Below are 57,671 nucleotides of genomic sequence, written 5' to 3' on the forward strand. Positions count from 1 at the left end.
CCTCCGCTTTTTCATTTAAGACTGACCTATCAGATCAATCCTTGACTAAAAGAAGTCTTAGTCGTTTGACAAAAATGGGTAACGGAAATCTTTAGGTGGATCAAAAGTTTCTTTGATCGTACGTGGAGAAACCCAACGTAAAAGATTGATCATTGAACCTGCTTTATCGTTAGTACCGGAACCTCTGGCACCACCAAATGGCTGTTGTCCAACAACAGCACCTGTACATTTATCATTTATGTAGAAGTTACCAGCTGCATTTCTCAAACGTTGAGTTGCTTTTTCAATCGCATAACGATCCTGAGCAATTACGGCACCTGTTAAGGCGTAGATAGAAGTGCTGTCAACAATGTCTAAAATCTCATCGAATTTATCATCATCATACACAAATAAGGTTAATACGGGACCGAATAATTCTTCGCACATAGTCACGTACTTAGGATCTTGAACTACCAATACCGTAGGTTCAATAAAGTATCCTTTAGATTTGTCGTAGTTACCGCCGGCAATAATTTCTACACTGCTGTCTTTTTTAGCTTCGTCAATGTATTTAGCTAATTTGTCGAAAGAGTTTCCGTCAATTACCGCATTGATAAAGTTACCGAAATCTTCAGTTCCGCCCATTTTGAACTGAGCAAGATCGCGGAGCATATATTCTTTTACCTTAGGCCAGATGCTCTTTGCTACGTAAACACGTGAGGCAGCAGAACATTTTTGTCCCTGGTATTCGAATGCACCACGGATAATCGCTGTGCTGGAAGATTCTGCTTCTGCGGAACCATGAACAAGGATAAAGTCTTTACCACCTGTTTCTCCAACAATACGAGGGTAAGTTTTGAATTTATGGATGTTATTTCCGATCGTTTTCCAGATATCCTGGAACACGCCTGTAGATCCAGTAAAGTGGATACCAGCGAAATCAGGGTGATTAAAGATCACTTCACCTGCTTCCGGTCCGGAAACATATACCAGATTAATTACACCATCAGGTAAACCAGCTTCTTTGAAAATCTGCATCAATACATTTGCAGAATAGATCTGTGTATTTGCAGGTTTCCAAACGATTACGTTCCCCATCATTGCTGCTGAAGTTGGTAGGTTACCAGCGATAGCAGTAAAGTTAAATGGTGTCAAAGCAAATACAAAACCTTCTAATGGGCGTTGTTCTACTCTATTCCATGATCCTTTAGGAGAAACCGGAGGTTGTTGTTTATAGATTTCCGACATATAACTTACGTTAAAACGAAGGAAGTCGATCAGCTCACAAGCGGCATCAATCTCTGCCTGGTAAGCATTTTTTGATTGACCCAGCATTGTTGCTGCGTTTAATTTATAGCGGTATGGACCTGCAATAAGATCAGCTGCTTTCAGGAAGATTGCTGCACGGTGTTCCCATGCTAAATTTTCCCATTTTGATTTTGCTGCCAGAGCAGCATCAATAGCTTGACTCACATGTTCTTTTGTTCCTTTGCTGTATTCAGCAAGAATGTGCTGATGATCGTGCGGAGGAGTCGCAGTTCCTTTATTTTCAGTATGAACTTCCTCTCCGTTAATGTACATCGGGATGTCAATTTTTTTAGAGCGGGCTTCGGCAATTGCGGCCTTCAAAAGTTCACGTTCTTTACTTCCCGGGGCGTAACCTAAAATAGGCTCGTTAACCGGAGTTGGTACGTTAAAAAATCCTTTAAGCATGATATAAAATATTGTTTGTACAAAGATAGCCTTTTATTTTGTTGCCCGGTAGCCCTCAATATGTATAAACTTCATGCATTACGCGCTATAATTCTTATTTTTGAGGCACAGCATGATAAAATACTTACGCTACCTGTTATTTCCTTTTTCCATCCTATACGGCATCGTAGTTTTTGTGAGAAACAAGCTCTATGATACAGGTATATTTAAAGCCACTGGCTTTGATATCCCAGTAATTTGCGTCGGAAATTTAGTAGTTGGTGGCTCCGGTAAAAGTCCGGTGACAGAATATTTGGTGCGTCTTTTTCCAGACCGCAAAATTGCCATATTAAGCCGAGGTTATGGCCGTAAGACCAAAGGTTTTATTCTAGCGGATGATCAGGCAAGTGCCGAGACGATAGGAGATGAACCAATGCAGTTTTACCGAAAATTTCCACAGGTTACCGTAGCTGTTTGTGAAGATCGGGTACTTGGGGCAACACGCCTACAGGAAGATCATGATCTGATTATTTTGGATGACGCTTACCAACATCGCGCCATTCGTGCGGGTTATTACATCCTCTTATTTGAATTTGAAAAGTTATTGAATCCGCAATTCCTCTTGCCTGCGGGAAATTTGAGGGAAAGTTTTTCCGGATATAAAAGAGCAGAATCGATACTGATCACCAAATCGCCGGAAGTGATCAAAGCCGAACAGGCAGTTAAATGCTTAAATAAATTTGAAAATAAATGGCAAAAGCAGACTGTTTTTTCTTCCCTATCCTATCAGGATCTGCTGCACTTAACTTCGGGAGAAAGCCGTTCATGCAACTCAATTACAGAGCGTACAACAGTGTTTTTACTTACTGGAATTGCCAATCCAAAGCCATTACTGCAGTATTTAGGGCAGTATAGTGCTAATATTCAACATCATGATTATCCCGATCATTACCGTTTTACAATTCAAAATGTCAGAGACCTGGTTAATGCCTTTAAAAGTGCGCCTGGTATAGAAAAAATCATCATCACAACAGAAAAGGATGCGCAACGTTTATTAGATGGAACTTTAAAAGAATTACTGTTAAATTTACCAATCTTTTATTTGCCCGTCAAAATAGGGCTAAGCGCAAAAGATAAAATTATATTTGATCAAAAAATTATAGCTTATGTTTCAAGTCATACACGAAACCGTTGAATATCTAAAACGTAAAACGAATGATTTCCAACCAGAAATTGGCATCGTTTTAGGAACTGGTCTTGGTGGACTGGTGGGTGAAATAGAAGTCGCACATCAATTGATGTATTCCAATATCCCGAATTTCCCGATTTCTACTCTGGAGTTTCATTCTGGTAAACTGATTTTTGGTACACTAAACGGTAAAAAAGTGGTGGCCATGCAAGGTAGATTACATTATTATGAAGGATATAGCATGCAGCAGATTACTTTCCCAATCCGTGTAATGAAAGCCTTAGGAATTGCGCATCTTTTCGTGTCCAATGCTGCAGGATCACTAAATCCCGACTTTAAGAAAGGGGATTTAATGATTATAAATGATCATATTAATTTACAACCAGAAAGCCCACTTCGTGGAAGAAATGATGCTGATATGGGGCCTCGCTTTCCTGATATGAGTCAGCCCTACCAACAATTGTTAATCAAGACTGCTTTGCAGATTGCAAAAGACAATGATATCGTTTGTCATCAGGGAGTATATGTTGCCGTAACCGGACCAAATCTGGAAACTAAAGCAGAATATAGATATTTACGTATCATCGGCGGCGATGCAGTAGGGATGAGTACTGTGCCTGAGGTGATTGTAGCCAACCATATGAGTATCCCTGTATTTGCCATTTCTGTATTAACTGATGAAGGCTTTCCAGAGGAGTTACAACCTGTGAGCCTGGAAGAAATTATTGAAACTGCAAGAATTGCAGAACCAAGAATGACAAAAATACTGAGCCAACTAATCTCTACTTTATAATGTATAAAAGCATTGCTTTATTTGTTTTTTGCTTTTTCCTTATAGGGAGTGGGCAGTTGTTTGCCCAGGATTTAAAGACGACGGTAAATGACAATAAATTACTGGACTCCTTAAGGAAGAAAGAAGAATCAGGGCTGGACTCTGTCATTTTTACTTCCCGTTTTATCAGGTATACTACCTTGAAGCTGACCAAAGACAGTATTCAAACCTTGCCACTGGATACCACATTAGCTGGTTTTCACAACTTCAGCATGATTGCGCAGCCAAGAAGACCAACCGTAGGTACAGGAAATTTAGGTTTGGCGGCAATGCCGATGTTGTTTGAACCTTCAAAAACCATTGGGTTTGATGCCGGATTTCATTCCCTGGATTTTTACGCTATTGGTCAGGATGATATCAAATACTATCAAGCTAGAACTCCATTTACCAATCTTTACTTCATCTCTGCCGGTGAAACTGAGGCAATATTCAAGGTTACCCATTCTCAGAATATTAAAAGAAATTGGAACATAGGTGCGAATTATAATAGAATTGGTGCTAATGGTTATTACCCAAGACAAAGGGGAGATCATTTAAATGCGGATATTTTTAACTGGTATCAAAGTCCAAATAAAAGGTATAACTTGTGGGTTGCTGCGATTTTCAACACGTTGAAAGCACGCGAGAACGGATCTATTTATAATGATAATATCTACGGAAAGAATAACAATTCTTTTGGTTTAGATCATTTATCTGAAGAAGTTCGATTGACAGACGCAGGACATATTTATCGCTCAAATTCTTTCATGATCAAACAAACCTATTTTGTAGGAAGGATCGATAGTCTGGCTCAGGAAATCTCAGATAAGATTCTACCTACCAATAAAATAGCTTATACTTTTAAATACAATACCAACGCTTATACTTTTCATAAAACCTCTTTGGATGATCATACGGCTATTCCTCCTGGGGTAGCAGATCTTTCGTTCACCTACGATAGTACTCGATACATGAATGTGCAGAATGAATTTATGTACAGTTTCTTCCTTCGTGGAAAGGGCAATTCTATCATTAAAAATGAGCTAAAATTAGATGCCGGAATTAGACATGACTTCTATAAGTACCATCAAGGGGTGTATTATCCAGGTAAGACAGAAACCTATTACGATTATAGTTCAACTTTTCAGAACATTACCCTATTAGGTTCTGCGGGGTACCGGTTTAGTAATCGTATCGACTTGAATGTAGATGTACAACAAATATTCCAGGGGAGGAATATCGGGGATTTTCTCTATGAAGCAAAAAGTAATCTCTTATTGAGTAAATCGGTAGGCAGAATTGTTTTGGGTGGTTTTTTTCAGAATAAGTCTCCCGAAGAAATTTATATCCGCTACTTTGGAAACCATTACAATTGGAGAAGAACAGATTTTAATCGAACCAAAACGGTTAATCTTTCCTTTAAATATGTGAATGATCAACTGAATTTTGAAGCCGGAGCAGAGTATTTTAGAATTTCGGATTATCTTTATTTCACAACACCCGCTCCAGGTGAGGGAGTTGCACTCGATAGTGCTTTTTATGCAAAGAATGCGAATAGGATTGTTCCAGCACAACTTGGTAGTCTAAATCTGTTAAAGATTACGGTAGGGAAAAAACTGAAATTCGGGAAGTTTAACTTTGATAGTTACCTGGTTTACCAAAAGACAGACCAGCCGAATATTTTGAGAACACCAGAGTTGTATGCATTTGCAAGCGTATTTCTAGACCATACCTTCTTTAAAGCCTTAAAAACAAATGTCGGATTTGATATCCGTTATAATACTCCATATAAAAACTATTCTTATTCTGCCCCTGCAGGACAATTTTACGTAGGACAGGCTACAACTTTCGACTCTACACCAATTCTGGATGTTTGGGTGAAAGCCAGTTTAAGAAAGGCCAATGTTTTCGTAAAGACGGATTATGCCAACCAAGGATTATTATCGAACGGATACTACTCAGTAAATCGTTATCCTATGATGGATAGAGTATTGCTGAAGTTTGGAGTTAGCTGGAGTTTCTACGATTAATCCACTATCCAAATCACTGCTTATGTTTTCTGCGGTTTCTTCTTAGCCGCAGGAAACAATACATTGTTCAGAATGAGTCTATAGCCAGGTGAATTGGGATGTAGATTCAGGTCTGTAGGCGGATCACCTACCGCATGCTGGTAATCCTCCGGATCATGACCACCATAAAAGGTAAACTGTCCCTTGCCAATTTCCCCATTCAGATACCTTACTTCTTCCGAGCCCTTGTTTTCTCCCAATACAGTAATATTTGGCTTCACTAACGATTTACGGAATGCAGTGGTTTGCCCCATAAATCCTTTGATTACCTTTTCATGATTTTGACTGAGCATAGTCGGTACAAGATCCCATTTTGCGGAGAAATCGAATAGTGTAAAAAAATCGTTGGTTTGGATTAATGCTCTGGTTTGGGTAACATCAATATCCGAGAACTCATAATTATTGGGATTATTATCCAGTTTGAAATCTTTGAATGCAAAAGTCTTTTTGTAGTCTAATTTTGACTGTGCCTGGGGATCTGCGCTATCTCCATCAAACATACTTTCACAGATGTCGACCCCTTCAGCACTTAATGCAATATCATAACTGTCTGTTGCAGAGCACATGGCGAATAGAAATCCACCTCCGGCACAAAATTCCTTTATTCTTTTGGCTACAGCGAGCTTCATTTCTGATACTTTAGTAAAGCCATTTCTTTTTGCAGTAGCTTCCTGAGTTTTAACATCTTCCCGATACCAGCCCGCATTGCGGAAAGCACTCCAAAAACGACCATATTGCCCGGTAAAATCTTCATGGTGCAAATGCAGCCAATCATACCCCGAAAGTTTATCTTTTAATACTTCATCATCGTAAACTACATCATAAGGGATCTCGGCATAGCGCAGCACCATCGTTACCGCATCATCCCATGGAAGCTTGCTTTTTGGCGAATACACTGCGATTTTGGGTGATTTCTCTAGCTTTACCATCTCCATATTGACTTCCGGATCACTAATCTCATTGAGGATCGCTGTCACCTTTCCATCTGGCAGTATCTGATAAGAAACCCCACGGGTCTTACATTCATCCTCAATATTTTTATGGTATTGCAGCAGAAAGCTGCCTCCACGATAATTCAGTAACCAACTCACTTCAGCCTTTTGCTGAATGCTCCAATAGGCAATTCCATATGCTTTTAGATGATTCTTTTGATCTTCATCCATAAAAACAAGGATAGAAGAGGCTTTTAAGCCGAGGCTAAAAACCATTAAACATAACAGCAGGTATATTTTTCTTAAGGACATACTTTTATCAGGGTATATGCGAATGTAATTTTTTTGAACCTATAATAAAATTATTGTACTGAATAAACGTTTATAGGCGATAATCAGTATCCCTGGCTTTTTTACCAGTAATTAATATTCAGGAGTCATTTCAATTTACTAAATTTGGCATTTACAAAAAATTATCATGAGCAAAGCAATAATAAAAACAGATAAAGGTAACATGACTGTTCAGTTTTATGATCAGGATGCACCTAATGCCGTTGCTAACTTTAAGAAATTAGCTTCAGAAGGATTCTATGATGGCGTTACTTTTCACAGGGTAATTCCTAATTTCGTAATTCAAGGTGGATGTCCAAACTCTAAAGACCCGTCTAAAGCACATTTAGCAGGTACTGGTGGCCCAGGTTACAAAATTGATTGTGAGTTAACTGGTGAAAATCAATACCATGATCGTGGTGTATTGTCTATGGCACATGCTGGTAGAAATACTGGTGGTTCACAATTCTTTGTATGTCACAGCAGAGACAATACTGCTCATTTAGACAGAGTACACACTTGTTTCGGAAAAGTTATAGAAAATGTTGATATTGTTGACGATATCAAACAAGGAGATAAGATTATAGGGATAGAAGTAATTGAAGACTAGTTCTTACTTCTCAAAAACAAAATATTATGAATTTAAGAGGAATCGTTGCAGTATCTGGAAGACCAGGTCTATTTAAGCTGGTAGGACAAAATAAAGGCGGATACGTTTTAGAAAGTCTGGATGCTCAAAAAGTTAAGATTGTAGCTAACATTACTACAACTAAACTTGCGTCATTAGAAGATATTACCGTATACGGCGAAGATGACGATTTGAAGTTATTAGATGTTTTTGCAAATATCGTTGCTGCTAAAGGAAATGTTCCTGATGCAAAAGCTGATGCAAAAGATTTGAAAGCTTTCTTTTTAGAAGTAGCTCCAGGTCATGACCAGGAGAAAGTTTATACTTCTGATATGAAGAAAATTGTTTCTTGGTACCACTTGTTAAAGGAACTTCCACTTTTCAGTGAAGCGGCTCCTGAGGCAGTAGTAGACCAGGATGGTGTTAAAATTGAAGATAAAGCAGAGAAAAAGGTGAAAGCCAGTCCGAAGCCATCTAATACAAAAGCACCTAGTAAAGCTACTCAGCCGGCTAAAAAAGCTAGCATGACAAGCAAAAAAGGCGTTTAGTCATTATACTGAACGAAATAGGTTATAAGAAAGCCGGATCTTTAACAGATCCGGCTTTTATTTTTTAGTGTATTCCTGAGGGTTTGAAAATTGATTTGCCTTATCAGTTAAAGCCTACAAGTCTCTCCAATCCAGCTTACAAGTAAAACCAGATCAGCAGAAACGCGGCTATAGAAATGATAATAGCGATGATATAATTCATGCGGTCTTTTCTAGGGTTACTTTTATATTTATACTTTCTTTTGAAATCACTGGGCAATTGCATAATAAATCCTTTTTTATAAATGATGATGAATATCCTGGTTTTCCATAAGCAGGATCACACTATTCGTGGTGGTAAGGTTCTCCCTTTAAGATGCTAAAAGCACGGTACAATTGTTCTACGAAGAACAGACGAACCATTTGGTGAGAAAAGGTCATGTCTGATAGTGACATACTACCATTAGCTCTTTGGTATACACTTTCATCAAAGCCATAAGGACCACCAATGATGAAAATCAGGTGTTGTACACTACCAATCATTTGTTTGTTCAGGTAATTGGAGAATTGAATTGAGGTGTATTTTTTTCCTTTCTCATCCATTAGAATCACGGTATCCAGGTTACTCACTTGTTTCAGAATCAACTCTGCTTCTTTACTTTTCTGTTGTGCTTCTGTTAGGTTCTTTGTGTTTTTTACATCGGGAATGACCAGTAAGTTGAAGCCGATGTAATGCTTCAATCTTTTCAAATACTTCTCAATTCCTTCAATAAGGTATTTATCTTCGGTTTTTCCTACAACCAGTAATGTGATTTTCATTCGCTTAACATTGTTTAATCTTCATAAATCTGATCGATCCGATCTTGACTTTCAGAATAGATACTCGGTTCATGAAATTGTAATTTGTTCTATTTATTGCAGTTAAACCGGCTTAATATTGCCATTATGAGCGTTAAACTGCTCCTGCCTTCCTTGTGTATAGTTCTAATCCCTATATTTATCCAATTAGAGAACATCCAAAGATAATGGTAAAAACAAAAGATAGTATTTTAAAGGACTACCAAAATAACATTGCGGCTCAGGAAACACGAATTTCCGGCCTTAAAAAGAAACTCAACAACATCTCTTTTTCCAGATTAGGGCTGTTTGTCGCAGAAATTCTGATCATTGCGGCGATCATCAATCTAGGTTTTAACCCTGTGTTGACAGGCTTACTAGTGGTTCCTTTTGTTTTGTTTTTGCTGTTGGTTAAGAAACAAAGTGCCGTTCAGGAAGAATTGACTTATGCCGGGCAGCTGTTATGGGTATATCAGAATGAAGCCAATCAGCTGGGAACAGGAAAGAATGGTTATGATCATGGGGACCATTATCAGGACGAGCAACATCCTTATGCTTCAGATCTGGATATTTATGGTTCAGGCTCTTTGTATGCTTTTACCAACCGCTGTAAAACAGAAAGAGGGATGGATTTATTGGCGGAAAATCTGGGTAGACCAAATGATAAAGCCACTATATTGGCGCGTCAGGAAGCGATAAAAGAACTGACTACTCATATTGATCAGACCTTCCATTTCAGGGCCGAACTTCAAAATCATCAGCCTCAACAGTTGCGGGTAATTGAACGGAAATTAATGTATGATTTGCCAGAACAATTGCGATTTACCAATAAAGCAGGACTTAAATTCTATGTGAAAATTGTTCCTTACTTGTCTATGGTATTATTGGCCACAGCGATTATTGTAGGTGGAGCGATGTGGGAGATTTTTGCTTTATATGCTGTTTTCCATGCCGGACTTACCTTCTGGAATTTAAAAAACATCAATCAGGTTTATTATGGTTTTACTGGTGGTGCGGGCTTGTTGACTTCCTTTTCTGGTACCATCAAATGGACGGAAGGAGTAAAATGGAACAGCGCATATATTAAAAACCTATTTACAGAAAAAGAAGATGGACTAGCTGTAAGTGCCCAGATTAAACAACTGGCAAAGATTATTGAGGCCTTTGATGCGCGTTTAAATGTCATTCTCAGCACTTTTTTGAACTTATTCTTTTTATGGGATTTGAAATGCTGCATGTATCTGAACAAATGGCACAGTCAATATGCTACGCCAGTGATGGCTGGATTGGCCCGTGTAACTGCATTTGAAGAACTGATTTCCTTTTCAACTGTGGCCTATAATCAACCTGAATGGACTTATCCGGAGCTTCAGGATAATTTCAGCCTATCGGCTTCTGCACTTGGACATCCCCTGATCCCTCAAAGCACGCGTGTGTTAAACGATTTTCAATTAACAGTAAAACCTACTGTCGATATCGTGACAGGCTCTAATATGGCAGGAAAAAGTACTTTTCTAAGAACAGTAGGTATCAATATGGTGCTGGCTTTTGCCGGAGCGCCAGTATGTGCAGGAAAAATGTCACTGTCTATTTTTCATCTGCTTTCATATATGCGTATCAAAGACTCCTTAAATGATCAGACTTCTACCTTTAAAGCCGAGCTGAACCGGTTAAAAATGATCCTTGATGCTATTGGTATGTGTTCAAATTCGTTGGTATTAATTGATGAGATGTTGAGGGGCACGAATAGCCGAGACAAATACCTCGGCTCTAAAGTTTTCATTGAAAAGTTAATTGAACAACAAACACCAGCTTTATTTGCTACCCACGACTTACAGCTGTCGGAGATGATTGCCGATTATCCGGAAAAAGTTAGAAACTATCATTTTGACATTCAGATCAATGCAGGTGAAATGAACTTCGACTACAAATTAAAACATGGCCCTTGTACCACATTCAATGCGGCTTTACTATTAAAGGAGATAGGCTTAACGTTAAATTAATAGCTTATCCTCATATTAGCCTTTATTGAAACTGAGATTCCCATTAAAAACGAAAATCCAATGCAATAGTTTATACTTTGCAATAGGAATTTCTACCGAATAGGAATCTCAATTGACTGATTTCAATTGAAATACGGATCTCTTAAAGGAAAACTATGATTAAAGCGTCAGATTTTGGAACCGACTTTTCCTGGGGAGTGGCCACTGCTGCGGCTCAAATAGAAGGGGCTGCAGATGGATATGGCAAAGGCCCTTCTATATGGGATACCTTTTCTCTTCGCTCAGGAAAGATCAAAAAAGGACATTCTCCGGCCATTGCATGTGATTTCTATCACCAGTATAAAACGGATATTGCATTGGTCAGACTACTCGGTTTTTCGGTGTTTCGTTTTTCTATTTCCTGGCCAAGGATTTTGCCGGATGGCGACGGAATCCTGAATGAAGAGGGCATTCGCTTTTACCATGATGTAATTGATGAGTGTTTAATTCAAGGAATTACACCATACATTACCTTATACCATTGGGATTTGCCGGAAGCATTGGAAGCGGAAGGAGGCTGGACGGCCTTTGGCATCAATACTGCCTTTAATGCTTTCGTTTCTATCTGTGCGAAAAATTACGGAGATAAAGTGAAAAACTGGATCGTCTTGAATGAACCATTTGGTTTTACTTCTTTAGGTTATATGCTGGGCATCCATGCGCCAGGGAAAACCGGTTTAACAAATTTCTTTTCTGCGGTACACCATGCAGCTATCGCGCAGGCAGACGGAGGACGAATATTAAGAGCAGAAGTAAGTAAGGCGAACATAGGAACTAGTTTCTCTTGTTGTGAGGTCATTCCCTATACCCAAAGTGAATCCGATTTATTGGCAGCGCAGCGCGTAGATTGCCTCATGAACCGTTTATTTATTGAACCTACCCTTGGAATGGGCTACCCTGGTACCGATTGGGAAGTTATGGAGAAATTTTCCATTCAACATTCTACTTGGCGGCATACTGAACGGCTCAGCTTTGACTTCGATTTTATCGGTATCCAGAACTACTTTCCACTCACAGTCAAATACAATGCTTTTATTCCGGTGATACAAGCCTGGGAAGTAAAAGCAAAAAGCCGTAAAGTGCCCTATACTGCAATGGGCTGGGAGGTGAATGGAAATGGCTTTTATAATGTGATCAAGCAATTTGCAGCTTATCCTAAAGTCAAAAATCTGATAATTACCGAAAATGGGGCTGCTTATGCAGATAAGGTATTGAACGGAGCAGTCCATGATCAGGGGCGAATAGCGTATTTTCAAGAGTACCTTGCCGCTTTATTAAAAGCTAAAAGGGAAGGATTAAACATTACCGGGTATATGGCCTGGACGCTATTAGATAACTTTGAATGGGCAGAAGGCTTTAATGCCCGGTTTGGTCTGGTTCATAACGACTTTAAAACACAGACCCGTACCATAAAAGATTCTGGTTATTGGTGGCAGGAATTTTTATCACATTAAAAAACGGACTGATCATTTTAAATGGCCAGCCCGTTCGTTTTATATTAGCTTTTAAAAACCGACTATGCGTTTTTCTCAGCTGCTTCTCTACGGATGATGTTTAATGCACCACCTGCTTTGAACCATTCGATTTGTTGAGCATTGTAGCTATGGTTAACAACGATCTCTTCTTTAGTACCATCACTATGGTTTAATACCAATGTTAATGGAACATCAGGGCTGAAAGTTGTTAGGCCAAGGATATCAATAGTATCATCTTCCTGAATTTTATCGTAGTCTTCTTTGTTTGCAAATGTCAAACCAAGCATACCTTGTTTTTTCAGGTTGGTTTCATGGATACGGGCAAAAGATTTCACCAATACCGCGCGAACACCTAAGTGACGAGGTTCCATTGCCGCATGTTCGCGACTAGATCCTTCACCATAGTTTTCATCACCAACTACGATAGTGCCAATACCTGCTGCTTTATAAGCACGTTGAGTCGCAGGAACAGGACCATATTCGCCAGTCAATTCATTCTTAACATTATCTGTTTTTTCGTTGAAGTAGTTCACTGCACCGATCAACATATTGTTAGAAATATTATCTAAGTGACCACGGAATTTCAACCATGGACCAGCCATAGAGATATGATCCGTTGTACATTTACCTTTTGCTTTGATCAATAATTTCAGGCCTTTAAGGTCTGTGCCTTCCCAAGCTTTGAATGGATCAAGTAATTGTAATCTGTGAGAAGCTGGAGAAACCAATACTTCGACACCGCTACCATCGGCAGCTGGTTCCTGATAACCTGCATCATCCACATCAAAACCTCTTGGAGGCAATTCGAATCCTGATGGCGGATCCAGTTTTACCTGCTCACCATTAGCATTTGTTAAGGTATCAGTTAATGGATTAAAGCTCAAATCACCAGCGATAGCCAATGCAGTTACTAATTCAGGAGAACCTACAAAAGCAAAAGTGTTCGGGTTACCATCTGCACGTTTCGCAAAGTTTCTGTTGAAAGAGTGAACGATTGTGTTTTTCTCTTGTTTGTCAGCACCAACTCTGTCCCACATACCGATACATGGACCGCAAGCGTTTGTAAATACTTTAGCACCGATTTTCTCGAATACGTCTAAGAAACCATCACGTTGAATTGTGAAACGAATCTGCTCAGATCCTGGGTTGATACAATATTCAGCTTTTGCGGTTAAACCTTTTTCATCAACTTGTTTCGCGATACTTACTGCACGAGAGATGTCTTCATAAGAAGAGTTCGTACAAGAACCAATCAAACCAACATCAATTTTCATTGGCCATCCGTTTGCTGCAGCTACTTCTTTCATTTTAGAGATTGGCGTAGCCAAATCCGGAGTGAAAGGGCCGTTCAAATAAGGCTCAAGATCTGATAAGTTGATCTCAATGATCTGGTCAAAATATTTTTCCGGCTCTGCATAAACTTCTGCATCACCTGTTAAATGTTCTTTAATTTCATTTGCTGCATCAGCAACATCTGCTCTGTTTGTCGCACGTAAATAACGCTCCATGCTCTCATCGTAACCGAAAGTAGAGGTAGTTGCGCCAATTTCAGCACCCATATTACAGATGGTTCCTTTACCAGTACAGCTCATGCTGTTGGCACCTTCACCAAAATATTCTACAATTGCACCGGTACCACCTTTTACAGTAAGGATACCTGCAACTTTAAGGATTACATCTTTTGCAGAAACCCATCCACTCAATTTACCGGTTAATTTGATACCGATTAATTTAGGGAATTTAAGCTCCCAAGGTAGGCCAGCCATTACATCACAAGCATCAGCACCACCAACACCAATCGCCACCATACCTAAACCACCTGCGTTTACAGTGTGAGAGTCAGTACCGATCATCATACCACCTGGGAAAGCATAGTTTTCTAATACTACCTGGTGAATAATACCTGCACCTGGTTTCCAGAAGCCAATACCATATTTGTTTGAAACAGAAGCTAGAAAGTCAAAAACCTCTTTACTTTCTGTATTTGCTGCTGGTAAATCTACTTCAGCACCATATTTTGCAGTAATTAAGTGATCGCAATGAACTGTTGATGGAACAGCTACTCTTGGTCTTCCCGCTTGCATAAATTGCAATAAAGCCATTTGTGCAGTAGCATCTTGCATGGCCACACGGTCAGGAGCAAAATCTACATAATCAGTACCTCTTACGTAAGAAGTATTTGTATTACCATCCCAAAGGTGGGTGTAAAGAATTTTTTCTGAAAGTGTTAAAGGTCTGCCTACTAATTTACGGGCCGCCTCTACACGGGGGCCAAAGTTTGCATACACCTTTTTGATCATTTCTATATCAAAAGCCATTGATAATATGTGTTAAAAGGGTAAGTATTTTTATTATTTGTAGCGAATTTACGAAAAAAAACAGGTGCAGGTCATCATATGCAGATCATTATATTATTTATACATATTCTAAATAATGGAAAGTGATGGGATCAATTGTTATTCTGGTCATTTACGAACAGCGTTGTTCATTAATGAACACCAAAATAATCGGATCCCTTGATAAGGTGCAGATAAACAGGTAAATATTCCTAATTTTAATCTTGGCCTGAGCTTGGCTTATAGTCGTATGGAATTTACAAGGTGGCAAATTGATAGCCTTTTTCACTGAAATATTGTAAGGCGCGTGGCAAAGTATATTTTAAACGATCGAAAGCCTTTAGGCTGTCATGGAAAACAATGATCGCGCCATTACGGGTATGTTTAATCACGTTCTCGTAGCACTTTTCGGGGGCAAGCTGGGTGTCAAAATCGCCGCTTAGTACGTCCCACATGATGATCTGAAGCTCAGGGAACTCCGCCCGAAGGCTTTTGATCTGCGACTTTTTAATCCTGCCGTAAGGTGGGCGAAACAGATTGGTGTTGCAAAGCTTCTGGCATTGCCTGAAATTTTCAAGGTAAGTCACATCATCCGTTTTCCAACCCTTTAAATGGTTAAAGGTGTGGTTCCCGATGGCGTGACCATCCGCTTTCAACTGATTGAAGATTGCGGGGTGCTTTTGGATATTATCACCGATACAAAAAAAGGTGGCTTTCGCATTAAAGCTTTTTAAAGTTTTTAGTACGAAGTCTGTAACATCCGGTATGGGTCCGTCGTCAAAGGTTAAATAAATGACACTTTGAGTGCGGGTTTTGTGCCAAACCAGAGATGGGTAATACCATTTCAATAATAACGGAGATTTAACCAGATACATGTCCAAATGTAGTAAAATACACTTGTTGTACCTGCGAAATTTGCAAAATCAGTTAGTTGTTTATATTATTATTGTGAAATTAAAATTATGAGAAAGTTTACCAGCTTTAATGCGTTACCCAAGCTCAGCTTAGTTTTGTCATTAGCATTGATTACCGGTTTTGTGCAAAGCTCCGACGCACAAGAAGTGATTACCATCCAGGATGCGATTGAGAAAACCTTGAACAACAACCTTCAGGTAAAGCAATCCAAGTATAGCGAAGGCTTATCTGATGAAAATTTAAAGCAATCTAAGAACGCTTTACTGCCTACTTTGAATGGAAACAGCAGTTATAATGTAAACTTCGGAAGGAGTGTAGATCCATCCACCAATGCCTTTAACAGCTCTCAGTTCTCCTCGTTGAATGGGGGTATCTCTGCAGGATTCAATATCTTTCAAGGTTTTCAGAAGATGAATCAGATCAAGCAAAATATGCTTTTACTGAATGCAAGCAAGACCAATACAGAAAAAATCAAGAATGACCTGATCCTGCAAGTGGTGACGGGCTACCTTCAGATTCTTTATAACAAAGACCTTTTAAAGGCTGCAAAAGAGCAACAAACAGTAGCTAAAAAACAGTTGGATAGAGAACAACAGTTATTAGACGTAGGAAATAAAACGCTGGCAGATCTTTCTCAGGCAAAATCTCAATTGGCTACTGCTGATTTGACGGTTACGAATGCGGTTAATGCGTTGAGCATCTCTTACCTTACACTGGCGCAGTTGATGGATGTTCCTTCTTCAACTCAGTATGAAGTACAGGCTCCCTTATCTAACCTGATTGCGCCTGCCGCTGCAAATGGCAATGCCGAGGAGATTTATGATTCTTCATTGAAACTTTTTCCTGACATCAAATTGGCAAGTTTACGTGCCGAGGCTGCAAAAAGAGGTATTGAAATCGCTAAAGGAGGCTATTATCCGACCTTGTCAGTTGGCGCAGGCTTAAATACAAACTGGTCGAGTGGCAGACAACAATCGACACGTACTTCTGAAGTGATTGGTATGGTACCAGTAGGTGTTGTGGAAGGTACCGGTGCAATTGTAAACACACCTATATATAGAACGCTCACTGAAAAATATCATTTCAACGATCAACTTCGTGATAACTTTGGTCAGTACGTAGGTTTTAGCCTTCAGGTTCCCATCTTTAATGGTTTCCAGGCAAGATCATCGGTAAGAAAAGCAAAAATTAACCATTTGCAAAGTATAGCTGATGAACAATTGGCGAAGAACAACCTAAATAAAGTGATTTATCAGGCGGTTGCCGATTTAAAAGCTGCAGAAGGCCGATTAAGCGCGACCACCAATACCTACACGGCGCAAAAAGATGCATTTAATGTGATTGAGCAACGTTATGCAGTTGGATTGGTAAATTCTTTAGATTTTAGCACTTCGCAGTCCAATATGAATAAAGCGGAGATAGACATGATACAAGCGAAATATGATTTAATATTCAGGGCTAAAGTAATTGATTACTACCTGGGTAAACAGATCGTTTTTTAAACCATCACAAGACCCGATTGATATAAATATATAAACAAAAACAGATGAAACTAAAACCTATACTCATTACACTGGGCATCCTTATTGCCATAGTAGTTATTTTAAAGCTTACGGGCGTTATTGGTGGTGAGAAGATTGAAAAAGTGACGATTGAAAAAGCTGGAGAACGTACAGTAACAGAAACGGTAACTGCCAGTGGAAAGGTGCAACCTGAAACCGAAGTGAAATTAAGTTCTGAGGTTTCCGGTGAGGTAACTGAGCTATTGGTAAAAGAAGGCGATGTGGTTAAAAAAGGCCAGTTGTTGATTAAAGTTCGTCCGGATGTTTTGAAATCGGGTTATGACAGAGCAGTAGCTTCTTATAGCTCACAAAAAGCAGGTGTGGCTTCGGCCTTGCAGGTGATGAAACAAAATGAAGGTAATTTTGTGAATGCAGAAGCCACTTACAAACGTAATGTGGAGCTGTTCAAAAAGAAAGTAATTTCTGCTTCAGAGTTTGATGCCGCTAAGGCAGCTTATCTGACTGCAAAAACAAACCTTGCAAGATCTAAAGAAGACTATACTGCGGCAAAGTTCCAGTTGGAGCAATCTGGTGCAAATGTTCAGGAGGCGAATGCCAACCTTGCAAAAGCAACGATTTACGCACCAGTTAATGGGGTGATCTCTAAATTGTCTGTGGAATTGGGCGACCGTATTTTAGGTACGGCACAAATGGCAGGAACAGAAATCATGAGAATTTCGAACCTGACGACTATGGAAGTGAACGTAGATGTAAATGAGAACGACATCAACCGAGTAAATGTTGGCGATAGTGCTAAGATTGAAGTTGATGCTTTTGCAGATAAAAAATTCAAAGGTATAGTAACGGAAATTGCGAGTTCTTCTAAAGATATTGGAGCAACTACAACTTCAGTAGATCAGGTGACTAACTTTGTCGTGAAAATCAGAATCCTTGCAGATTCTTACGAAGGCGTTAAAGGGGGTGCTAAAGACCTTCCTTCTCCATTCAGACCAGGTTTATCGGCAACGGTAGATATTGAAAGTCAGTCGGAGAAAGGCCTGGCGATTCCAATCCAATCTGTATTTACAGAGAGCAAGAAAGCAGAGGATGAGAAAACCAGTGGCAATGATGAAAACAAAGACAAGCAAAAAACAAAATTAACTGATAAAACCGTTAAACAATTCGTTTACGTATTCAACAACGGAACGGTGAAAAAAGTAGCGGTAAGTACAGGCATACAGGATGATCAGTATATCATTATCAAGAGCGGATTAAAAGCCGGACAAGAAGTGGTATCAGGACCATACTCAGCAATTCAGAATAAACTGAAAGACGGAATGAAAGTAGAGAAAACTACTAAAGATCAATTGTTTGTCAACCCTGACAAAAAGTAAACTTTATCAATCATTTTTAAATGAGTAAATTGCCCCGGTTAAAACAATAACCGGGTTTTTTTTATTTAATACTGTATGATACCTAAAGTTGCAATGATTGGTGGGGGTAGTTGGGCTACTGCTATTGTAAAAATGCTTTCAGATAATGAGACACCAAAAGAAATCTATTGGTGGATGCGCAATGAAGAAGCGATTACTCACCTTCAAAAATATAAACACAACCCAAATTACCTGAGTTCTGTAGAAATCAGGCTTCCTGATGCACACATTTCAAAAGACATTGTACGCATCATTCAGCAATCAGATTACATCATTTTAAATGTTCCTGCTGCGTTTTTAAAAGAAACGCTGAAAGAAGTAACACCTGAACTGTTAAAGGGAAAGAAGATCATCTCTGCCATTAAAGGGATTGTTCCTGACGAGAACCAGATCATTGGCGAGTTCCTTCAACAGAAATACCAGGTGCCTTTGAAAGACATTGTCGTAATTAGCGGACCTTGTCATGCAGAAGAAGTGGCACTGGAAAAATTATCTTATCTAACCATCGCTTCTTTAGATGAGGAGTTATCCGCATTTTTTGCAGGATTACTGCGCAACAGATATATTAAAACCAATGTTTCTGACGACATCTACGGAACGGAATATGCTGCGGTATTGAAAAATATCTATGCAGTAGCCAGTGGTATTTGCCATGGGGTAGGCTACGGCGATAACTTCCAGGCCGTATTGATTTCGAATGCGATCAGAGAGATCAAAAGGTTTGTGGATGCCGTTCATCCAATAGACCGTGATATTAAAGAGTCTGCCTATCTGGGAGACTTACTTGTTACCGCTTATTCTCAGTTTAGCAGGAACCGTACTTTTGGCAACATGGTAGGGAAGGGCTATACTGTAAAATCAGCGCAGCTGGAAATGGCTATGGTGGCTGAAGGTTACTATGCTGTGAAATGTATGCACCACATCAACCTGAAATATAAAGTGGATATGCCAATCAGCAGGGCAGTATATGCGATTCTTTATGAGCAACATTCTCCACAGGCAGAAATGGGCTTATTGACGGAGCAACTCAATTAAAAAACAATTCTACAAACCGCTTGTTATCAGTTCATAAAAAATAATATAGCGCTATGAGAAAACAAATTTTAGTTGCCGGACTTGCATTGGTCTGCTTTACTGCATTCGCTTTTAATGCCAGTGCCCAGGAGAAAAAAGAATCCGTTGGTCAGACCATCAGTAAAACTGCCAAAAAGGTAGGGAATAAAACCGCTGAGGTTGCTGTTAAAGGCACCGCTAAGGTTGCTGATCAAACTTATAAAGGAAAGATGGCGCCTGATGGCTCTGACGTGTATATCAATGGTAAAAACAAGAAATACTATATCAATAAAAAGGGAGCAAAGATTTATCTGAAAGAGTCACAGATTAAAACCAGACCTGAGAAGAAAAATTAATCGGATGAGGGATACAGGTTGAGAAATCTGGACCATAAAAAAGGGCGATTTCCATATGGAAATCGCCCTTTTTCTGTATGATATGGGATTAAGATCTACGTCTTCTGTCGCCACTACCAGCACCGCTTCCGCCTTCGCGTCTGCCTGCACCACCAGCGCTTCCACCACGATCGTCACGACTTCTTCCAGAGAAATCTCTGAAACCACCGCCACCGCTTCCGCCTTCGCGTCTGCCGCCACCACCACTGCTTCTTCTATCGCCACCGCCGCTTCTTCCGCCGCCACCGTAACTTCCGCCTTCGCGTCTGCCACCGCCGCCACCGAATCCGCCACGACGCTCACCGCCACCACGACGTTCGCCGCCACCGTCTCCATCAGCAGTTTTCTCAATTCTAACACCACGGTTGTTGAATTCAACACCTTTGAAATTATTGAATAGAGAATCTACAGTTGCATCTTCTACTTCAAAGAATGAATACACACCTTTTAAGTCGATTTTGCCAATGCTTTTTCCACTGATTTTACCGTTGTTACATACGAAAGATAATAAATCACCTCTTGTAAAGTCATCTACCGAACCTAAGTTGATAAATAAACGTGTGTAACCTTCACTGTTTCTTGGACCTCTTTCACCGCGTTCTCCACGTTCACCTCTCTCACCGCGATCATCAGCCGAAGAATTCAAATCAGGAGCGTTTTTGTAATACTCTAAAAAGCGGTTAAACTCTAAAGATGCAAAACGTTTGATCACTTCTTCTTTGCTCAATTCAGCAAACTCATCCATAATTCTAGGGATGTATTGCTCAATTTGAGATTCGTTAACTTCTACATTGTGAACTTTGTGTACCAAAGCAAATAATTGCTTCTCACAAACGTCAAAACCTGTAGGTAAAGTAGCTTTGGTAAATGGTTTACCAATGATTCTTTCAATCTGACGGATTTTTCCAAGTTCTTTAGAGTTAACGATACAGATAGAAATACCCGTTTTACCAGCACGGCCAGTACGACCAGAACGGTGGGTATAACTTTCAATTTCGTCAGGTAATGAATAATTCACAACGTGTGTTACGTTCTGAACGTCAATACCACGTGCTGCAACGTCAGTAGCAATAAGCAACTGCATGTTACGCTCACGGAAACGCTGCATTACTTTATCACGTTGTTGTTGAGATAAATCTCCGTGTAAAGCATCCGCATTGTAACCATCTTTGATCAAGTGCTCAGCAACATCCTGTGTATCCATTTTGGTTTTACAGAATACTACCGCAAAGATCTCAGGGTTAAAATCTACGATACGTTTTAAAGCAGCGTATTTATCTCTAGCACGTACAATGTAGTACTCATGCTCAATATTTACGTTACCTGTGTTTTTGGTACCCATGGTTAACTCTACTGGAGAGTCCATGTAGTTTTTCGCTATTCTTCTAACCTCAGGAGGCATAGTAGCGGAGAATAACCAAGTTTTTTTGTCGTCAGGAGTGGTAGACAAAATGTCGTTGATGTCTTCCTGGAAACCCATGTTCAACATCTCATCAGCTTCATCTAAAACTACGTATTTCACATTCGTGAAATCAATAGCTTTTCTGCCAATAATGTCCAACATACGACCAGGTGTAGCCACAACAATTTGTACACCGTTTCTAATCTCACGCAACTGTTGCATAATGTTAGCGCCACCGTAAACGGCAACTACACTAGCACCAGAGATGTTTTTTGAGAAATTCTTGATGTCATTAGTAATCTGCAAGCAAAGCTCTCTCGTAGGGCATAAAATCAATGCCTGAGGCTTATTGCTTTTAAAGTCTATCAATTCTAACAGCGGCAAGCCGAATGCGGCTGTTTTCCCTGTTCCTGTTTGGGCCAAACCAACAAAATCGTTATTGCCCTCTAACAGTACAGGAATACTTTGTTCCTGAATAGGTGTTGGATTTTCGAAACCTAAATCCTTTACAGCATTAACAACGTCATCACTTATCCCCAATAATTTAAATGGGTTTATCATGTATATATATTAATTAAGCCGCAAAGATACAGTTAATTATTGGCATTTCAGGGTTGCGTAACTAAATAAAAATGAGGTAATTAATTATCGGAGCCTATCAGCGGACCTCAATAATTGCTCATCTTTTCGGATTCCGCGTAGTGCTAATGCGCAAAATATTAGACTGATAAGGGGAAGGAATGCGCCAATACCAAGGTTTACTGAAGCGATTCCACCGGGTATATTTTGTGCTGCATCAAAGATCCAGAAGCCCAAAAAAAGTGTCGAAATCATCGCAAAAATAATCAAACGCTTTTGCCCGATTCTTTTTTTGAAAGTGAATATCGTCGCAAAACACAGCATCGCTACCGCTACCGTATTCATAAATAATGGCTTGAAGTACTCAATTTTTCCGGCAACACCATTTGTCTTTTTGTATAAACCGGTGGCAAGGATCCAATATTCTGAGCCGGCAGACTGGCTGCTTACGATTGGGACGAACAATAAAAGTAATATGGTTATGCTCGCTAACAGGAGCCAGATGGATTGTACTCTTTGTATCATATCAGTTCAATAATTTCAACAAATATATTAAAAGGGCTATACTAACCAATCAATATCTTGATTCAAAAGATTAAATTTGCCCTATTGGAACCGAACATACAACGATATTTTATTGAATTGTCCTACAATGGGACTGCATTTCATGGTTGGCAGATCCAACCCAATGCCTTAACCGTACAGGAGTGTCTGGACAAAGCATTGTCCGTTTATTTCCGCCAACCGATTGCCTCTTTAGGTTGTGGCCGTACGGATGCAGGCGTTCATGCGACAGAGTTTTTTGCACATTTTGACCTGGAAATCCTTCCGGAAAAATCAGTCAACGTGGAAAGATCTATTGCCGGCATCAACTCTTTATTGCCTTATCAGATTGCAGTGAAAAGGGTTTTTTCGGTTGCTGCGGATGCACATGCCCGTTTCGATGCGACCCAAAGAGCCTATAACTACTACCTACATTTTCATAAAGATCCTTTTAAATTGGATCGATCCTGGTTGTTTAAAGGGGAATTAGATGTGCCTGCCATGAATGAAGCCGCAAAGCTGATTCTGGAGCATACTGACTTCTCCTGTTTTAGTAAATCCAATACCCAAACCTTTACCAACAACTGTAAGGTGACTGCCGCTTATTTTGAGGAAATAGAAGGTGGATTGAAGTTTACCATTTCTGCGGATAGATTTCTAAGGAATATGGTACGTGCAGTAGTGGGTACCTTAATCAGGGTGGGTAAGAAAGAAATTACCCGAAATGATTTTCAGGAAATTATGGAGCAAAAAAGCAGAAGCAATGCGGGGCAATCCGTTCCTGCCTGTGGTTTGTACCTTGTAAACGTTGTTTATCCTTATGTAACTTATTGATATGTCTAAAATAACTGGTGATGCGTTAAATGTTGGCTTATTGAAAAGAGTTTTTCAATATGTAAAACCTTACCGCAGTATCTTTATCTGGGCAATTATCCTGACGATATTATTGGCCTTAATTGCGCCTGCCAGACCTTTCTTAATCCAATATACCCTGGATCATTACATCATGAAAGGGGAGTATAGCGGTTTACTGAACATGACCATCCTGATGTTGGTCCTGTTGGTCGTGCAAGCAGGGATTCAGTTTTGTCAGACGCTGCTCACCAATACGCTGGGGCAGTCGGCCATCCGTGATTTAAGGATCAATGTGTTCAATCACATTACCAAGCTGCGGTTAAAATACTTCGACAATACGCCAATTGGACAACTGATTACCCGTACTGTTTCCGATCTGGAAACCATTGCAGAGATATTTTCCGAAGGATTAATTGTGATTATTGGTGATATCCTGATGGTGATTGTGATCATTGGCGTGATGATTTACAGGGATTGGTCGCTTACTTTTGTGGTATTGCTGCCGATGCCACTATTGATGATTGCGACTTCCGTTTTTCAAAAAGCCATCAAATCTGCCTTTCAGGAGATTCGGACTGAAGTGTCCAACCTGAATACATATTTACAGGAACACATTTCCGGGGTGTCTATTATCCAGTATTTCGCCAGAGAGCAGCAGGAATACAAAAAGTTTGTCAAAATCAATGCCCGTTATCGCGATGCCAATATCCGCTCTAACTGGTATTATTCTATATTTTTTCCGGTAGTGGAAATCATTTCTGCTATGTCCCTGGGCTTGTTGGTTTGGTATGGCTCTAAAAGTATCCTGGCCAAGCCAATGGATGTAACTCCGGGAACTATTGCCGAGTTCATTCTATATATAAGTATGTTGTTTCGCCCGATCAGGGAGCTTGCCGATAAATTCAATACCCTGCAAATGGGAATGGTAGGAGCGGAAAGAGTATTCAAAGTATTAGATACGAATGAGGTGACTGAAGATAAAGGAACCTATGCACCTGCAAAGATGGCCGGAGCAATTTCTTTTGAAAAGGTATGGTTTGCCTATATCGATGAGAATTATGTGTTGAAAGACATCTCTTTTGAAGTAAAGGCCGGGAAAACAATAGCCCTTGTTGGTGCCACCGGTGCCGGTAAATCTTCTACGATCAATATTCTGAATAGGTTTTATGAGATTCAGAAAGGGGCGATTAAAATTGACGGCGTTCCGATTCAGGAGTATAAACTGGATTTCCTGAGAAGGAATATTGCCACTGTATTACAGGATGTGTTCCTGTTTTCCGACACGATCTTTAACAACATCACCTTAAATAATCCTGAAATAGGAATGGAGGAAGTGATTGATGCTGCTAAAAAGGTAGGCGCCCATGATTTTATTGAGCGATTGCCAGGTGGCTATCAGTATAATGTAATGGAGCGTGGTGCAACACTTTCTGCCGGACAGGCACAATTGATTTCTTTCATCCGCGCATTGGTTTATAATCCATCTATTCTGGTGCTGGACGAGGCCACCTCTTCTGTAGATACGGAGACGGAAATGTTGATCCAGCGTGCCATAGAAAACCTGATGAAAGGAAGAACTTCTATTGTGATTGCGCACCGTTTATCTACCATTCAAAAAGCAGATCAGATTCTGGTATTGGATAAAGGAGAGATTAAAGAGGTTGGGACGCACCAGGAATTATTGAAACTGGATGGCTATTATAAACGGCTATATGATCTTCAGTTCAATTCGGGCGGAATTGTATCTGCTTAACAGTTATTGATATCGCGTAAAGCCGAAATAGATGCGTGGCAGAGGCCTAATGCACGAGGGCCTCTCTGGGCTAGTATTGGTGTTCTGCTAGGGGTTTGCTAGGCTTACAGCCTGAGCAAGGCCTGTCGATTGCCCCTTCAGTATCCCCGTGTAGGTCGCCTCTCTCAGGCGGGATTCTCGCCGCTATTATTAATGATCATGATTTTCCCCAAAGGATTTCTATCTGTGCCTGATTAGAGGCCTGTTTTTTGAGTACTAGGAAGGAGTGCCCTTCTGGAAATATTGGGCATACAGGAAGCTAAAGCCCTCTTTAGGATTGGGGCTAGAGCTTTTTGAAAATAGAAAAGAAATACGAGTTTATGCCGCTTGGATTAATCCTCGTTTACCACTACACTGATGGTCTTGTCTAGTTTAATGGTGTGGATTACTTTAGTTCTATCGCTATAGACTACCACCTTATCTTCGTCTAAATATTGAACGAGTTTATAAGGTTCTGAGACTTGAATAAATCTCCATTGGGTATAAAACTGATCTGTGAGATCTTTTTCCTTTGGCAAATAAGTAATGGCGATTTCTACATCACTTACTTTCTGTATGAAAAAGTTTTCGTTGCTGGTTAACACTTTCTGTGCCGCAGGGGCTTCTTGAAATTCTTTAATGGTTAATTGTCTAAGAATATTAGAAGGTTGCGAAGGATTCCTGTTGATGACATCTACAATCAGGTTACTCACTTCGTTTTTTGTCGTCAGGAATTTTCCGTTTCCTATGTTGATGATTTTGAATACGATACTTAAAGGCTGCATGCTAGTTCGTTGTTTTTTTCTGTAAAGAAAGTAGTATTTGCCTGCACTAACAAAAAAATTGTGACAATGATCAATATATAATATACATCATCGTTTTTTCTACATGAATTGTTGTTTATTTGACGTTTCAAAAGAAAAGAAAATTGATTGTCGAAAAAAATGAAAATCGATTGTAATAAAAATGGTAATGAATTTGACAATCCATTTCAATTAGCTTAGATTTGCACAAAAAAAATTAGATACATGAGTGTTTTAGTAAATAAGGATTCAAAAGTTATTGTTCAGGGTTTTACTGGAAATGAGGGTACTTATCATGCCTCTCAAATGATAGATTACGGAACTAACGTTGTTGGTGGTGTAACACCAGGCAAAGGTGGCCAGACTCATTTGGAAAGGCCCGTATTTAATACGGTAAAGGATGCGGTTGATAAAGCCGGTGCTAATGTATCTATCATTTTTGTTCCGCCAGCTTTTGCTGCAGATGCCATTATGGAAGCTGCTGAAGCAGGTATTAAAGTGATCGTTTGTATTACTGAAGGTATTCCAACAAAGGATATGATTCAGGTAAAAGAATATATTTCTGACAGAGATTGCCGTTTAATCGGTCCAAACTGTCCAGGTATCATTACTGCTGATGAGGCAAAAATCGGTATCATGCCAGGCTTTATCTTCAAAAAAGGTACGGTAGGTGTGGTTTCAAAATCCGGTACTTTAACTTATGAAGCGGTTGATCAGGTAGTGAAAGCAGGTTTAGGTATTACTACTGCTATCGGTATCGGTGGTGACCCGATCATTGGAACAACTACAAAAGAAGCGGTTGAATTGTTAATGAACGATCCAGAAACTGAAGGTATCATCATGATTGGTGAAATTGGTGGTGGTATGGAAGCTGAAGCAGCGCTTTGGATCAAAGAACATGGTACTAAACCTGTTGTTGGTTTCATCGCTGGTCAGACTGCGCCTCCGGGACGTAGAATGGGCCATGCTGGTGCAATCGTTGGTGGCGAGGATGATACTGCTGCTGCAAAAATGAAAATTATGGCTGAATGTGGTATCCGTGTAGTAGAAAGTCCTGCTGAAATCGGTGAAGCAATGGCTGCTTTATTGAAGAAATAATAAGATCTTCTTGTATAAATTAAAAGCTCTGGTGAAATTTTCATCGGAGCTTTTTTTATTTAAGGATGACCGTATTATGGCATAAAAGGAAAACTTTAAAAGCCATAAGGCCGTATATTGTCTTAAATAAAGGAGATGAGAATGAAAGCCCTGATCAACAAAACATTTATCTTGGCCGGTTTGTTAGTCATCACTAGCTTAACGGCCTGTGCGCAAAGAGATAAAAAAGAACAAGCCCAAAAAACAAGTAAGAATATGGACTGGAACAAATTAACCAAAGAAGAAGAAGATGTGATCGTTCGAAAAGGAACGGAATATCCCGGAACTGGAAAGCTGCTGAATAATAAGGAAAAAGGGACTTATGTATGCAGGCGTTGTAATGCCCCTTTGTTTACCTCTGAAAATAAATTTGAGTCGGAATGTGGCTGGCCAAGTTTTGACGATGAGATCAAAGGCGCAGTAGAAAGAATTCCTGATGCAGATGGGATGCGTACCGAAATTGTATGTGCAAAATGTAAGGCACATTTGGGGCACGTATTTATTGGCGAAGGCTTCACTAGAAAAAATACAAGGAACTGTGTGAACTCGATCTCTATGTCCTTTGTTCCTGATAAGAAATAATCGAACTTTTAGTGAAATTGCTATAATGCCCAGTGATAACTTACTGGGCATTTCTTGTTTATCCGGAAAGAGTTTGCTTATGTTTGTCCTTTCACCAACAATTGTAAATATGAAGTATTGCTTATTTTTATGTTTGATGTTGTCTTTCACAGGCATTTCTGCCGGAGTAGACAACCCCAACGAAACGATACAAGCGGATACAACGGTACGCACAAAAACAGGTTATGCTACTTATTATGCCAGGAAATTTGAAGGCCGCCGGACCACCAGTGGAACCAGGTACCGGGCTCATAAAATGACAGCAGCTCATTTATCATTACCCTTCGGCACAATTGTTACCGTGAAAAACCTTTCTAATGGTAAAACGGTAGATGTGAAGGTCAACGACAGAGGTCCACACAGTAAAAAATACATCATTGATCTTTCTGCCGGTGCGGCAAAAAAACTAGGCTTTTACAGTAAAGGGCATTCGAAAGTAGAAATCAGCTACCAGCTCTACTCGGAATAGTGCAAAAAATCTTTTGATCTGCTCAGTTTAGGCCTATTTATTAACATCGTTTACTAATCAAGTAATCGATAAAAAGAAATAAATAGCAAAATTCAAGGTAATTCCTATGTCAATTTGTTCTCAGCGTGTTGATAAATATGACCGCTTGTTAACAACTATTGTAACCAAATCCTGACGCCAAACTTTATATTTGTTATTACAAAGTTCTTAAGTGAATCACATCAGTATTTCCAGTTAAAGGTTTAATATTTAGTCGTTTAAGGTAGGTAGAAGTAATTTTCTTTTTCATCTTTTCAAAACTAAGTACGGATCCTCTGGCGATTGGAATCCTTTAGAGCTTTTTAATTATTCTATACATTTATCCTTATTAAAAAGATGCTTATGCAAGAAGAAGAAGTATTATTAAGAGAAAACAAAGATCGTTTTGTTCTTTTGCCAATTAAATATCCTGAAATCTGGGAAATGTATAAAAAGAGTGAAGCTAGTTTCTGGACTGCGGAAGAAATTGATCTTTCCGATGATCAGAAGCACTGGGACAATCTGAATGATGGCGAAAGACATTTCATCTCTCATATTCTTGCCTTCTTCTCGGCAAGTGATGGCATCGTAAATGAAAACCTTGCAGTGAACTTTATGAGTGAAGTGCAACTTCCGGAAGCACGTTGCTTTTATGGTTTCCAGATTATGATGGAAAACATCCACTCTGAAACCTATGCGCTTTTAATCGATACTTATATCAAAGACCCTGAAGAAAAAGACAGGTTATTCCATGCCATTGATACCGTTCCTTGTGTGAAGAAAAAAGCAGAATGGGCTTTAAGATGGATTGAAAACGGTAGCTTTGCAGAACGTTTGGTGGCTTTTGCTGCGGTAGAAGGAATCTTCTTCAGCGGTAGTTTCTGCTCGATCTTCTGGTTAAAGAAACGTGGCCTGATGCCGGGATTAACTTTCAGTAATGAGTTGATTTCCAGAGATGAAGGTTCGCACTGTGAATTCGCCTGCCTGTTATATGGCATGCTGAAAAACAGATTAAGCGAAGAGCAGGTGCATGGCATCATCCGTGATGCAGTAGAAATCGAGAAAGAATTCGTAACGGATGCTTTGCCGGTAGCACTGATCGGAATGAACGCCAAACTGATGTCTCAATACATAGAATTCGTTGCAGATAGATGGTTGCAGGAATTGGGTTATACCAAAATCTATAATGCCACCAACCCATTCGATTTTATGGAGATGATCTCTCTACAGGGAAAAACCAATTTCTTTGAAAAAAGAGTAGGTGATTACCAAAAGAGCGGTGTCCTGACTTCAGCAGAAGATAAAGCAGCAGCTTTCTCTTTAGATGACGACTTTTAAATACTTTCTGCTTTTTACAGAAAGTGACCTAAATAAATAATTGAAATTCGGTGCCTTTGCCGGGATCTTTACCACCTCCCGATCAGCACCTTTAAAAAGCTGAAAAATATGTTTGTAATAAAAAGAGATGGCCGTAAAGAAGCGGTTAGGTTTGATAAGATAACGGCTCGGATTGAGAAGTTATGTTATGGTTTTAATGTCGAACTGGTAGATCCGATTGATGTTGCCAAGAAGGTAATTGAAGGTTTATATGATGGGGTAACTACCTCTGAACTTGATAATCTTGCAGCAGAAACCGCCGCATCTTTAACTACGAAACATCCTGATTATGCTTTGCTGGCTTCCCGTATTGCGGTATCGAACCTACATAAAAACACTACGAAGTCGTTCTCAAAAACGATGGAAAGTTTATACTTGTATATCGATGGTAAAACTGGAAAATCGGCTTCACTGATCGCAGATGATGTGTGGGAAGTGATTCAAGAACATGCTGATATCCTGGATAGCACTATTATCTATGACAGAGATTTTGGTTTCGATTATTTCGGTTTTAAAACACTGGAAAAATCATACCTGTTGAAAATCGAAGGTCAGATTGTGGAACGTCCTCAGCATTTGTTCATGCGCGTTTCTGTAGGTATTCATAAAGGGGATATCGACAGTGTGATCAAAACATATAACCTAATGAGTGAGCGTTGGTTTACGCATGCTACACCAACCTTGTTTAATGCCGCTACACCAAAACCTCAGATGTCTTCTTGTTTCTTATTAACGATGCAGGATGATAGTATTGAAGGAATCTATGATACGTTGAAACAAACGGCTAAAATCTCTCAAAGTGCAGGAGGTATCGGACTAAGCATTCATAATATCCGTGCTACAGGATCTTATATCGGTGGTACAAACGGTACAAGTAATGGTATCGTTCCAATGCTAAAAGTGTTCAACGATACTGCACGTTATGTAGATCAGGGTGGAGGTAAACGTAAAGGTGCCTTTGCGATTTACTTAGAGCCTTGGCATGCAGATGTATTCAGCTTCCTTGACCTGCGTAAGAACCATGGTAAAGAAGAGATGCGTGCGCGTGATTTATTCTATGCACTATGGATTTGTGATTTATTCATGAGACGTGTAGAAGAAGATGGAGAGTGGAGTTTATTCTGCCCACATGAAGCACCAGGTTTAGCAGATTGCTTTGGCGAAGAATTTGATGCGCTTTATGAGCGATATGAAAGAGAAGGAAAAGCACGTAAAACGATCAAAGCTCAGGAATTATGGTTCGCTATCCTGGATTCACAAATCGAAACGGGTACACCATATTTGTTATACAAAGATGCTGCTAACAGCAAATCTAACCAGCAAAATCTGGGTACAATTAAAAGCTCTAACTTATGTACAGAGATCATCGAGTATACTTCTAAAGATGAAGTTGCTGTATGTAACTTAGCTTCATTAGCTTTACCTAGATACGTGATTAATGGTGAGTTTGACCACCAAAAATTATATGATGTAACTTATCAGGCAACTTTAAACCTGAACAAGATCATCGATTATAACTACTACCCTGTAATAGAGGCTCAAAACTCTAATATGCGTCACAGACCAATCGGACTGGGTGTACAGGGACTAGCAGATGCCTTTATCTTAATGCGTTTACCTTTCGAAAGTGATGGTGCCCGTCAATTGAATAAAGAAATCTTCGAAACGATTTACTTCGCGGCAATGACTGCTTCGCATGACCTTGCAGTGGTTAACGGTCCTTACGAAACTTTCAAAGGTTCTCCTTTGTCGAAAGGTAAGTTCCAGTTTGATCTTTGGAATGTACAGCCAGACAGTAACCGTTGGGATTGGGAAACGCTACGTAAAAACGTAGTTAAAAATGGAGCCTATAACTCTCTATTGGTTGCACCAATGCCTACTGCTTCTACTTCCCAGATCTTAGGAAATAATGAGTGCTTCGAGCCTTATACTTCTAATATCTACACAAGAAGGGTATTGAGTGGTGAGTTTGTAGTAGTGAACAAGCACTTGTTGAAAGACCTTGTTGCATTGGGTCTTTGGACTCCGGCAATGAAAGACAGAATTATTTTGGCGAATGGATCGATTCAAGACATTGCTGAGATTCCTGATTATATTAAAGAATTGTACAAAACAGTTTGGGAGATCAAAATGCGTAGCATTATTGATATGGCTGCCGATAGAGGTGCTTACATCTGCCAGTCTCAATCCCTAAACTTGTTTATCAATGCACCAAACACTTCGAAACTGACTTCAATGCATTTCTACGCATGGAAAAAAGGATTGAAAACCGGTATGTACTACTTACGTACGCAAGCCGCTTCTCAAGCTGTTAAATTTACAGTAGAGAATCAGGCCGGTAAAAACATGGAACCGGTAATTCCTGCCCATATCGATCAGGTGGTAGAAGAAATTACTGACGGACCGGTTTGTTCAATGGAAGAAGGTTGCATTAGTTGCTCTGGTTAATTCCAATCTAAACGTTTAAACTATTAGGGCTAAGGATCAATACTTAGCCCTTTTTTTATGCTGGTTTAATATAGGTTATCCACATTTTGATTTGTAGTTCTACACAGTTTGTCCACAGGTTATAATGATGTTCTGCACAATTAAACCAGGATTATCCACTCTTATCCACGTTTTCTAAAGGATTACCCACAGGTTCCTAACGTGTTCCCCACAGCTTGCCAACAGGTTTTACACAGGGTTATCCACAGTGAGAAAAGTTGTTCACAATGGGACTATAGGTTATAAACAGGTTGTCCACTTGCTGCCAACAGGTTCCTAACGCGTTCCCCACAGGTTGTACACAGACTTATCCACATGCTTTTTCCTTGTAAATAAGTGATTTGTCATATTTATTAACGTTTACACAGCTTAATCTGCGATCTTGTATCTTTGTGAAATAATGGCCAAACACGAAATAATTCCATGCGAGCGTTGCGGTACACCTATTGAGTGTAAGGCCAACTCCTACACAAAATGTCAGTGTAGCGCGGTCCAATTGAACCTGAATGAAGTACAGTACATCAGCGAACATTATGAAAGCTGTCTTTGTGCCAAATGCTTATTCGAACTTCAACAGGAATATCGAGACATGGTATCCGCGTAATTTCATTGTCCACACATCTTTCAAATAACAATTAGAGCGGAAATTATTTTCTGCTAACTTTGTATCACAAAATTTCATAGAATGGCTAAAGTACAGGTTGGATTGGTGCAGATGAGTTGTACCGGTAATAAACAAGAGAATCTAGATAAGGCGATCGTTAAGATCCGAGAAATCGCCGCTATGGGCGCACAGGTCGTGTGTCTGCAGGAATTATTTACTTCATTGTATTTCTGCGATGAAGAGAATTATGAGAATTTTAAGCTCGCAGAGTCTGTTCCAGGCCCATCAACAGATGTGCTGTCGAAAGTAGCTGCCGAACTGAATGTAGTAATCATAGCTTCTTTATTCGAGAAAAGAGCAGAAGGCCTTTACCATAATACCACTGCCGTATTAGACGCAGATGGTGCTTACCTGGGTAAATATCGCAAAATGCACATCCCGGATGATCCTGGATTTTATGAGAAGTTCTATTTCACTCCTGGTGATTTAGGCTATAAAGTATTCAAAACCAAGTTTGCAAAAATTGGGGTGTTAATCTGCTGGGATCAATGGTATCCGGAAGCTGCCCGCTTAACCGCGTTAATGGGTGCAGACTTTTTGGTATATCCAACAGCAATCGGATGGGCAACCACTCAGGATGAAGCTACCAATGTAGAACAATATAATGCATGGCAAATGATTCAGCGCTCTCATGCGATCGCAAATGGTGTTCCTGTAGTGAGCATCAACCGCGTAGGTGAAGAAGCTGGCGTTGCTTTCTGGGGCGGATCATTCGTATCCAATCCTTTTGGAACATTATTGTATCAGGCAGACCATAGCAAGGAAGAATTGAAAGTTGTAGAACTTGACTTGTCAAAATCTGACAGCTATAGGACGCATTGGCCATTTCTACGCGACAGACGTATCGATAGTTATTCACAAATCACCAAAAGATATATAGATGACGAATCTATTTAATGATAGTCCCAAAAAAGCAGGATACAGTTTCCCTGCCGAATGGGCAAAGCACGAAGCAACATGGTTGAGCTGGCCACATAAGGAAGCGTCATGGCCAGGAAAACTGGATACCATTTACGGTCCTTATTGCGAGTTTATTAAAATCGTAGCCACTGGCGAGAAGGTTAGAATCAACATCAATGATGAAGAAACTAAGGCTTTTGCCATTGCAGAACTTGAAAAAGTTGGCGCTGATTTAAGTCAGGTGGAGTTTTATATGAACCCAAGTAATGATGCCTGGTGCAGAGATCATGGTCCGGCATTTTTATTGAACACAGCAAAAGATAAAAAAGTAGTGGTAGACTGGGGTTATAACGCCTGGGGTGGTAAATATCCTCCATTCGACCTGGATGATGTAATTCCAACTAAAATTGCCCAGCATTTTAACTTGCCACTTTACCTTCCTGAAATTGTAATGGAAGGTGGTTCGGTAGAATTTAATGGTGCAGGAACGATTTTAACGACTACCGCTTGTCTGTTAAATAAAAACAGAAATCCTCATTTGACAAAAGAACAGATAGAACAATATTTATTGGAGTTCTATGGGGCTGAGCAAATCCTTTGGTTAGGTGATGGCATTGTTGGTGATGATACCGATGGTCATATCGATGACATAACCCGTTTTGTAAATGAAGATACGGTTTTAACAGTCGTAGAAAGTAATCCACTGGATGAAAACTATATTCTTTTACAGGAAAACCTGGAAGCGCTAAAAGAGATGCGCTTATTAGACGGTAGACCATTGAATATTGTAAAATTGCCAATGCCTTCGCCAGTGATTCATGAAGATACCCGTTTACCAGCTTCTTATGCAAATTTCTATATTGCCAATGCGGCAGTGATCGTTCCTACTTTTAGAGATGTGAATGATGAGATTGCACTGAGAATTATTCAGGAGGTTTTCCCGGATAGAAAAGTGGTAGGTATCGATTCTACAGATATCATCTGGGGATTAGGAAGCTTCCATTGCTTGAGTCAGCAGGAACCAGCGATTTAATTGATTGCGGAAATAAGTACAAAATATTAACCAAACATATTTATAATGAAATTACTAGAAGGAAAAACAGCATTGATCACCGGTGCTTCAAAAGGAATCGGCCGTAAGATTGCAGAGAAATTTGCGGAGCAAGGTGCTAACGTTGCTTTTACTTACCTGTCTTCTGTAGAAAAAGGAGAAGCATTAGAAAAAGAGCTGCAAAGCTTCGGTACCAAAGTTAAAGGATACCGTTCAGATGCTTCGAAATTCGACCAGGCAGATCAATTGATCAATGACATCGTTGCTGATTTTGGTACATTGGATATCGTAGTCAACAATGCAGGGATCACTAAAGACGGTTTACTAATGCGTATGAGCGAAGAAAACTGGGATGATGTGATCAATGTGAACCTTAAATCTGTGTTCAATGTGTCTAAAGCTGCTTCTAAAGTGATGATGAAAGCCCGTAAAGGTTCGATCATCAATATGAGTTCCGTAGTAGGTGTTCAGGGAAATGCAGGTCAGGCGAATTATGCCGCTTCTAAAGCGGGTATCATTGGTTTTTCTAAATCATTAGCAAAAGAACTGGGTTCTCGTAACATTCGTACGAATGTGGTAGCACCAGGTTTTATCCGTACAGAAATGACGGATGTACTGGATCCGAAAGTAGTAAAAGGATGGGAAGAAGGAATTCCATTGAAAAGAGCAGGTGAGCCGGAAGATGTGGCAAATGTTTGCGTGTTTTTAGCTTCTGATATGAGTGCTTACGTGACTGGACAGGTATTGTCGGTTTGCGGTGGTATGTTGTAAGATATTATAGGGCGCTTTAAAATAAGCGCTTTTCAAAAGGAGTATCGGTGTTCTGGCTGGAACCTTTGCCTGAAGGGGCAAACTTCCTGGGCCTTCACACAGATACTCCTTTTTTATGCGTAAAAAACCGCGAATGCGCTGGTGTTAATTACATCCCGCACCGGAAAAGCTAGCCAACAGGCTTGCATTCCGACTTTCAATTGCAGCTTTACTCATGGTGATTTCAGATTGATCCTGATCGTCCTTATAATCGAAAGAAGAATCATCATCAGTATAGGCGTTAGTGGTTCTTAAGAAGTACCAGGCAAGTGCAAGTGCATCTTCTTTTTGCATGAGAACGGAACTGTTTTTCGTTAAATAATCCACCAGAGGCTGTATGTATTCTGTAGTCAGACGCCATTTATCTAAGTCTCTTAGTGATGCGACACCAAATGCTGGCGTGCTTGCTCCTGATCCATCAGTAAAACAACCATACATGGTCTCATAGATAATTAATGAGGTAAGGAAATTTTGGTTTGCACCTGATAATATATTTTTATTGAGAACAATGGTGTTGTCTACATGAACCGGACTCACTATCGCATTTACGCTGTAAGTAGATGTTGTTGAAGCATACTGGCTTTGAAGAGAACCATCATTTATAGTGTTTTTCACGAAAAAATAGGGGTTTCTACTTATTTTTCTAATGATGTCAGTGATTGTAAAAGAGATACTGGTCTCCAAGAATATATTTTGGATTTTAGTATTTAAACAAGCATTATTAATCTCAATATCGATGCCTTTAACGATTTCCAAAGGGATTTCTGGAGGCAGCGGGGGTACATTAGGCACCGTTCCTGTTGGGCGAGTTCTAGGGATCCATCCAGATCCTGGAGGTGTCCAGTTCAAATCCACCATATAGCACTCTATCTTGGTTCTAGGCAGCACTGTTTTTATTCCATTTGCATCGGTGATCGTAATAAGTGGCCCATCTTTATAACAAGTATTGCCGGATACGCCTGAAACGGTATTGGTGTGTGTGACGTTTTTAGCAGTAACGTTCTGCTCAGAAAGTTGATTGGATTTGTCCTTTTTGCAGGATTGTAAAACGGTTAAGGAGACTGCAATGATGCAGGCAATTTTCAGAAAACTCTTCTGAGTTTCTTTAGAGCGTTTTTTCATAAGAAGTTATTTATTGATTTATAATGGTTAAAAAATCAATATACCAATTCTTTAATTATTTATAATATACTCATAGTTAAAATGTTACACTCGTTTCTTGGGCGGGAAAAGACAGCCCCCCCCTGATTTCATAGGCCAGCCTGGGATTTGCTTATCTTTCCGATTTGCTTCCTCTTGATTTTATGGAAATAATTTGATTTTATTTTTCAAAATTTAGCATCTTAGCCTTGTACTATGGGCAATTCCTTTAATTTTTATACGATAATGACTTTGATTGGCTGTCTGCTCATCGGATTGCTCTTCGCTTATATCGCTTATCGTAAAACTTCGCATTTGGAGCCTCGGCTTCGATGGTTTTTAGCCTCGCTAAGGGCAGTTGTGATTGCGGTGATTTTAGGCTTGCTATTTTTTCCTTTGGTCAGGAATTTAAGTTATCAGCTGGAAAAGCCAATCATTATCATTGCGCAGGACAATTCTCTTTCTGTTGGCCATGTTCAGCCTGCAGGTTTTAACCGGCAACAATATGAATCGGATTTACAAAAATTAAGGGATCAGCTTGCTGCAAAGTATGAGCTAAAAGTTTATCATTTTAGTGATAGTGTAAAGACAGGCTTTGATTTTAAGAACCAGGGCAAGCTGAGTAATGCTACGGCGCTGTTTAACCGCTTAAATGACGAGTACCTGAATAGGAATGTAGGCGCAGTTATTATGGCCTCAGACGGCATCTTTAACCGTGGTGGAAGTCCATTGTATGATTTAAACAAACTAAAAGCACCGGTATATACCATTGCACTGGGAGATACCATTCCTAAACGAGATTTGCGAGTAGCGAATGTGAACCATAATAATCTGGTGTACCTGAACAACGAGTTTACAATTGAGGTGCAGGTAGAGGCTTTCGAAAGTAAAGGGGAACTGGCAAAATTGAGGGTGTTTGAAAATGGAAAGCAGCTGCAGGAAAAAGTCGTACCTATCGCTGGAAATGCGTTTGCGACTACCGTTCCGATGACAATTAAGGCCAATAAATTGGGCCTCCAAAAATATACGCTTCAGTTGAGCCCCTTGGCTAATGAGGTTTCAGAAAAGAACAATACCCAACAGATTTTTATAGAGGTAATTGATGCACGTCAGAAGGTGTTGATCGCTGCTGCAGGGCCACATCCGGATCTTTCGGTGATTAAGCAGGCTTTGAGTGCCAACAAAAATTACGATTTAAAAGTCGTCTTGGGAGATGATTTGAATTCATTGAACCCCCATGATTATGGTTTATTGATCTTATATCAGTTACCGGATGTACAGCGGAATGCAGCAGCTTTTATAGGCAAAATGCAGCAGGTAAATGTACCGGTATGGTATGTTGTTGGCGCACAAACGGATGTTAACCGCTTTAATGCCTTGCAGAAATTAGTGAGCATTAATGGAGCGGGTACAGGTATTCAGGAAGCTTTTCCTACAGTAAATACTGATTTCAGCACCTTTGGTATTGATCCTGCTGCGGTTAAAGTGATTGAAGATTTTGATCCCTTACTCGCTCCTTTTGGAAAGGTAATGCTAAATGGAATTGGTTTTGTAGCACTGAAACAACGGATAGGAAAGATTAAAACGGATGTGCCACAATTGTTTTTTGTGAATGATAATGGCAGGAAATCCGGTTACCTGATTGGAGAAGGACTATGGCGCTGGAAATTGTCGGAAGCAAAAGACGGCTTGAGCAATTCGGTATTGAATGATCTGATTTCAAAAACAGTGCAATACCTTGCGGTCAAAGACGACAAGCGCAAGTTTAAGGTTACTCCTGCGAAAAATACTTTTGAGGAAAATGAAAATGTATTGATCAATGCAGTGCTATACAATGATAGCTATGTGCCACTGAATACACCTGATGTAAGTCTGCAGCTTAAAAATGAAGCAGGGAAATTGTATAATTTCCTTTTCTCAAGAACCGGAACTACTTATCAGCTGGACGCCGGCATGTTACCCGCCGGGAATTATACTTTTAGCGCCAGTACTGCTTTGGGAGATAAGAAGTATCAGGCTCAGGGGGCCTTTTACGTCAATGCCATGATTGCCGAATACCAGCAAACGATTGCCAACCACCAATTGCTCTATAATATGGCAATACAGACCAATGGTAAGCTTTATCTGCCGGCAAACCTGCTAAAAATCCAGCAGGACATTGAGAAGAATGATCAGATCAAAACCCTCAGTTATGAGGACCTGAAATACGAAGAGCTGATAAATTTTAAATGGTTGTTTGTGATGATCATCTTATTGCTTAGCTTGGAGTGGTTTTTCAGAAAGAGAAACGGCGAAATTTAATTCCCACAGCATATGCAGATTGGTACAATGGAAACCATTGAGGTATTGGGTACGGTTGCCTTTGCAATCTCGGGATCTTTTGCAGCCATGCAGAGGAGGCTTGATCCTTTTGGTGTGCTGATCATCGCATTTGTGACCTCCATTGGTGGTGGTACCGTAAGGGATATGTTGCTTGGGGATACTCCGGTAGCCTGGATGAGGGATGTGAACTATTGTTTGCTAATTCTGGTGACCTCTATAGCCACCATTTTCTTTAAAACACACATCAAGAAGTTTAAAATTACACTCTTCCTGTTTGACTCCCTTGGATTGGGATTGTTTACGATGCTTGGAATTCAGAAAGGGATTAACTTTGGACTCAGTCCGGGGATCTGTATTGCATTAGGAACTATTACTGGTTGCTTTGGTGGGATCATCAGAGATACGCTCTTAAATACGATCCCATTGATCTTTAGGAAGGAAATCTATGCCACAGCCTGTATTCTTGGTGGCTGCCTCTATTTCACACTGAAACATTATAAGCTAGAAGATGATATGGCAAATATTGCAGTGATTGCCTTTATCTTTGTATTGAGAGTGGTAGTGGTTAAATACAGACTCACCCTGCCTAAATTCGGCTATTAGTTTTTAGGGGCTTCCTGTACAATCACAAAAACATCCTCATTGTCTTTTTTCATGAAGTATTTCTCGCGTGCAAATTTCTCCGCCATATTCAGATTGGTACTCAGCTCGCTCAGGTCTTTCTTTACTTTAGCAGTTTCCTTTTCGTAAAAATCCTTTTCTTCCTGAAGCTTGTGTACCTCAGAACGGAACTCGTATTGAGATACCATGTCATTCCTGTCGAAAAACAACATCCACACGATGAAAGCTGCCACAGACAGAAAATATTTATTACGTATAAGTTCCAGCAAACGTTCCATGATACAAATATATAAACATATGAAAGTACAAACCTATGAAAATATGAACATATGTTCATATGAAAATATTTGCACTTGAAAATCAAGGTAACACCTCAATCCCTAAAACTCAAAACCAAAAAACATCCGAAGGTTTAACGCTCCGGATGTTTTCTTTTTTTCACAAGCAAACGAAATAAATGTCATTTGAGCACCTATAAATCTTTCCTTCAAAAGATTTGAGGACGAAAAGGATTTTATTTTGTCATGCGCTTTGATTATGCTTAAAACACTTTAATTAAAGCGCCTTGCTCCAATCAATTATTTTTTCAAATATTTGAAATCTTTACCAATGAAACGTGCTGCAGAACCTAATTCTTCCTCAATACGTAACAATTGGTTGTATTTTGCAATCCTGTCTGAACGTGAAGCAGAACCTGTTTTGATCTGACCACAGTTTAAAGCTACTGCTAAATCTGCAATCGTAGTATCTTCAGTTTCTCCACTTCTATGAGACATTACAGAAGTATAACCATTGGTTTGTGCCAGGCTAACTGCATTGATTGTTTCTGTCAAAGTACCGATTTGGTTAACTTTTACTAAGATAGAGTTTGCAGTTTTCTTGTCGATACCATCTTGTAAACGAGTTACATTAGTTACGAACAAATCATCACCAACCAACTGAACGCGGTCGCCAACTCTGTCTGTTAACATTTTCCATCCATCCCAGTCATTCTCATCCATACCATCTTCAATAGAAAGAATTGGGTATTTTTCCGTCAACTGTGCAAGGTATTCTGCTTGCTCAGCACTTGTACGGATTGCACCTTTTTCACCTTCAAATTTAGTATAGTCATATTTACCATTTACGAAGAACTCAGACGCTGCACAGTCAAATGCTAAGAAGATTTGCTCTCCTGCTTTGTAACCAGCTTTTTCAATTGCCTGAATGATCGTTTCAACAGCATCTTCAGTGCTATCAAATGTTGGTGCAAAACCACCTTCATCACCTACAGCAGTAGAAAGACCACGGTCATGTAAGATTGCTTTTAAGTTATGGAAAACTTCTGTTCCCCATCTCAATGCTTCAGAGAAAGATGATGCGCCTACTGGCATGATCATAAATTCCTGGAAAGCAATCGGAGCATCAGAGTGAGAACCACCATTCACGATGTTCATCATCGGGATAGGTAAAATGTTCGCATTTACACCACCGATATAACGGTATAGCGGCTGACGGCTCTCTTGAGCTGCTGCTTTAGCAACGGCTAAAGAAACACCTAAAATCGCATTTGCGCCTAAGTTTGCTTTGTTGTCTGTTCCGTCAAGTTTGATCATTAAGTTGTCAATTGCATTTTGTTCAAATACATCAACACCTCTTAATTCATCAGCGATTTTATCATTTACATTGGCAACGGCCTTCAAAACACCTTTACCCAAATACACAGACTTGTCGTTGTCACGAAGCTCTACAGCTTCATGCATACCTGTTGAAGCACCAGAAGGTACAGCAGCACGACCAAGAACGCCATTTTCGGTCATTACATCTACTTCAATAGTAGGGTTTCCTCTTGAATCAAGGATTTGGCGGGCATGAACATCAATTATTAAACTCATTTTTATTGGATTTTATTTTGTTAGTCAGCCTTAGTGTAAATCATACAATTACTATGGCGATATCCAAAGTTAAAAATTAAACACAAAAAAGCCGTAATTAATTTAATTACGGCTTTTTAAATGGTATATAATTAGTTTATAGCGACTTAAAAAGTATTGTGGCTATGGTTTCGATGCGAAAACAGCTTTGTAGACCAATCCGGCGAGTATCGCGCCAGCAATAGGGGCTACCCAGAAGAGCCATAACTGACCCATGGCCTCTCCGCCTACAAATAACGCCTGACTGGTGCTTCTCGCTGGATTTACAGAAGTATTGGTTACTGGAATGCTGATCAGGTGGATGAGTGTTAAGCTCAATCCAATAGCCAAACCGGCAAAGCCTTTTGGTGCCCTGTCGTCTGTAGCACCTAGAATAACAAGTAAAAAGATAAAGGTCATGACCACTTCACACACTAGGGCTGCGGTCATGCTGTACTTCCCGGGGGAATGATCGCCGTAGCCATTGGAGGCAAAACTGCCAATCTCAGTCCCATTTCCAGTGGCAATCACATAGAGAACACCAGCAGCTAAAATCCCACCCAGCACTTGAGAAATGATGTAAGGGATTAGATCTTTGCCATCAAAACGGCCACCCATCCATAATCCAACAGATACCGCCGGGTTGAAATGGGCGCCAGAGATGTGTCCTACGGCATAGGCCATCGTGACTACCGTTAGGCCAAAGGCCAGGGCAACGCCAAGAAAGCCGATTCCGGCACCTGGATAATTGCAGGCCAGTACGGCGCTTCCGCAACCGCCAAGAACCAGCCAAAAGGTTCCAATAAATTCTGCAGCAAGTTTTTTCATTTTTAAGAGGTTTAGATTTATAATGGAATTTACCAAGTTATTTTTAATATTCCTAATGTATGGTTTTACTGCTATTTTATTGATAGTCAGCTGGCTATAATATGGTTTTTTGAGGCTGTCTGGGGTGCTTTTTTAAGAAGGAAGGGCGAGGATTGCGATTCTATCCGAGGGATGTAGACATAAAAAAAGCGTTCTCCTTTTCGGAAGAACGCTTTAAATGAGATCTGAAAATCAGTTATTCCCATTTAAATACTTTGACTGCTACGGCATAAATACCGATACCCCAGACGATCATAATCAGGATCTGGTGTTTTACATCCCACAATCCGGCACCTTCAAAAGCAACTTTTCTCATCGCATCATTTAGATAAGTAAGCGGTAATGCTCTGCTGATGGGTTGTAACCAGGAAGGAAAGGCATCAATAGAGAAAAAGGTGCCTGACAATAAGAATTGTGGCAAGGTGATGATGTTGGAAATAGGAGGGATGGTACTCTCGCTTTTAGCAATACCAGAAACGACGAATCCAAAACCCATAAATACAATCAGGCCGATAATAGCGAGCAATAGCATATTAATCACGGTAATTGCGCCGTGTACCAGGGTGAAATGGAAAAAGAAATGACCAATCAGGATAATAAATACGGCACCTAATAAAGCAAAGCCGATTCTGGCAATTCCTTCGCCGAAAACAATGCTCGATTTCCTCACCGGTGTAGCGAAGAAACGTTTGATCACTAAAGTCTGACGTAAATTGAAAAAGACAAATGCAGTACCGAATACTCCAGTACTCAACAAAGAGAAACCAAGCTGTCCGGGTAAGATAAAGTCGATGGTTCGGTAAATCCTGCCTTGAACAGTACTTTCATTCAGTTCTGCCACGGTAGGCATCACATCTTTAGAATTTAAATTGTACATCAGGTTATGGATCACCGATTTCAATACATTGCCTTTATCCACTGAAGCGGAAGTATATTCGACATTGGCTTTGTAAGCAGGTTTTTCTGTTGTATTCTTTTGAACATTGATGAGTCCATCAATATTTCCTTTCTCCAGGCCTGTTTTTATTTCTGCAGCGTCTATGTCTCTAACCAGGTGTACTACCGGATTTTCTTCCAGTGCTACAATGATTGGATTGTGAAGGTCAGAGCCGGGTGCTATTGCCAGCTCTACTTTTAAGCCGCCTTTGCCTAAAAATCCAAATACCAGGATAAAGACTAATGGGAAGGCCAGTGTAAACACTACGGCCGATGGGCTACGCATGATCGAACGAAAACTTGCTTTCGCAAGTGCCATGGTAGCTTTAGTATGATTGTAAGGTTTGCTCATTTGTTTCTATTAATTGTCCTCGCGCCATTCTTTGCCGGTTAGTTGGATGAAAACATCTTCCAGGTTGGCTTTTTTAACTTCTTTTTTTCTTTCAAAGCCGGTATTGATCAATTGATCAATCAGGTTGTCTGGCGTATCCAATGCGATGATTTCTCCACGTTCTACAAAGGCAACACGGTCGCAAAGTTGCTCCGCCTCATCCATATAGTGTGTAGTGATCACTACGGTAGTTCCGTTCTTTCTGATCTCAATGATCAAGTCCCAAAGGTTACGTCTGGCCTGCGGATCCAAACCAGTAGTTGGCTCATCCAGAAAGATGATTTTTGGTGCGTTGATCAGGGTAGTAGCAATGGAAAAACGTTGCTTTTGTCCGCCAGAAAGCGCTTTATACTTTGCTTTTGCTTTGTCCTGCAAATTTACTTTTTCCAGCATTTCCATCGGGTTGATATCTACGCCATAAAGTCCGGAGAACAGCTCCATCAACTCTACCAGGTTTAAATTCGGGTAATATCCTGCGGCTTGCAGTTGCACACCAATGATTCTTTTGATCTTGTTGGCATCTTTATCTACATCATAACCATCTACCAGAATCTCTCCTGAAGTTTTCTCGCGAAGGGTTTCTATGATTTCTAAAGTAGTGGTTTTTCCGGCTCCATTAGGACCTAAAAGTCCAAAGATTTCGTTTTCATACACATCAAAGCTGATGCCTTGTACTGCGGTAAAGTCCTCGTATTTTTTTACTAGGTTCTTTACACTAATGATGGCATTGGTGTTGTCCATACTATAAATGTAAGAAGGTTTAGAAGAATAGAAAACCTAATCCTGCTAAACCTTCGAATATAACGGTAAAATGATGTTTTATTGAGAAATGGTCTTAATTACCAGGCCAAATCGTTTTTGATCATATCGATGAAATCATCAAATAAGTAACGTGAGTCATGTGGACCTGGAGAAGACTCCGGGTGGTATTGAACTGAGAATGCTTTTTTACCTTTCACACGAATACCTTCGATACTTTGGTCGTTCAGGTTAAGGTGGGTAATCTCAACTTTATCAGAGTTTCTTACTTCTTCGGCAATCACACCGAAACCATGATTCTGAGAAGTTACTTCGCAGTGGTTTTTGATGATATTTTTAACCGGGTGGTTTAAACCTCTGTGTCCGTTAAACATTTTCATAGTACCGATACCATTAGCTTCTGCTAATAATTGGTGACCTAAGCAGATACCGAACAATGGTTTGTCGGCAGCAAGAATTTGTTTTACAGTTTCAATTGCATAAGGCATTGCAGATGGATCACCAGGGCCGTTAGAAATAAAATAGCCGTCTGCGTTCCATTTGTTCATTTCTTCGAAGCTGGTTTTAGCAGGGAATACCTGAACATACATGTCTCTTTCGTCGAAGTTGCGAAGGATGTTCTTTTTAATTCCAAGGTCTAATGCTGCAATTTTATAAGTTGCATCTGGGTTTCCGTAGAAATAAGCTTCTTTAGTAGATACCTGAGAAGACAATTCCAGACCGTCCATAGATGGAACTGCTGCTAATTTGGCTTTCAATTCTTCAAGATCAGTGATCTCTGAAGAGATGATACCATTCATTGCACCTTTATTTCTGATGTGACGTACTAATGCACGGGTATCGATATCCGAAATTCCTACAATGTTTTCATCTTGAAAATAGTCCTGAATCGACTCTGATGCTTCTTTACGGCTATAGCCTACGCTGTAGTTTTTACAAACGAGACCAGCGATTTTGATGCTGTCAGACTCAATTTCTTCTCTGTGGATTCCATAATTCCCAATATGTGCATTGGTGGTAACCATGATCTGTCCGAAGTAAGAAGGGTCAGTGAAAATTTCCTGATATCCAGTCATTCCTGTATTGAAACAGATTTCTCCGGTCGTTGTGCCGATTTTTCCCGCAGCTTTTCCGTAGTAAACGGTGCCATCAGCCAATAACAAGATTGCAGGTAACTTGGTGTAGTTAGTCATTGTGTGTATAAAAATGAGAAATTATGGTGAAAAAAGAGAAAAACGATGGATTATGCGTGATTTTGATATCACTTCTGTAGTTAACAAATGTGCTGTTAAGTAACCCCTTCATTTCGGGATACAAAGATACATTTTTGAGGTTTTAAATCAAGGTTTTTTTTGAGAATTTGAGGGAAGGGGGTTTTAGGCTTGTGATAGCTGCCCGGATTCTGTCAGAAAAACAATAAAACTCGCTTTATTTCGGATGTAAAAAGTAATTTTGCCCAAACTAAAATATAAAAAAAGATGTCTGTAAATAAAGAAGTAAAACGGATCACGACCCATATTTTGCAAGCAATGAAGCAAAATGGAGAAAAGATCGCGATGTTAACTGCTTACGACTACTCTATGGCAACCATCCTTGATGATGCTGGTTTAGATGTTTTATTGGTTGGAGATTCAGCTTCCAACGTAATGGCGGGTCATGAAACTACCTTGCCAATTACTTTAGATCAAATGATCTATCACGCGCAATCGGTAGTTAGAGGTGCTTCACGTGCTTTAGTAGTCGTGGATCTTCCTTTTGGATCTTACCAGGGTAATTCTAAAGAAGCCCTGATCTCTGCCATAAGAATTATGAAAGAATCCGGCGCTCATGCGGTGAAGATGGAAGGTGGAACAGAGATCGTGGAATCAGTACAGAGAATCATTACTGCAGGAATTCCTGTAATGGGACATTTGGGCTTAACCCCTCAGTCTATATATAAGTTCGGTACTTACACGGTAAGAGCCAAGGATGAAGCGGAAGCACTGAAATTGAAAACAGATGCATTGGCTTTACAAGAAGCAGGATGTTTTGCGGTGGTATTAGAAAAAATCCCAGCGAAATTGGGTAAAGAAGTATCTGAGTCTCTACTTATTCCTACAATAGGAATTGGTGCAGGTACGGATTGCGACGGACAGGTATTGGTGGTAAATGACATGATTGGTTTAACAAAAGGTTTCAAACCTCGTTTCTTGCGTCAGTATGTAAATCTTTACGATGGTATTTTAAATGCCGCACAATCTTATATTAAGGATGTGAAGTCGAGCGATTTCCCGAACGAAAAAGAGCAATATTAAATTTAGCGCAGTATTTAAGTTTTATAAGCAGAGCTTCCAAAGCTCCACACCTACAGATGCCAATAACAGCAAAAGATATACTTTATGAAGACAACCACCTGATCGCGATTTGTAAGCGTGCAGGTGATATTGTACAGGTAGATGAAACAGGGGATGAACCTCTGGATGAAAAGGTAAAGAAATACCTGGCCAAAACCTATAACAAGCCTAATACGGCATTTTTGGGCGTGGTACATCGCCTGGATCGTCCGGTAAGTGGCGTTATCTTATTCGCAAAAACGAGTAAAGCGCTGGAACGGATGAATGCGGTTTTCAAAAATAGAGAGGTAAAGAAAACGTATTGGGCAGTGGTGAGAAATAAACCTGCTAAGGCTTCTGGTACCTTAGTGCATTGGTTGGTGAAAAATCCACAAAAGAACGTGGTGACCCCGCACAATGTAGAAGTACCGGGCAGTCAGCGTGCAGAATTGAGTTATCGCCTGATTGGAGAACTGAATGGTTATTACCTGATCGAGGTAGATCCGCTTACGGGAAGATCACACCAGATTAGGGTACAACTTTCTACTTTAGGCTGTCCGATAGTAGGGGATAACAAATATGGTTACCCTAGAGGAAGCAGAAAAGGGAGCATTTGTCTCCATGCCCGTCGTCTTCAGTTTATCCATCCGGTGAAAAAAGAACCAGTAAACATTTTCGCAAAGCTTCCGGTGGACGGCTTCTGGGAGAAGTTTGAAAATATGTAAGCTGAAATTCAACGAATTTTGAAACCAATAAGCTAAGCCTCCTGATCTAAGGAGAACTTAGCTTATTGGTTTTTTTATGCGATTTAAAAAGCTATTGACAAGGCTTAGGACTAAACACAATATTGTCGAATTTTAAAGTCCCAAGGTTTTCAAACCGAACTTTTCCTTTCTCTTCTTTAATTGGGCCGTAGCCTTCGTAAAGTTTACCCTCTTTTTTAAGGAACACAATCTCCCTGACAGACCTCAGTCCTTCGGAGTCGAATGTATATTCAGCAATGAGGGTGTCGCCTTTCATTTCCCCGGCAAGGGTTCCTTTATTGGCGTCTTTTTCATAAATGTGATAGTCCAAAAATCCAGTGATTTCTTCTCCATTGATGCGCAATTGCATTGTCGCAGTATCTTTATTTTTGACGTATTGATAGCAGTTGATGGCATGTTCAGGCGCCTCGTTTGTTGCGGTAAAAGTGGTGTCCACTGCAATCATCGCGGAAGAATCCGCCATTTTACTTTCTTTCTGATTACTGGTACAGGAGGCCATCATGACAGCTAATCCTGCAAATAGTAAAAGATGTTTGTTCATTGTTTTATGGATTGATTCAAGTAGAAGACTGCAATTGGCCTGCCAAAAAAATAGGTGCCAGGAAAGTAGGGGGCAACAGAAAGGGGCTGACCATAATTAAATGATACAGCCCCCTAAAGTTTTTTATGCACTAATTGGTCTACATGCTTATTTAGCCCTTGGCTTGCTGTTCCAGATATAAGTTCCTGCAGCACCGGCGGCAAGTGTAGTACTCACAACCTGGCCATTGTACTTAATGTTGAACGTCTGTGTTTCCGGACTGTTGTTCATCGTCACCAATACTAGTTTTCCTTCTGGTGTTTTATAAGCCACATTCTGGATTTTATCATTTTGGTTAGAAGCAATGCGTACAGAACCCGTGCTTACAAATTTCGAGGTATGTCCGATAGAATAGTAAGCGATGTTCTTAGTCCAGGTTTTACCATCAATGGTGATTGCACCCAGGCAGCTTGTACAGCCACCATCTGGTGTAAATGGACGGTACTGTGGATCTGCTGCCAGATTCCATTCCAACACGGTTTTACTCCAGTTTCTTGGAGCACCAGTCATTAAGGTCGATACATGCCATTTTAAATCTTCGGCAAAATTACCAGGACCACCCACCCATTGCTCTGTGAAATACAGGTTTTTATTCGGGAAAGCTTCATGTACCTTTGATAAGGCAGAGATTTGTCCGCCATACAAATGGAAGGCAGAACCGTCAATGTATGGATTGGCTTCCGGGTCATTTAGAATGCTGATTGGATAATCCGGACGATCTGCATTGTGGTCGTAAATGATGATTTTGGTTTTGATACCCGCAGCTTTAAATACAGGACCTAAAGCAGTCTTAATGAAGTTCGCCTGATCTTGTGGCGTCATGTACATACTTGGGTTGTTTCCTGGATGTAATGGCTCATTTTGAATCGTTACCGCATCAATGACGATACCTTCTGCTTTCATCGCCTCAATATATTTGACAAAATACCTGGCGTAGGCCTGATAATATTCGGGCTTTAAACTACCACCACGATAAGCTTGATTGTCTTTCATCCAGGTAGGGGCCGTCCATGGGGAACCCATGATCTTGATCTTTGGATTGATGGCAATAATTTGCTTTAACATAGGAACGAGGTCTGTCATCTCTTTAGCAATAGAGAAGTTTTTCAGCTCAGGATCTGTTTGTCCGGCAGGCATTTCATTATAAGTGAAAGTTTCTGCACTTAAATCAGACGCACCAACGCTTAAACGCAGGTAACTGATGCCGATGCCATTTCCTGCTGTTGAGAAAATTTCTTTTAACATCGCTTTCTTCTCTGCTGCCGGCAATCCGTTCATTAGGGTTGCACTACCACCAGTTAAGGTATAACCGAAACCATCCATCGTTTGGAAAGTCTGCTGTTCATCAACCACAATATTGATATTGTTGTTCATTGCGGTAGAGAAATGTAAAGGTGTATTTTGCTTTTGTAACAGGGAAGAACGGTCGCCGGTGGTGATCCATGATTCCACACCTGTAGTTGCAGGGACATCTTTTTTACTGGCACATGAACCTAGTGCCAGGGCTGCAATAACGCTTATGTTTAATAATCTCATAGAATTTGGGATGCTAATTTAAGGGATGTAGTTAAAGTTGATTTTCTGATCCGCAATCTGAAGGGTAAACTCTCCTTCTTCCGTGATCGCTTTACTTTCCGTATTGATGAAGGCTAGGTCTTCCGGCTGAATTTTAAAAGTAACCGTTTTTGTTTCTCCAGCTTTCAGGTCGATTTTCTCAAATCCTCTTAAGCGTTTCACATCTGGTGTGATTAAAGTAGCATATAAATCTGAGGTAAATAACAACACACTTTCTTTACCAGCTACTTTACCAGTATTGCTTACGTTTACAGTAACTGTTAATGTTTCTCCTTTTTTCAAGGTAGTACTGCTCAATTTTAACTGATCATATTTGAAGGTGGTGTAACTTAAGCCAGCTCCGAATACATATTGAGGGTTGTAATCTGCATCATAATTGTACACACCTTCTGTAGTGCCTTTATTTTCTGATGGTTTATGGTAATACGTAAACAAAGCATTAGGAAACTGTGGATAGGTGTATGGTAGTTTTCCAGAAGGGTTTACCGTACCAAATAAAACATCCGCAAGGGCATTACCACCGAAATTACCTGGAAGGTAGGTTTGAACCACTGCAGTCATTTTCTTTTCAAATTTGCTGATCACACGTGGGCGACCTTCATTCAATACCAGGATTACTTTTTTACCGGTTGCCGCTAATTTCTGCGCCAGCTCAGTTTGTAAATCCGATAGGTATAGGTCGTTCATGTTACCCGGAGATTCTGTATACGAGTTTTCTCCAAGGCAAAGCACGATTACATCTGCATCTTTTGCCGCAGCAATGGTTTCGTCCATTTTATCGCTATACTCATCATAGTACTTGCCATCCATTTTATAGCTGACACCAGGGAAATAGGTTACATTCTCTTTTCCTGCTTTATTTTGTAAAGCTTCCAGAATGGTATTGTATTTACCTGCAAATTCCTCTACTTTTTCTCCCTGCCAAGAGTACGTCCATGCTCCGTTTAAGGTTCTCATAGAATTGGCATTCGGGCCAGCAACCAGGATCTTAGTGCCCTTAGCTAATGGAAGGATATGGTCTGTGTTTTTCAATAGGGTAATCGACTCGGCTGCGGTTTGATAAGCAGCCTGTTCAAACTCCTTGCTGCCAAATTTCGGGTAGTCTTTAGGGTTTGTAGTCGGTTTCTCAAAAAGGTTCAATTCATATTTCACCCATAAGATTCTTCTTACTGCATCGTCAATACGTGATTCTTTTACTTTTCCTTCTTTTACTAATGCAAGTAGGTTGTCGCAAAATGTCTCATAGTTATAAGCAATCATCGACATGTCGATACCAGCATTGATCGCCAACATAATGGCTTCTTTATCATCTTTCGCAATGCGATCTCTTTTATAAAGATTTTCAATGTCACCCCAATCTGTCACCACTAAGCCTTTGAAGTTTAATTCTTCCTTCAATAACTCGGTTAAGATATGGTAATTGGCATGTACAGGAACACCGTTGATGATTCCAGAATTGATCATAATGGTTTTTGCACCTGCATCAATCGCCGCTTTAAAAGGAGGCAAATGATATTCTCTTAAGGCCTGGTCTGAAATGAAAGCTGGCGTTCTGTCTTTTCCTGAAACGGATACCTGGTAACCCAGGAAGTGCTTAATAGAAGAAGCTACTTTTTCGGGATGTGACACTTTGCCATCTTCCCCTTCGTAACCTTTTACTGCAGCTACTCCCAATTCTTTGATCAGGTATGGATCTTCACCAAAACTTTCCCACTGACGAGGGAAGCGGGGATCTGAACCGATATCTAATAGCGGAGCGAAGTTCCAAGGAATAGAACTTGCACGGGTCTCATAAGCGGTAATCGAAGCACCTGTTTTTACCAATGAACGGTTAAACGTTGCTGCCTGACCGATTTGTTGTGGGAACATCGTAGCTCCAACGGTATAAGTAGCACCATGGATTTCATCAACGCCATAAATCACAGGGATTTTATTTGGCGTTTGCTTCATCGCCACATTTTGAATCTTGCTGATAATGTTATACCATACCTGTGGTGTTCTTGCTCTGTTGTTTGAAGTATTTAATACAGAACCAACATGGTATTTTACTAAAACTCTTTGTAATTCTTTCTCGTCTAAACCAAAAGGTTCATCGCTCTCATAGCGTCCTTTTCCTTTTCCAATTACATCTAGTGTAATCTGGGCCATTTGTCCGACTTTCTCTTCAATCGTCATCTTTTTCAACAAGGCTTCTGCTTTTGCCTGGTTGTTATTTTGAGCGATGGCCGTACCAAAAGTGCTGGAAAGCAACAATAAGGATAGGGTTGTTTTTAGTGTCATTTGTGTATTTAAAAAGGGAGCAATTGATATTGCTCCCGGTAAAAATTATTTGTTGATGGCCGTATTTCTATCTTGCTCTTTCTGCGACATTGGCAATAAAATTTTGTCGGCAGTAAGGCTGTAGTTTAGCGACGCGCCATTTCCGTCTTTCTGTGCATTCATAACCTGGATGGCACGATTGCTGCGCACCAGGTCATACCAGCGCTGTCCCTCAAAAGCAAGCTCCAGACGACGTTCTTTTTCAATTGCCAAACGCATTGCTGCCTGATCTGCTACCGGAGTAGCGCCAAGGTTTACACGGTTTCTGATTTGATCTACCAATGGTTTTGCCTGTGCCCAGCCACCTGGAGTTAACTCATTCAGTGCTTCAGCTTTTAACAAAATGATATCTGCCAAACGAAGGAAATAGATATTCGTCTGGTCATCATTTCTGTATTTATTGATGTAAGGATATTGTGCTTTTGGCCAAAAAGTATCGCTCCAGCCTTCCGAAGTAGTATTCAGGAATTTGATGCTTGAATTTTTACGGATCAGATCACCTTCTGCATCAAATGCTGCAGCAAGGTCGTTCGTTGGGGTACAGAATTTTTTCCATCCTCCACCAACAATCACACTTGGCATCCAGTTTCCGCGTTTGTTGGCGCCATTGCCACCATCAAACTGCATTTCCCAGATAGATTCTGAATTGTTCTTGTTAGTACCAGTAAATAAGCCATCAAAGCTGCCAAATAAAGAGTATCCGCCGCCAATAACCGCATCTGCATACTGGTTTACTTTTGTCCAGTCTGGATTGGCTTTAGTCGCATATACTTTAGCCAGTAAGGCATTAGCTACACCTTTAGTGAAGATCCCTTTGTTAGGAGCTGTCGTTCTGGTGTTGGCAAGTGCATATTCCAGGTCTTTAATGATCTGTTCATAAACCACCGCTACGCTAGATCTTGGAACCTGCATTTCGGCCTGATTGGCTGGGGTTTTTAGTACAATTGGTACTGGACCCCATAGACGTACCAGGTAAAAGTATAGATAAGCCCTGATTCCGGCTGCTTCTCCAAGAATTTGAGATCTTCTATCGCCTTTATCTAATTCAGGATCTTGAATAAGTGGTACATTTTCTAATACCTCATTCGCATTTTTAATCTGTGAATACAGTTCTGACCAATCTCTTTCCAATACTTCATTGGTAGAGTTGACGCGAAACTCATCCATTTGGAACATCGCAGGATTATCACCACCAGCATAAGCGTTATCTGCAATCACATCTCCATTGAGCATGAAATCCCAGATATGGGTATTGTTGTACATTCCTCCATAAGCACCTCCAAGTAGCTTTTCAGCGCCTTTAAGGTCTACAAAAGCCTCTTCTGGGGTTTTTTGGTTGAATGGGTTCTTATCTAAAAAATCTTTTTTACAGCTGGTTTGTACCCCGATAGTCAGGGCTGCAACTGCTAAAATTGAATATAATTTAATTCTCATGTCTATTGTTATTAAAATCCAACGTTTACACCTAACAGGAAGCTTCTGCTTTGTGGGTAGGTACCATAATCCACACCCATACTTGGGCCGTTTGCGCCATATTGACTCACTTCAGGATCTAAGCCTTTGTATTTGGTAAAGGTGAGCAAGTTGTAACCAGTCACAAATACGGTTAGTCTGCTCATGTTCATACGAGAAAGGAAAGCATCACTGAAATTGTAAGAAAGGGTGGCCGTTTTTAGACGCAGGTAAGAAGCATTTTCTATGAATCTGCTGGAAGTACGAGAGTTGTCAGTATTTCCTCTGATTGCTTTTGGAATACTTCCATTGGTGTTTTGTGGTGTCCAACGATCCAATACAGCTGTAGATTGGTTTTTAGAGTCGTTTAGACCTTCTAAATCAATTCTGGAAGCATTGAACATCTGGTTGCCCTGAACGCCCTGGAAGAAAACGTTTAATCCGAAATTGCCATAACGGAAATTATTGGTCATCCCATAGATAAAATCAGGCTGTGCAGAACCAATAAAAGTTCTGTCATTGTTCTCATCAATCTTGCCGTCGTTGTTTAAGTCTTCATAAGTAGCTTTACCTTCGGCATCTACGCCTGTATATTTAAATCCGTAGAAGCTGCCCAATGGTCTGCCTGCCACTACACGCACAGCTGAAGTACGGGAGGAAATACCACCGAAATCAAGTGATGGAGTAGAAGTACCTAAACTGGTTACTTTGTTTTTGTTGAAAGAGATGTTCATATCTGTAGACCAGCTGAATTTCTCTTTATCTACGTTTTTAGTGGATAGTGTAAACTCCATCCCTTTGTTTTCCATTGAGCCTACATTATAAGCTTGTTCCGCAAATCCCGCTGATGGCTGCAGTTGTACTTTGATCAATAAATCGTCGGTTTTTTTCAGGTAAGCATCAGCAGTGAATGTAATTCTGTTGTTTAACATCGTTAAATCCAAACCAATATTGCTCTGGGTAGTCGTTTCCCAGGATAGCCCTGTATTTTTTAGGTTGGTTAGGTTATAATCACCCTGTGCATTTTCTTCATAAAGTTTTCTCCATGCATAATCTCCGATACCTTCATCGTTACCTACTTTACCCCAGCTACCCCTGATTTTTAAGTCATTGATCATTTTGCTGTCTTTCAGGAAGTTCTCACCAGAGATTCTCCAGCCTGCAGAAGCAGAAGGGAAATATCCGAAACGTTGGTCTTCACTGAAACGGGAAGAACCATCAGCCCTGAAATTAGCACTCAATAAGTATTTGCTGTCGTAAGCATAAGTCACTCTGGTTAAGTAAGACTGTTTTGACCATTGAGCTCTTTGTGGAACTTTAGGAACAACAACTGGTTTATCATTTTTCTGATCTGTTTGTGGTTTGTAGAATCTGTTTTCTTCATATTCTACGTATTTGTAATCTGAAGATTGCAGGGTATAACCACCAGTTGCTGAAAATGCATTTTTACCAAAGTTTTTGGTATAAGTCAAAATGTTTTCATTCAACCATACATTGTCATTGGTTTTATTGTTTCTATAAATCCCACCTTCTGCACGCCCGTAGGTAGTTTTGAAGGCATCAAGATTATAGTCGTAATAGTTCTGGTTTACATTTGTACTGATCGTTGATTTGAAAATCAAATCTTTAGTGAATTTGATCTCTCCACCGAATGAACCTATGAAGCGGAAGTTTCTGCTTTTATTCTTAGCACCAAAGGCCTGAGCAATTGGATTGTCCCAGCCACCAGAATTTGGAATAGTAGTATAAGTCCCATTAGGATTGTAAATACCAATTGTTGATGGCGTAGTTAATGTAGATAGAATGGTACCACCACGTGCAACACCTGCATTGTCGGTCACATCAATAGAATTTCTTGCAGTTAAAGCTGCGGTTCCAGTGAATTTTAACCATGGTGTAGCTACTTGCGACCCGTTAAAGTTAACCGTATACCTGTCTAATTGTGCAGGAGCTACAATACCTTTGTCTTGCTGGTAGCCAGTAGAAAGATAAAAATTACCGCCATTGCCGCCACCAGATAAGGATACCTGATATTGGTTTTGTTTACCTGTGCCGAAAGTTTCTTTCTGCCAGTCAGTATTGCTGCCATCACCATAAGAGGTGTAGCCCAGTTCTTTCATCAAATCAATATATTGATCTGCATTTAGCACATCTTGTTTGCGCCAGAAATTTGAAATACCGGTGAAAGCATTGAATTCTACTTTCACTTTGCCGGAAACACCTTTTTTAGTAGTGATTAAGACTACACCATTCGCACCGCTTGATCCATAAATGGCTGCTGCTGCTGCATCTTTTAAAATGGTTAAAGATTCTATATCATTTGGATTTAGAAAACCTGCATTTCTAGAAGTTACCCCGTCAATTACATACAGTGGACTGTTTGAAGCAGTGATGGAAGTATTTCCACGAATGCTGATTGCAATCTCTGCACCTGGTTTACCAGATTGTGCGGTAACCTGTACACCTGCCGCTCTACCTTGTACTGCTTGTAAAGGGTTGGTGATTGGCTGATTCTTCAAGTCTTTAGAAGATACCGTGGTCACTGCTGTGGTGAGGTCTTTCTTAGTGGTAGTTCCGTAACCAATCACTACTACCTCATTCAATTCATTATTGTCTTCGGATAAGTTCACGTTAACAGTCGTGTTATTGTTTACGGCTTGCTCAATAGTTTTATAACCAATAAAAGAAAAAACTAAAGTAGCATTGCCTGGGGCAGTCAGTGTGTACTTTCCATTCCCAGCTGTCATTGCACCTTTGGTGGTTCCTTTAATTTTAACAGAAACACCTGGAAGTGGTAGACCGCTTTCGTCCTTCACCTCTCCCTTAACGTTAAGCTCCTGCGCCATACTCATAGAGATGCTACAGAGTAAGCTAAGGATAAAAAGAGTAAACTTTTTTCTCATAATTTTTGCTTTTGTTTAATGAATTTGATGTGATAAAGTTAACGTTGATTTTGTGTTAATTCCTAGTAGTTAGGATGATTTATTTAAGCTAATTATCTGATAATTAGATTGTTGTGTTGGTTTTGATACGCTTTAGTACCGTAGGCTGTAAATGGGCTTAAGTGCTGGTATACAGTGCATAGTGGCTCGATGCGGGCCAGACCATAGAGTTGATCTGATACGCTTAAGTACCCTTGTCTTAAACAAGTAAAAAAAATGTCAAATCACCGGATTGTATCCTGTGGAAGCGTGAATTTTCAGAATTATCGACTGTGTTTAGTCTAAAACCAGCTGACTCCAGCCGTTTTTATTGGCTTTCTTAAGCTGAGATTTTCGCTCATCCATCACCTGTTTAATGCCGGATCCATAAGTCCAGCAGGTGCTTTGACGAATGCCCAGGATCTCGGAGAGTTTATGAGAAGAGATTTTTCCCTTCGAAGAATAAACCAGGAAAACCATATAAAAGGCTTTCACAATTGGAATCCTGGTATTGTGGAATATAGTGAAGCTGGTGACAGATTCCTCATATCCACATTTGCTACACCTTCTGCTGTAGGCAATGTGTCCGTTATAATAATGGTCGTTCTTACATTTTCTGCAATGGTATCCATTTTTCCATTTCAAGTCCGACAGGAATAAATTACAACTTTCCTTATCCGGATAGATTTTACTGAACTCTTCAAAATCTACATCAGTAGACATGACCCTGTCGCGCGTAACCTTTTCTACATTGGTTTGTAGCTCCTGATTGTCTTGCTCCAATAAGGTATTCATTCTCGAAATCTCCTCTGCCTGTTGTTTTAATCGGTCGTTCGCATCCAGTAATTCTGCATTTTTGGCCTCAATGATCAGGGATTTGTGAAACACTTCCCGGGTGCGTTCTTCCACCTGACTTTCCAATTCCTGGTTTAAGGTGTCTTTCAACTTCACATTCTCTGCCATCTGACGAATCATCTGCCTTTGTACAATGTCTTTTTTCTTTTTCAGGATACTCACCTTATCGCCAATGGCAAAAGAAAGGAACACCATTTCTAGGATAAAACAGAAGCTCAGGCTATAATAACTGATCACTCCAAAGTTTAAAAAGGAGAAATGTAGCATGATTAAAAACTTGAGCAAGAAGCCTAAAAATAGAAAGCTGTAACCCAATACAAAGAATCGAGCAGG

The 57,671-nt window shown here is 40.1% G+C and carries 47 protein-coding genes (1 of these 47 running past the window's edge); 26 read left to right on the forward strand and 21 right to left on the reverse strand.

Translation table 11 applies throughout. The features are described 5' to 3' along the window. Positions 1-57 precede the first annotated feature (57 nt). The gene (gene pruA / locus R2S10_RS16275) at positions 58-1,692 is read right to left on the reverse strand and encodes an L-glutamate gamma-semialdehyde dehydrogenase (RefSeq protein WP_316841483.1); all 1,635 of its coding nucleotides are present in this window, start codon (positions 1,690-1,692) and stop codon (positions 58-60) included. A gap of 112 nt (positions 1,693-1,804) precedes the next feature. Between pruA and lpxK the strand changes: the two genes are divergently transcribed. From lpxK to R2S10_RS16290, 3 genes are read left to right on the forward strand one after another with little or no spacing between them, the layout of a single operon-like run. Then, positions 1,805-2,866, forward strand: a complete 1,062-nt coding sequence (gene lpxK / locus R2S10_RS16280) for a tetraacyldisaccharide 4'-kinase (protein WP_316841484.1) — start codon at positions 1,805-1,807, stop codon at positions 2,864-2,866. Beyond that, positions 2,838-3,653, forward strand: a complete 816-nt coding sequence (locus R2S10_RS16285) for a purine-nucleoside phosphorylase (RefSeq protein ID WP_316841485.1) — start codon at positions 2,838-2,840, stop codon at positions 3,651-3,653. Before lpxK ends, R2S10_RS16285 begins: the two co-directional genes overlap by 29 nt. After that, positions 3,653-5,701, forward strand: a complete 2,049-nt coding sequence (locus R2S10_RS16290) for a putative porin (RefSeq protein ID WP_316841486.1) — start codon at positions 3,653-3,655, stop codon at positions 5,699-5,701. Before R2S10_RS16285 ends, R2S10_RS16290 begins: the two co-directional genes overlap by 1 nt. 20 nt (positions 5,702-5,721) lie before the next feature. On the opposite strand, the gene R2S10_RS16295 is transcribed toward R2S10_RS16290, so the two are convergent. After that, positions 5,722-6,903 (reverse strand): asparagine synthetase B, encoded by a 1,182-nt coding sequence (locus tag R2S10_RS16295; RefSeq protein ID WP_410478997.1) that lies wholly within the window; start codon positions 6,901-6,903, stop codon positions 5,722-5,724. Positions 6,904-7,150: 247 nt separating this feature from the next. On the opposite strand from R2S10_RS16295, the gene R2S10_RS16300 reads away from it, so the two are divergent. Beyond that, positions 7,151-7,612 (forward strand): peptidylprolyl isomerase, encoded by a 462-nt coding sequence (locus R2S10_RS16300; RefSeq protein WP_062550399.1) that lies wholly within the window; start codon positions 7,151-7,153, stop codon positions 7,610-7,612. 26 nt (positions 7,613-7,638) lie between these two features. Then, positions 7,639-8,178, forward strand: a complete 540-nt coding sequence (locus tag R2S10_RS16305; protein WP_316841488.1) for a DUF5606 domain-containing protein — start codon at positions 7,639-7,641, stop codon at positions 8,176-8,178. Positions 8,179-8,502: 324 nt separating this feature from the next. Here the strand turns inward: R2S10_RS16305 and rlmH are convergent, their stop codons facing one another. After that, entirely contained in the window at positions 8,503-8,976 is a 474-nt protein-coding gene (gene rlmH, locus R2S10_RS16310; protein ID WP_316841489.1) for a 23S rRNA (pseudouridine(1915)-N(3))-methyltransferase RlmH, read from the reverse strand. A gap of 206 nt (positions 8,977-9,182) precedes the next feature. On the opposite strand from rlmH, the gene R2S10_RS16315 reads away from it, so the two are divergent. After that, positions 9,183-10,997, forward strand: coding sequence for a MutS-related protein (locus tag R2S10_RS16315; protein WP_316841490.1), 1,815 nt, complete (start codon positions 9,183-9,185; stop codon positions 10,995-10,997). A gap of 155 nt (positions 10,998-11,152) precedes the next feature. After that, positions 11,153-12,490 (forward strand): GH1 family beta-glucosidase, encoded by a 1,338-nt coding sequence (locus R2S10_RS16320; RefSeq protein WP_316841491.1) that lies wholly within the window; start codon positions 11,153-11,155, stop codon positions 12,488-12,490. Positions 12,491-12,552: 62 nt separating this feature from the next. Here the strand turns inward: R2S10_RS16320 and R2S10_RS16325 are convergent, their stop codons facing one another. Continuing rightward, complete coding sequence (locus R2S10_RS16325; RefSeq protein WP_316841492.1) at positions 12,553-14,829, reverse strand: aconitate hydratase; 2,277 nt, start codon at positions 14,827-14,829, stop codon at positions 12,553-12,555. A gap of 275 nt (positions 14,830-15,104) precedes the next feature. Then, complete coding sequence (locus R2S10_RS16330) at positions 15,105-15,722, reverse strand: polysaccharide deacetylase family protein (RefSeq protein ID WP_316841493.1); 618 nt, start codon at positions 15,720-15,722, stop codon at positions 15,105-15,107. Between the two features lie 87 nt (positions 15,723-15,809). Here R2S10_RS16330 and R2S10_RS16335 point away from each other — a divergent pair, with 87 nt between their 5' ends. The 4 genes from R2S10_RS16335 (at position 15,810) to R2S10_RS16350 (ending at position 20,106) form a co-directional block, all read left to right on the forward strand. After that, positions 15,810-17,264, forward strand: coding sequence for a TolC family protein (locus tag R2S10_RS16335; protein WP_316841494.1), 1,455 nt, complete (start codon positions 15,810-15,812; stop codon positions 17,262-17,264). 44 nt (positions 17,265-17,308) lie between these two features. Next, positions 17,309-18,658, forward strand: coding sequence for an efflux RND transporter periplasmic adaptor subunit (locus R2S10_RS16340; RefSeq protein ID WP_316841495.1), 1,350 nt, complete (start codon positions 17,309-17,311; stop codon positions 18,656-18,658). A 75-nt stretch (positions 18,659-18,733) separates the two neighbouring features. Beyond that, a complete protein-coding gene (locus R2S10_RS16345; protein ID WP_316841496.1) occupies positions 18,734-19,732 on the forward strand; it encodes an NAD(P)H-dependent glycerol-3-phosphate dehydrogenase in 999 nt (332 codons plus the stop codon). A gap of 53 nt (positions 19,733-19,785) precedes the next feature. Beyond that, positions 19,786-20,106: a hypothetical protein gene (locus R2S10_RS16350; RefSeq protein WP_316841497.1), complete on the forward strand. Its 321-nt coding sequence runs from the start codon at positions 19,786-19,788 to the stop codon at positions 20,104-20,106. An 88-nt stretch (positions 20,107-20,194) separates the two neighbouring features. On the opposite strand, the gene R2S10_RS16355 is transcribed toward R2S10_RS16350, so the two are convergent. Both R2S10_RS16355 and R2S10_RS16360 read right to left on the reverse strand, forming a co-directional pair. Then, complete coding sequence (locus R2S10_RS16355; RefSeq protein WP_316841498.1) at positions 20,195-22,108, reverse strand: DEAD/DEAH box helicase; 1,914 nt, start codon at positions 22,106-22,108, stop codon at positions 20,195-20,197. 84 nt (positions 22,109-22,192) lie between these two features. Next, on the reverse strand, positions 22,193-22,651 hold the full coding sequence (locus R2S10_RS16360; protein ID WP_316841499.1) for a DUF4293 domain-containing protein: 459 nt from the start codon (positions 22,649-22,651) through the stop codon (positions 22,193-22,195). 84 nt (positions 22,652-22,735) lie between these two features. On the opposite strand from R2S10_RS16360, the gene truA reads away from it, so the two are divergent. Further along, on the forward strand, positions 22,736-23,503 hold the full coding sequence (gene truA / locus R2S10_RS16365) for a tRNA pseudouridine(38-40) synthase TruA (protein WP_316841500.1): 768 nt from the start codon (positions 22,736-22,738) through the stop codon (positions 23,501-23,503). 1 nt (position 23,504) lies between these two features. Then, positions 23,505-25,277: an ABC transporter ATP-binding protein gene (locus R2S10_RS16370; protein ID WP_316841501.1), complete on the forward strand. Its 1,773-nt coding sequence runs from the start codon at positions 23,505-23,507 to the stop codon at positions 25,275-25,277. A gap of 371 nt (positions 25,278-25,648) precedes the next feature. Here the strand turns inward: R2S10_RS16370 and R2S10_RS16375 are convergent, their stop codons facing one another. Then, positions 25,649-26,080, reverse strand: a complete 432-nt coding sequence (locus tag R2S10_RS16375; RefSeq protein ID WP_316841502.1) for a hypothetical protein — start codon at positions 26,078-26,080, stop codon at positions 25,649-25,651. Positions 26,081-26,323: 243 nt separating this feature from the next. Here R2S10_RS16375 and sucD point away from each other — a divergent pair, with 243 nt between their 5' ends. The 9 genes from sucD to fabG all read left to right on the forward strand — a co-directional run bounded on the left by sucD (position 26,324) and on the right by fabG (position 35,593). Further along, positions 26,324-27,196, forward strand: coding sequence for a succinate--CoA ligase subunit alpha (sucD, locus tag R2S10_RS16380; RefSeq protein ID WP_182957212.1), 873 nt, complete (start codon positions 26,324-26,326; stop codon positions 27,194-27,196). 141 nt (positions 27,197-27,337) lie between these two features. Beyond that, entirely contained in the window at positions 27,338-27,817 is a 480-nt protein-coding gene (locus tag R2S10_RS16385; RefSeq protein WP_316841743.1) for a methionine-R-sulfoxide reductase, read from the forward strand. Positions 27,818-27,926: 109 nt separating this feature from the next. Then, positions 27,927-28,325: a septal ring lytic transglycosylase RlpA family protein gene (locus R2S10_RS16390; RefSeq protein WP_316841503.1), complete on the forward strand. Its 399-nt coding sequence runs from the start codon at positions 27,927-27,929 to the stop codon at positions 28,323-28,325. A 381-nt stretch (positions 28,326-28,706) separates the two neighbouring features. After that, complete coding sequence (locus tag R2S10_RS16395) at positions 28,707-29,681, forward strand: ribonucleoside-diphosphate reductase small subunit (RefSeq protein ID WP_182957209.1); 975 nt, start codon at positions 28,707-28,709, stop codon at positions 29,679-29,681. Between the two features lie 108 nt (positions 29,682-29,789). Continuing rightward, on the forward strand, positions 29,790-32,168 hold the full coding sequence (locus R2S10_RS16400) for a ribonucleoside-diphosphate reductase subunit alpha (RefSeq protein ID WP_316841504.1): 2,379 nt from the start codon (positions 29,790-29,792) through the stop codon (positions 32,166-32,168). A 439-nt stretch (positions 32,169-32,607) separates the two neighbouring features. Beyond that, positions 32,608-32,811: a cysteine-rich CWC family protein gene (locus R2S10_RS16405; protein WP_316841505.1), complete on the forward strand. Its 204-nt coding sequence runs from the start codon at positions 32,608-32,610 to the stop codon at positions 32,809-32,811. Between the two features lie 81 nt (positions 32,812-32,892). Beyond that, the gene (locus tag R2S10_RS16410) at positions 32,893-33,768 is read left to right on the forward strand and encodes a carbon-nitrogen hydrolase (protein WP_316841506.1); all 876 of its coding nucleotides are present in this window, start codon (positions 32,893-32,895) and stop codon (positions 33,766-33,768) included. Then, positions 33,752-34,804, forward strand: a complete 1,053-nt coding sequence (locus tag R2S10_RS16415) for an agmatine deiminase family protein (protein WP_316841507.1) — start codon at positions 33,752-33,754, stop codon at positions 34,802-34,804. The genes R2S10_RS16410 and R2S10_RS16415 overlap by 17 nt, the downstream gene beginning before the upstream one ends. Positions 34,805-34,849: 45 nt before the next feature. After that, positions 34,850-35,593: a 3-oxoacyl-[acyl-carrier-protein] reductase gene (fabG, locus tag R2S10_RS16420; RefSeq protein ID WP_316841508.1), complete on the forward strand. Its 744-nt coding sequence runs from the start codon at positions 34,850-34,852 to the stop codon at positions 35,591-35,593. Positions 35,594-35,737: 144 nt separating this feature from the next. Here the strand turns inward: fabG and R2S10_RS16425 are convergent, their stop codons facing one another. Next, the gene (locus tag R2S10_RS16425) at positions 35,738-36,754 is read right to left on the reverse strand and encodes a hypothetical protein (protein WP_316841509.1); all 1,017 of its coding nucleotides are present in this window, start codon (positions 36,752-36,754) and stop codon (positions 35,738-35,740) included. Positions 36,755-36,988: 234 nt separating this feature from the next. On the opposite strand from R2S10_RS16425, the gene R2S10_RS16430 reads away from it, so the two are divergent. Beyond that, positions 36,989-39,073, forward strand: a complete 2,085-nt coding sequence (locus R2S10_RS16430; protein ID WP_316841510.1) for a hypothetical protein — start codon at positions 36,989-36,991, stop codon at positions 39,071-39,073. Positions 39,074-39,085: 12 nt separating this feature from the next. Next, positions 39,086-39,697: a trimeric intracellular cation channel family protein gene (locus R2S10_RS16435; protein WP_316841511.1), complete on the forward strand. Its 612-nt coding sequence runs from the start codon at positions 39,086-39,088 to the stop codon at positions 39,695-39,697. Here R2S10_RS16435 and R2S10_RS16440 read toward each other — a convergent pair. The 6 genes from R2S10_RS16440 to carA form a co-directional block, all read right to left on the reverse strand. Beyond that, positions 39,694-39,993, reverse strand: coding sequence for an FtsB family cell division protein (locus R2S10_RS16440; RefSeq protein WP_316841512.1), 300 nt, complete (start codon positions 39,991-39,993; stop codon positions 39,694-39,696). The genes R2S10_RS16435 and R2S10_RS16440 overlap by 4 nt on opposite strands. Positions 39,994-40,293: 300 nt before the next feature. Beyond that, a complete protein-coding gene (gene eno / locus R2S10_RS16445) occupies positions 40,294-41,589 on the reverse strand; it encodes a phosphopyruvate hydratase (RefSeq protein WP_316841513.1) in 1,296 nt (431 codons plus the stop codon). Positions 41,590-41,751: 162 nt separating this feature from the next. Continuing rightward, on the reverse strand, positions 41,752-42,435 hold the full coding sequence (gene aqpZ, locus R2S10_RS16450) for an aquaporin Z (protein WP_316841514.1): 684 nt from the start codon (positions 42,433-42,435) through the stop codon (positions 41,752-41,754). 235 nt (positions 42,436-42,670) lie between these two features. Further along, entirely contained in the window at positions 42,671-43,762 is a 1,092-nt protein-coding gene (locus R2S10_RS16455) for an ABC transporter permease (protein WP_316841515.1), read from the reverse strand. Positions 43,763-43,771: 9 nt separating this feature from the next. Continuing rightward, positions 43,772-44,542 carry an ABC transporter ATP-binding protein gene (locus R2S10_RS16460; RefSeq protein WP_316841516.1) on the reverse strand — a complete coding sequence of 257 codons (771 nt, stop codon included), beginning with the start codon at positions 44,540-44,542 and terminating at the stop codon, positions 43,772-43,774. A gap of 98 nt (positions 44,543-44,640) precedes the next feature. Further along, complete coding sequence (gene carA, locus R2S10_RS16465; protein ID WP_316841517.1) at positions 44,641-45,753, reverse strand: glutamine-hydrolyzing carbamoyl-phosphate synthase small subunit; 1,113 nt, start codon at positions 45,751-45,753, stop codon at positions 44,641-44,643. Positions 45,754-46,038: 285 nt separating this feature from the next. Here carA and panB point away from each other — a divergent pair, with 285 nt between their 5' ends. Further along, positions 46,039-46,854, forward strand: coding sequence for a 3-methyl-2-oxobutanoate hydroxymethyltransferase (gene panB, locus R2S10_RS16470; protein WP_316841518.1), 816 nt, complete (start codon positions 46,039-46,041; stop codon positions 46,852-46,854). Between the two features lie 56 nt (positions 46,855-46,910). Further along, entirely contained in the window at positions 46,911-47,597 is a 687-nt protein-coding gene (locus R2S10_RS16475) for an RluA family pseudouridine synthase (protein WP_316841519.1), read from the forward strand. Between the two features lie 91 nt (positions 47,598-47,688). On the opposite strand, the gene R2S10_RS16480 is transcribed toward R2S10_RS16475, so the two are convergent. The 6 genes from R2S10_RS16480 to R2S10_RS16505 all read right to left on the reverse strand — a co-directional run. Further along, complete coding sequence (locus R2S10_RS16480; RefSeq protein ID WP_316841520.1) at positions 47,689-48,177, reverse strand: hypothetical protein; 489 nt, start codon at positions 48,175-48,177, stop codon at positions 47,689-47,691. A gap of 147 nt (positions 48,178-48,324) precedes the next feature. Next, entirely contained in the window at positions 48,325-49,752 is a 1,428-nt protein-coding gene (locus R2S10_RS16485; RefSeq protein WP_316841521.1) for a glycoside hydrolase family 30 protein, read from the reverse strand. 18 nt (positions 49,753-49,770) lie between these two features. Continuing rightward, complete coding sequence (locus R2S10_RS16490; protein ID WP_316841522.1) at positions 49,771-52,071, reverse strand: glycoside hydrolase family 3 N-terminal domain-containing protein; 2,301 nt, start codon at positions 52,069-52,071, stop codon at positions 49,771-49,773. A 45-nt stretch (positions 52,072-52,116) separates the two neighbouring features. After that, positions 52,117-53,544, reverse strand: coding sequence for a RagB/SusD family nutrient uptake outer membrane protein (locus R2S10_RS16495; protein ID WP_316841523.1), 1,428 nt, complete (start codon positions 53,542-53,544; stop codon positions 52,117-52,119). A gap of 11 nt (positions 53,545-53,555) precedes the next feature. After that, the gene (locus R2S10_RS16500; RefSeq protein WP_316841524.1) at positions 53,556-56,465 is read right to left on the reverse strand and encodes a TonB-dependent receptor; all 2,910 of its coding nucleotides are present in this window, start codon (positions 56,463-56,465) and stop codon (positions 53,556-53,558) included. A 315-nt stretch (positions 56,466-56,780) separates the two neighbouring features. After that, positions 56,781-57,671 carry the 3' portion of a 7TM diverse intracellular signaling domain-containing protein gene (locus R2S10_RS16505; RefSeq protein WP_316841525.1) on the reverse strand. Its footprint extends 1,017 nt past the window's final position, so the window shows 891 of its 1,908 coding nt (coding positions 1,018-1,908); its start codon lies beyond the right edge, outside the window; its stop codon occupies positions 56,781-56,783.

It is taken from the genome of Pedobacter gandavensis, from assembly GCF_032678745.1.
Taxonomy (GTDB): domain Bacteria; phylum Bacteroidota; class Bacteroidia; order Sphingobacteriales; family Sphingobacteriaceae; genus Pedobacter; species Pedobacter gandavensis_C.

What these genes read in the sequence shown, in the direction of transcription:
- pruA (WP_316841483.1), bottom strand. Translation starts at nt 1,692, where the DNA reads ATGCTTAAAGGATTTTTTAACGTACCAACTCCGGTTAACGAGCCTATT.
- lpxK (WP_316841484.1), top strand. Translation starts at nt 1,805, where the DNA reads ATGATAAAATACTTACGCTACCTGTTATTTCCTTTTTCCATCCTATAC.
- R2S10_RS16285 (WP_316841485.1), top strand. Translation starts at nt 2,838, where the DNA reads ATGTTTCAAGTCATACACGAAACCGTTGAATATCTAAAACGTAAAACG.
- R2S10_RS16290 (WP_316841486.1), top strand. Translation starts at nt 3,653, where the DNA reads ATGTATAAAAGCATTGCTTTATTTGTTTTTTGCTTTTTCCTTATAGGG.
- R2S10_RS16295 (WP_410478997.1), bottom strand. Translation starts at nt 6,903, where the DNA reads ATGGATGAAGATCAAAAGAATCATCTAAAAGCATATGGAATTGCCTAT.
- R2S10_RS16300 (WP_062550399.1), top strand. Translation starts at nt 7,151, where the DNA reads ATGAGCAAAGCAATAATAAAAACAGATAAAGGTAACATGACTGTTCAG.
- R2S10_RS16305 (WP_316841488.1), top strand. Translation starts at nt 7,639, where the DNA reads ATGAATTTAAGAGGAATCGTTGCAGTATCTGGAAGACCAGGTCTATTT.
- rlmH (WP_316841489.1), bottom strand. Translation starts at nt 8,976, where the DNA reads ATGAAAATCACATTACTGGTTGTAGGAAAAACCGAAGATAAATACCTT.
- R2S10_RS16315 (WP_316841490.1), top strand. Translation starts at nt 9,183, where the DNA reads ATGGTAAAAACAAAAGATAGTATTTTAAAGGACTACCAAAATAACATT.
- R2S10_RS16320 (WP_316841491.1), top strand. Translation starts at nt 11,153, where the DNA reads ATGATTAAAGCGTCAGATTTTGGAACCGACTTTTCCTGGGGAGTGGCC.
- R2S10_RS16325 (WP_316841492.1), bottom strand. Translation starts at nt 14,829, where the DNA reads ATGGCTTTTGATATAGAAATGATCAAAAAGGTGTATGCAAACTTTGGC.
- R2S10_RS16330 (WP_316841493.1), bottom strand. Translation starts at nt 15,722, where the DNA reads ATGTATCTGGTTAAATCTCCGTTATTATTGAAATGGTATTACCCATCT.
- R2S10_RS16335 (WP_316841494.1), top strand. Translation starts at nt 15,810, where the DNA reads ATGAGAAAGTTTACCAGCTTTAATGCGTTACCCAAGCTCAGCTTAGTT.
- R2S10_RS16340 (WP_316841495.1), top strand. Translation starts at nt 17,309, where the DNA reads ATGAAACTAAAACCTATACTCATTACACTGGGCATCCTTATTGCCATA.
- R2S10_RS16345 (WP_316841496.1), top strand. Translation starts at nt 18,734, where the DNA reads ATGATACCTAAAGTTGCAATGATTGGTGGGGGTAGTTGGGCTACTGCT.
- R2S10_RS16350 (WP_316841497.1), top strand. Translation starts at nt 19,786, where the DNA reads ATGAGAAAACAAATTTTAGTTGCCGGACTTGCATTGGTCTGCTTTACT.
- R2S10_RS16355 (WP_316841498.1), bottom strand. Translation starts at nt 22,108, where the DNA reads ATGATAAACCCATTTAAATTATTGGGGATAAGTGATGACGTTGTTAAT.
- R2S10_RS16360 (WP_316841499.1), bottom strand. Translation starts at nt 22,651, where the DNA reads ATGATACAAAGAGTACAATCCATCTGGCTCCTGTTAGCGAGCATAACC.
- R2S10_RS16370 (WP_316841501.1), top strand. Translation starts at nt 23,505, where the DNA reads ATGTCTAAAATAACTGGTGATGCGTTAAATGTTGGCTTATTGAAAAGA.
- R2S10_RS16375 (WP_316841502.1), bottom strand. Translation starts at nt 26,080, where the DNA reads ATGCAGCCTTTAAGTATCGTATTCAAAATCATCAACATAGGAAACGGA.
- sucD (WP_182957212.1), top strand. Translation starts at nt 26,324, where the DNA reads ATGAGTGTTTTAGTAAATAAGGATTCAAAAGTTATTGTTCAGGGTTTT.
- R2S10_RS16385 (WP_316841743.1), top strand. Translation starts at nt 27,338, where the DNA reads ATGAAAGCCCTGATCAACAAAACATTTATCTTGGCCGGTTTGTTAGTC.
- R2S10_RS16390 (WP_316841503.1), top strand. Translation starts at nt 27,927, where the DNA reads ATGAAGTATTGCTTATTTTTATGTTTGATGTTGTCTTTCACAGGCATT.
- R2S10_RS16395 (WP_182957209.1), top strand. Translation starts at nt 28,707, where the DNA reads ATGCAAGAAGAAGAAGTATTATTAAGAGAAAACAAAGATCGTTTTGTT.
- R2S10_RS16400 (WP_316841504.1), top strand. Translation starts at nt 29,790, where the DNA reads ATGTTTGTAATAAAAAGAGATGGCCGTAAAGAAGCGGTTAGGTTTGAT.
- R2S10_RS16405 (WP_316841505.1), top strand. Translation starts at nt 32,608, where the DNA reads ATGGCCAAACACGAAATAATTCCATGCGAGCGTTGCGGTACACCTATT.
- R2S10_RS16410 (WP_316841506.1), top strand. Translation starts at nt 32,893, where the DNA reads ATGGCTAAAGTACAGGTTGGATTGGTGCAGATGAGTTGTACCGGTAAT.
- R2S10_RS16415 (WP_316841507.1), top strand. Translation starts at nt 33,752, where the DNA reads ATGACGAATCTATTTAATGATAGTCCCAAAAAAGCAGGATACAGTTTC.
- fabG (WP_316841508.1), top strand. Translation starts at nt 34,850, where the DNA reads ATGAAATTACTAGAAGGAAAAACAGCATTGATCACCGGTGCTTCAAAA.
- R2S10_RS16425 (WP_316841509.1), bottom strand. Translation starts at nt 36,754, where the DNA reads ATGAAAAAACGCTCTAAAGAAACTCAGAAGAGTTTTCTGAAAATTGCC.
- R2S10_RS16430 (WP_316841510.1), top strand. Translation starts at nt 36,989, where the DNA reads ATGGGCAATTCCTTTAATTTTTATACGATAATGACTTTGATTGGCTGT.
- R2S10_RS16435 (WP_316841511.1), top strand. Translation starts at nt 39,086, where the DNA reads ATGCAGATTGGTACAATGGAAACCATTGAGGTATTGGGTACGGTTGCC.
- R2S10_RS16440 (WP_316841512.1), bottom strand. Translation starts at nt 39,993, where the DNA reads ATGGAACGTTTGCTGGAACTTATACGTAATAAATATTTTCTGTCTGTG.
- eno (WP_316841513.1), bottom strand. Translation starts at nt 41,589, where the DNA reads ATGAGTTTAATAATTGATGTTCATGCCCGCCAAATCCTTGATTCAAGA.
- aqpZ (WP_316841514.1), bottom strand. Translation starts at nt 42,435, where the DNA reads ATGAAAAAACTTGCTGCAGAATTTATTGGAACCTTTTGGCTGGTTCTT.
- R2S10_RS16455 (WP_316841515.1), bottom strand. Translation starts at nt 43,762, where the DNA reads ATGAGCAAACCTTACAATCATACTAAAGCTACCATGGCACTTGCGAAA.
- R2S10_RS16460 (WP_316841516.1), bottom strand. Translation starts at nt 44,542, where the DNA reads ATGGACAACACCAATGCCATCATTAGTGTAAAGAACCTAGTAAAAAAA.
- carA (WP_316841517.1), bottom strand. Translation starts at nt 45,753, where the DNA reads ATGACTAACTACACCAAGTTACCTGCAATCTTGTTATTGGCTGATGGC.
- panB (WP_316841518.1), top strand. Translation starts at nt 46,039, where the DNA reads ATGTCTGTAAATAAAGAAGTAAAACGGATCACGACCCATATTTTGCAA.
- R2S10_RS16475 (WP_316841519.1), top strand. Translation starts at nt 46,911, where the DNA reads ATGCCAATAACAGCAAAAGATATACTTTATGAAGACAACCACCTGATC.
- R2S10_RS16480 (WP_316841520.1), bottom strand. Translation starts at nt 48,177, where the DNA reads ATGAACAAACATCTTTTACTATTTGCAGGATTAGCTGTCATGATGGCC.
- R2S10_RS16485 (WP_316841521.1), bottom strand. Translation starts at nt 49,752, where the DNA reads ATGAGATTATTAAACATAAGCGTTATTGCAGCCCTGGCACTAGGTTCA.
- R2S10_RS16490 (WP_316841522.1), bottom strand. Translation starts at nt 52,071, where the DNA reads ATGACACTAAAAACAACCCTATCCTTATTGTTGCTTTCCAGCACTTTT.
- R2S10_RS16495 (WP_316841523.1), bottom strand. Translation starts at nt 53,544, where the DNA reads ATGAGAATTAAATTATATTCAATTTTAGCAGTTGCAGCCCTGACTATC.
- R2S10_RS16500 (WP_316841524.1), bottom strand. Translation starts at nt 56,465, where the DNA reads ATGAGAAAAAAGTTTACTCTTTTTATCCTTAGCTTACTCTGTAGCATC.